Source organism: Acetobacter sacchari (assembly GCF_017377715.1).
In the GTDB taxonomy this organism is placed as follows: Bacteria; Pseudomonadota; Alphaproteobacteria; order Acetobacterales; family Acetobacteraceae; genus Acetobacter; species Acetobacter sacchari.
Genome location: NZ_JAFVMF010000020.1, coordinates 1 through 57,671 on the forward strand (window position 1 = coordinate 1; position 57,671 = coordinate 57,671).

The following is a 57,671-nucleotide window of genomic DNA, read 5'->3' on the forward strand; positions in this document are numbered from 1 at the left end:
GGAAATGGAATCACAGAGGAACCCTCAAAACCAGAGGGTTTTTCGAACCCTCCAATTTGAATTTGATATATCTATTGTTTTATAAAATAAAATTGCAGTTTTCCAATGTATTGCGATTTTCTACGATATGATTCGACCTATTTTCCTTCAGGTCAATTGATTCGGCACACGGTCATTTCGAGGTAATAAAGTCCGAATACTTTCCAGATGATTCATGTAATATTGAATTATAGAAAATTGCTTTCGCTGAATCATAGCGGCAGCAGAAACCAGGCCATTGGTCGATGTACCGAAGCGGCGACATCGTGTTGAGAGCCTTGATCACGGTCGATCAAGGCTCTCATGCTGCTGCCGGACTTAGCGGAAATTATACTTCAGAACGATGCGTTGATGCGTCCGTAATAATATCCGCCATTTATAGGAACTTGACCGTTGGTGTCGTAAAGGGCGCCGGTGCTTCTGACGAATTCCGGCAATTTTCGTGGGCGAATGTTGAAGATATCGTTTGCGCCGACCGCGAAGTGCCAGACTCGGTTAAGACGATAACCGACCTCGACGTCTGTTAACCAGAGCGGCGTATTTTTGAAAGCATAGAAGCAGGAGTTCGATGCACGTAGACTGCCGCCCGTCGAGCATGTGAGCGTCGTGTCGGTCCAGTCTGAATAGGTCATCATGTCGGTCGTCTCGCCGTAGCGAGTCTGGCGAACGTTTACGTCCCAGGAGCCTACTGTGTAGAACGCGTTCAGAATGATCTTGCTACGCGGAGAGGCGGTTGTGAGGTAACCGATCGTTTGTGCGTTCAGTAGTAGGCTGCCGGTACTGGAGCGTCCATTATGGTGTAGACGCGTCCGGTTGAGATCCAGACCCATGGATACCGCCAACGTGCCGTATTTGTGGAGATGAAACGTGTAGTCGGCCTTGATATCAAGGCCTTGGGTCCTCGTGCTTGCGCCGTTGGAAAAATAGTAAGCCGAGACGCTGTTCAAATCGAGGCTGCTGGTCGGCAGAGTATAGCCCATGGCTTCGATTGCCTGTTGCGCCAAGGCGCCTTTTGTCGTGCCTCCCTGCACAATGCGGTCGCGTAAATTGATCTGGTAGACATCGGCTTCGACGTGAAGGCCGTCTATGGGCTCTACCACGACGCCGCCGCTCTCGCTGAGCGAGCGTTCAGGCTTTAATGGCGACGCGCCGAGAATTCTCGCGGCCGTTGAACTGACTGGCAGAAGGCCGGAAGCAGCTGTGGGTGAGACGCTCATGGCGCTATAATGTTGCTCCATCATCGTGGGTGCTCGAAAACCGGTGGCGATGGTTCCACGAATCGCGATGCGGCGAGAGAAATCATAGCGTGTGGAAATTTTGCCGTTCTCAGTGTTGCCAACATCCGTATAATGTTCGAACCGCCCGGCTAAATCGACGTCCCACTTCTTCGTGAAATGGAAGTCGCCGTCGACGTAGCCAGCCCAGATATCTCGGCTCCAGGAGCCTGCGCTCTGTGGACCAAGCCCGGCGTAGCCTTGTGCGCCCCCGACCTGATAGGAAGGGGGATCGCCAGCCGTGATATCGTAGGTTTCCAGGCGATGTTCGGCGCCGAAAGCCAAAACCATCGGCACAGTATGCGCAATGTTGATGCGTCGTCGGAAGTCCGCGTTGTTCGTCCACTGACCGAAACGATAGGTCTCGGCTCGCACTTTGGTGGGCGACCAGCCACATCCCCACGCGGAGTAGTAGCCACTGGACGGGTTCGTCGAACAGGTGGACGCGAGCATGCCGGGGATGGCGGTATTCTTGTTATAGATACGGTCCTCATCGGCGCCGTATGTCGTGCTGAGATCCCAATTGAAGCCGAGGAAATCATCGCCCTTCAGGCCCAGCGTGGCGGAGTAGTCGTTTTCCTCAATAGTTTCGATAGGAGAGAACCCGTTTGGCCAGATGGTCGGCGCAATTGTCGGGATACGATAGTTCTGGATAGCTTCCGCATGCCGGTGGGCATAGGTGATCAGACCGTAGAAATTGATGCCGTCCGTAATTGGCTTTCCCCAGTCGATTCCGAGATTCTCGCGTGTTTCTTCCGGTGTGCTGGTGATTTGGTTCGAATTGACGGGGACTGACTTCGCATTGGCGACCACGCCTGTGTAATAGCCGACGGTATAGGCGTTCTTGGGCCAACTGCCGATAAGCCGGTGATCGCGGACAAACGGGATCATGTGATCCGTATGGTACATCTGCCCGCTCAGATGCAGATATCCGTCCTTGCCGAGCTTCAGGCCGCCGTCTATGTCGATCTGATACTGCCAGCCGTCGCCGTTATAAGCGTTCGCGCCGGTTTGGGCGCTCATATTCAGCCCGTGATCCTGCTTCTTGGTGATGATGTTCACGACGCCTGCGATGGCGTCCGACCCGTACATCGCGGCGGCGCCATCTTCGAGCACCTCGATGTGGTCGATAGCGTTGGCGGGGATCATGTTGAGATCCACCGGGCTGGAGCCGAATTGCGGACCGCTGTTCTGGACGACGTTGGCGGTTGTGTGGCGACGTTTTCCGTCCACCAACACTAATACTTCGTTCGGATTGAGTCCTCGCATCCGAATTGATGAAGTCAGGGCGGCTGTGTCGCTTCCCTTGGCCATGATGTTGATCGATGGATAGGTGCGGGCAAGCGCGTCCGCGAGATTCATCTGCCCGGACCGACGCAGCGTCGCGGCGGTTACTACAGTGACGGGGCTCGAACTGTCTCGTGCATGTCTGTTGCTGGAGTGCGTGCCGGTTACGATCACCGCTTCGCCCGCGTCGGCTGAAGCCCGGTATCCGGCGCGTCCGGCCGGCGCAGGCGCGGCCGTTCTAGAGGAAATGCCAGCCGACATGGCTGGCGATTTGGCTGTTCGGGTTGCTTTAGTGCGGGGAGAATGGATGGACGTCCTGGTTTTGTCGGAGCCGGCCGCAGCGGCGGCAAGCTCCGCGTTCTGGCCGAAACCGGCTGCACAGATCGTAGCGGCCAGGAAATACCGTCTGTAGGGCATAACTTGTTTCAACCTCGAAATGGAATGAGGGAAACGTAATCAAGAGTCCGAAAAATTGATTTACATATTATTGCTGAGGTCTGTGCGCAGTATTATGTTACGAAATAGAAATGGTATGTCGAGATGGGAAGGCGAGATTGACTAGGCGAATGAAGAAAATCTGTGAAACATATGTAGGAGAGTACTCGATGCGACGTAAACGTGGGTCTTGAACTCAGGGGGGGCGGGTTTCTCTGCTTGCCTGTCGTGTTGGGGACTTTCTCTCGATCCGCATCGCGGTGTGTGATTTTTGTTGCGACTTTACAATGACATCCGCTGACTGCATGATGTGTGGGATTGGCAGTCGTCGTCGCCTCGCTTAACCGGGGCAACGTGCACCGGGCTATTCACCATTTTTTTGCTGTATGCGGTTGCCTGATTGATGATCGGCGTGCGGCGTAAAGCCGGAAATGATCAACATGAGGGGTTTTGGTGTTGATAGTGCACTGGGGAAATTCGATATCGTGAGACGTAGAGACGTGTTTGCGGGCTCGCTGGCGCTGGGTGGTCTGGCTGCGGGGCGGGCTCTGGCTTCGGATCCGATTGCCGCAGGGCTTCCTGCGAGCTCGGCGGGCGGTGCGAAAGCGACAGGCGAATCTGAGCGCACGGCGTTGCCAGGAACCATTCCTCCTCTCGTTCCCATCCGTGCGCATGTGGATCAGATCGTTGACATCAAGGTCTGTCTGCGTCCGTTTCGACCGATGGGTCCCCGTCTCGACGTGGAACGGATCGGCGACAAACTCGTCGTCCATAATTATGGGCATGGGGGGAGCGGTTGGTCGCTATCCTGGGGATCGGCGGAGATTGCGGTCGGTAAGGCGTTGACCGCTCTCCCCAGACAGGTGGCGGTGATCGGCTGTGGGATCGTCGGGCTGACTTCTGCTTTGGTGGCACAGCGAGCCGGGCTGGACGTGACGATCTATACCAAGGATATGCTGCCGCACACACGTTCGGTACGCGCCAATGGTAGCTGGACGCCCGATTCTCGGATAGCTCTGACCACTCCGGCGGGGCCGGAGTTTGGCGATCTGTGGGAGCGGATGGCGCGCTATTCTTGGAAATCGTATCGCGATTATCTGGGGCTTCCCGGAAACCCGATCGAATTTCGTGATAGTTACATTCTTTCGGATAAGCCGTTTGGTTCTACGCAGGAGTTCGCCTCCACGGGACCGGGCGACTATGCCTCGAACGGCATGCCGCGATCCGCGTCGGAGTTTGCGCATTATTCGGACCGCATTCGTGATGTGATTCCGGCCGCCGAAGTAATCGCAGCGCATGACAATCCGTTCCCGGTCGCATACGCCAAGCGTGAAGCCGTGATGATTTTCAATTTTGGTGGTTACGGGCATTTGCTGCTGTCGGAATTTTATCAGGCAGGAGGCAAGGTCGTGATTCGGGAGTTTCATGCGCCGTCCGATTTAAAGGGATTGAAGGAAAAAGTGATCATCAATTGCCCCGGTCTAGCTGCCCGTGATTGGTGGAGTGACAAGACGTTGATCCCCGTGCGAGGGCAAACTGCATGGTTGCCGCCGCAGCCAGATGTAAAGTACGGCGTGAGGTATAATGGCGTATCGGCTCTGTCCAAAAGCGACGGTATCTTGATTCAGGGCTTCAACGCGTCTGGACTTGGCGAGATGGACGGCGTCGGTAACAGCTTCGAGCATGCGGATCGGATGGAGGCAGAAAACGCAGTTACGACGATCGGCGGTTTATTCTCACGTTTTTCTCCGAGGCGCGGATGATGGCGTTCAACGCGTTGCGCCGCCGCGACGTGTGGCTGTCAGCCTGCATCGTGGTGGGAGGCTTTGCGTACGCGCCGCAAGTCAGAGGCGCCGAACGGACAGGCGCCGTTAGTTACACCGCGGAGCAGGCCGAGCACGGGGCGGCGCTTTACAAGCAGAATTGCGCGGTGTGCCATGGCGGGACTCTCGACGGGGCGTTCGACACGCCGTCCCTGCGAGGGCGACTGATCTCCAACTGGTCAGGGACGACGTTGGATAAAGTGTTCCACTATATATCAAAGGCGATGCCGCTGTTTGCACCGGGAAGCCTCAAGCCGGCGGACAATGCTGCGATCGTCGCGTTCATACTTCGCGAGAATGACGTGGCTCCGGGACCGAGGGAACTTCCTTCGGATGAAGGTGCGTTGAAAAAAATATCGTTTCCATCCGTCGGTGGCAAAAGAGCAAAAAAAACTTCGTCCACGTCTCCATAAATTAAGAATTAATTCCCGTGAATCGTGTGGTGTAGGAGTCTGTTTTCAGAGTTTTTAAAACCCGAGCGTGATGTCGAGCCCAAACGTGAACTGTCCCGTGTTCCGCAGGTCGTTAAATGGTTTAGTGCCGTTGAGCGAGCGATCGAAGCGGATCTCGGGCCGGAGTGCGAATTGCTTGATATGACGCCCCAGGGCCGGCCGCCATGCCGCCCCCAATGTTAGCGCGCCGAATGTCGTGGGCGGGGCGGATTGCGTGCTTGTCGCCTTGCCGAGAACCGTCTGCATGTAGGCGTTATTTGCGATAAAGGATGTGACAAGCAGCCCGGTGTTGTCCCGATAGATTTCACCGCGATAATTAAGCGTGAGAGACGGAGTGATCTGATAGGAGAGGTAGCTGACGAAACTGTAGGCGTCGGCGCGCAATCCTTCATCGTGCAGCACGTTGAACTCCGCAGTGGCGGAAAGCCTGTCAGAGATTTTATAGTTTGCGCTCAGGTCGTTCCAGAAGCGCTGATCTGATCCGGCTTTCGGTCCCAGCGCCCGGACGGCGTTTTCGGGACCGACGCGGCCCAGGTAGGTGAGGGAAAGCTTTCCTTGAGCAAGACCGTTGATTGCGAGGCCAAAATACCCTGCGGCCGCATTGTTGTTGTCGCCTTTTCCGAAGGAGACCTGATTGCCTGAGTCGACGCCGAAAAGCGCGTCCAGATGGTCGGTCAGATGCCATTGAAACATGGCCCCGACGTGCTCGAACGGCGTTGAATATTCGGTGGTATAGGACAACGTGTAGAATGGCCGTAATGACGGGTCGAGCGCTTCGACGCCCATGGGTGACGCGAGTATCCCGGCTTGCATATCGAGTCCGTGACGTGTCGCCCACGGGAAATGAAGGTCCAGATGGGCTTGAGGAATGATGAACTGATAGCGGTTGGCTATGGCTCTGTCGGTGATCCCGGCAATATTGAAATATCTGCCGTCCGCGCCGTAGAGCCCGCGTATGAGAAAACCGACTTCATATTTCGCCGAAGTTGTGTCGACGGCGCGCGCGACCGTCAGCGTCACCTGGTCGAGTTGCGGCTGGTTGGCCTTGTCGCCGAAAAACTGCCCGAAATTTACGCCGTTGGCCGGCCGCGCCGGGTTGGCGTTTATTCCGCCTTCGATCTGGGCGACGAAGGTGATGGCGTCAAGCCAAGAGTTCGAGGTTTCAGCGTTCGCCTGTCGAGAAAAAACTGAAAATACGATAGACAAACAAACGGTTTTTGATCGTCTTCCGAGCCAGTTTCTGGCGGGAGGAAAAGGCTTTACCATAAAACATGCTCGCATGATGAAGATGTCGCAGACGGCCGCACAGGCTCTTCTCCTGTGCGTGATGGCCGAGCCGCAGTTACGACGCGCGAAACGCAGGTGCCAAGATCCACACTCTGACGCGGCGGCGGTTTTCCTTAAATTCATATAAGTTTCCTATATGGGACGATTGCGCTGCCTCTGTCATCCCTATGCCCTTCGCCGGGATAATCCCGCTCCTGTCGAAGGGAGCATTTTTTCATGCTGGATATCTTCTACCTCGCGCTTGGCGCACTCGGTCTGGCCGTGTGCATGGGCTACGTCTCGGTTTGCGTAAGGATCTGACATGACGTTCGAACTTATCTTGGCGAGTGGCGTGACGCTGGGCCTGCTGGCCTATGTCATCGCCGTTCTGCTGCGACCGGAGAAATTCTGACGATGTCTATCTCCGGATGGGCGACAATCGCGGTATTCCTCATCTGCGTCATCGCGATGACGAGACCGCTCGGCGGTTATCTCAAACGTGTCCTCGAGGGAGAGCGGCATTTTCTGGCGTATGGCCTCGGGCCGATCGAGCGCGTGTTCTATCGCCTAGCAGGCGTGTGTCCCCGTGAGGAACACTCCTGGTCGCAATACGCTTTCGCGGTCCTTGCCTTCAAGGTTTTATGCTTTCTGGCCGTGTACGCCCTGCTTCGTCTGCAGGCGCAGCTTCCGCTGAATCCTACAGGCATGAGCGCGGTGGCTCCGGATCTTGCCTACAACACGGCCATGAGTTTTGTGACGAACACCAACTGGCAGAGTTACAGCGGCGAGACGACCATGAGCCATCTCAGCCAGATGCTTGCTCTGACAGTGCAGAACTTCGTTTCTGCGGCGGCGGGAATCGCCATCGCAGCCGCCGTCATTCGCGGTTTTTCGCGTCGAAGCGCGGCCGCCATCGGCAATTTCTGGGTCGATCTGGTGCGGGCGACGTTCTACGTGCTGTTGCCTGCATGCGTTATCCTGACCCTGTTTTTCGTAGCCCAGGGTGTGCCGCAGACGCTTCTGGGTTCGGTGCAGGCATCGACGCTTGAAGGCGCGCGTCAGACGATCGCGCTCGGCCCCGTCGCTTCGCAGGAAGCGATCAAGATGCTCGGCACGAATGGCGGCGGCTTCTTCAATACGAATTCTGCCCACCCGTTCGAAAATCCAAATGCCTTGACGAATTTTTTTCAGATGTTGTGCATTTTCGCGATAGGCGCTGGCTTGACGAATATGTTCGGCCGCATGGTCGGCAAGGAAAAGCAGGGATGGGCGATCTTTTCGGCCATGACCGCGCTTTTCCTCGTGGGCGTCAGCGTTCTCTACTGGTCCGAAGCGCACGCCAATCCTCTGCTGACTGCGTTGGGCGTGGACCCATCGCTGGGGAATATGGAGGGGAAGGAAGCACGTTTTGGAGTCGCTGCGTCCGCTCTTTTCGCGACGGTCACGACCGACGCTTCCTGCGGCGCGGTCAACGCCATGCATGAAAGCTTCCTGCCGCTGGGAGGGATGGTTCCTCTTATTAACATGATGCTTGGAGAGGTGATTTTCGGGGGCGTGGGCGCCGGTCTTTACGGCTTTATCCTGTTCGCCATCATCGCCGTGTTCATGGCGGGCCTGATGGTCGGCCGGACGCCGGAATATCTGGGGAAAAAGATAGAATCTCGTGAAATCAAGATGACCATGCTGGCGGTTTTGTGTCTGCCGCTGGTCATGCTCGGCTTCACTGCGGTGGCTGTCGTCGTCAAACCGGGTCTCTCGGCTCTTTCAGCGTCAGGTCCGCACGGTTTCACGGAGGCGCTCTATGCCTACACGTCCGCCGCCGCGAATAACGGAAGCGCGTTCTCCGGGCTTACGGCGAACTCCTTCTGGAATGCGACTCTTGGCCTCGGCATGATGATCGGTCGCTTTTTCGTCATCGTGCCCGTTCTGGCCATCGCAGGGGCCATGGCTGCGAAAAAAGTAGCTGCGCCTACGCCGGGGACGTTCCCGACCGACAACGGTCTTTTCATAGGTCTCGTAACCGGCGTGATTCTTATCGTCGGCGGACTGACTTTTCTTCCTGCACTCGCTCTGGGGCCAATCGTCGAGCATCTCGAAATGCTCCACGGCTCAGCGTTCTAAGGAGCGCCTTCCATGACTTCTCCTACTCTCCTCCCGGCCGATTCCGAGCACGGGCAAGCCGCCGGGCACAGGGGGAACGCCGGTATGATCCGTGCCGAACTGCTGGGTCCCGCCATCGTGGACAGTTTTCGGAAACTCGACCCGCGCGTTATGTGGCGCAATCCCGTCATGTTCGTCGTCGAGGTGGTCACGGTTCTGACGACCGTGTTGCTGATACGCGATCTTCTCGACGGCGAGCCACACCCCGGCTTCGCCATCCAGATCAATCTGTGGCTCTGGTTCACGCTCCTGTTCGCCAACTTCGCTGAAGCGGTGGCGGAGGGGCGGGGCAAGGCCCAGGCCGACAGCCTGCGTCGCGCAAGGACGGAAACGCGGGGCAAACGCCTGATTGCAAACGATGAAGGTCATTTCACGCCGCAGTGCCGCTATGAAGAGGTTCCGGCGCCAGCGCTCTCGGTCGGAGATGTGGTTCTCGTCCTGACCGGAGATTTTATTCCGAGTGATGGGGAGGTGGTCGAGGGAATAGCGTCCGTGGACGAATCCGCGATCACCGGAGAATCCGCCCCGGTGATCCGGGAGAGCGGCGGCGACCGTTCGGCGGTGACCGGAGGCACGCGGGTGCTTTCGGATTGGATCATGGTGCGAATCACGGCAGAGCAGGGCTCAACATTTCTCGACCGGATGATTTCACTGGTCGAGGGCGCCCAACGCCAGAAGACGCCCAACGAGATCGCGCTGACCATTCTGCTCGCGGGAATGACGCTCATCTTCATTTTCGCCGTCGCGACGATCCCGAGCTTCGTCAACTACGCGGGCGGCCATATTTCTGTCCTGATACTGGTCGCGCTGTTTGTGACGCTTATTCCGACGACTATCGGCGCTCTTCTGTCGGCTATCGGCATTGCCGGCATGGACAGGCTGATCCGTTTCAACGTGCTCGCCATGTCGGGACGCGCAGTGGAGGCGGCGGGAGACGTCGACACGCTGCTTCTCGACAAGACGGGCACGATCACAATCGGGGATCGTCAGGCGTCCGCATTTTTGCCCGTGGCGGGCGTGTCGGAGCAGGAACTGGCCGATGCGGCCCAACTCGCCTCCCTGGCGGACGAAACCCCGGAAGGTCGTTCCGTCGTCGTGCTGGCGAAGGAGCGTTTCGGCATCCGGGGGCGGGATATGACCGCGCTCGGCGCTCGTTTCGTTCCCTTCACGGCGCAGACCCGTATGAGCGGCGTCGACGTCGGCGGCCGTCAGATTCGCAAGGGCGCGGTGGACAGCATCATCGCCGCTCTGGGCAAGCATGGCGCGTCGGCCGATCATATCCGGGAGATCGCGGATGGCGTCGCGCGACAGGGCGGCACGCCGCTGGCCGTCGTCGATGACGGGCGGCTGATGGGCGTCGTGCATCTGAAGGACGTGGTGAAGGGCGGCATTCGGGAGCGTTTCGCGGAACTGCGACGCATGGGAATCCGCACGGTGATGATCACCGGCGACAATCCGTTGACGGCGGCGGCGATCGCGGCGGAAAGCGGGGTCGACGACTTTCTCGCCCAGGCGACGCCGGAGGCGAAACTCGCGCTGATCCGCAAGGAGCAGGGGCTGGGCAAGCTCGTCGCGATGTGCGGGGACGGAACGAACGACGCGCCCGCGCTGGCGCAGGCGGATGTCGGCGTGGCCATGAACACCGGAACGGTGGCGGCGCGCGAAGCGGGCAATATGGTCGACCTCGACAGCGACCCGACGAAGCTTATCGAGATCGTGGGCATCGGCAAGCAATTGCTCATGACCCGCGGCGCGCTGACCACCTTTTCGATCGCGAACGACGTGGCGAAGTATTTTGCGATCATTCCAGCGATGTTCGTCGGCTTTTATCCCGCGCTGTCCGCGCTGAACGTCATGCGGCTTGCGACGCCGGAAAGCGCGATTCTGTCGGCCATCATTTTCAATGCGCTGATCATCATCGCGCTGATTCCGCTTGCTCTGAAGGGCGTGCGCTATCGCCCGGTCGGCGCCGCCATGCTGCTGCGTCGCAACCTTCTCGTCTATGGCCTCGGAGGCCTCGTCGTCCCCTTCATCGGGATCAAACTCATAGACATGCTCGTCACGAGCATTGGTCTGGCCTGAGGAGGCCATCATGACGATCATGCGCCAGATGCGCCCAGCGTTGACGATTTTCCTGCTGCTGTCCGTGCTTACCGGTCTCGTCTACCCACTGGGCATGACCGGACTTGCGGGGCTGCTGTTTCCGCAACAGGCTGGAGGGAGCCTGATCCGATCGGAGGGCAAGACGGTCGGCTCCGTCCTGATCGGACAGAATTTCTCGCGCCCCGGGTATTTTCATGGACGACCTTCGGCCACCATGGGATCGGATCCGGCGGACGCGTCGAAAACGATCGCGGCTCCCTACAATGCGGCCGCCTCGGTCGGGTCCAACGCCTCACCCACGTCCAGAGCTCTCGTGGAGCGCGTGGCGGCGGCGGTCGCGCAACTCAAGGCCGAGAACCCTGAGGCCGTCGCGGCGGGAGAACATATTCCCATGGATCTCGTCACGACGTCGGCGAGCGGCCTTGATCCGGATATCTCGCCGGACGCGGCGTTCTTTCAGGTCAGGCGCGTCGCACAGGCCCGTCGCCTTCCGGAATCGGAAGTCCATCAACTTGTGGAAAACCTGATCCAAAGTCCGCTGATGGGATGGCTGGGCGAACCGCATGTCAATGTGCTCCAACTGAATATGGCCCTCGACACGCTTCACAGGTAATCAGCTGACGATGGATACTCGTGCCGATCGTCCAGATCCGGACGCCCTGCTGCGGCGCACTTCGCAGGAACTGGAAAGTCGGGAGCGCGGCCGTCTGAAAGTCTTCCTTGGCGCCGCGCCCGGCGTCGGGAAGACGTTCGAGATGCTGACCACGGCGCGACAGCTCCTGCGGGATGGCGTCGATGTCGTCGTTGGCGTGGTCGAAACCCACGGGCGCGCGGAAACAGCGGCGCTTCTGGAGGGGCTGGAGCAGGTTCCGCAGTGCCTCGTTGATTACAAGGGCCGGACATTGCGCGAGATGGGGCTGGACGCCATTCTGGCCCGCGCGCCGCGTGTCGTGCTGGTGGACGAACTGGCGCACACGAACGCGCCGGGCTCCCGCCATCCGAAGCGCTGGATGGATGTGGAGGAACTGCTCGAGGCGGGCGTCGACGTGTTGACGACCGTCAATATCCAGCATCTCGAAAGCCTTAACGACGTTGTCGCCTCGATCACACGCGTCCGCGTGCGCGAGACGGTGCCGGACAGCGTGATCGAACGGGCGGACGAAGTCGAACTGATAGACCTGACGCCCAACGATCTCCTGCAGCGCATGCGTGACGGCAAGATCTACGCAAGTCACGCCGCCGGCCAGGCTCTGCTGCACTATTTCTCCCCAGGCAATCTGACGGCTCTACGTGAACTCGCCCTGCGCCATACGGCGCAACAGGTCGACGCGCAGCTTGTCGATCATATGAAGGCCAATGCGATCTCCGGCCCGTGGGCCGCAGGGGAGCGGATCATGGTGTGCCTGACGTTGCAGGACCGTGACGCAAGTTTGTTGCGTTACGGCAAGCGCCTTGCAGACCGGTTGCACGCGCCCTGGATCGTGCTCCATGTCGAGACGGGCCGAGATCTGACCGACGATGCGCGTGCGCGCATCGCGTCCCAGATGCATCTCGCGCAATCCCTCGGCGCCGAGACCGTAACCGTTCCCGGGCAGGACGTGGCGATTGACGCGCTCGCCTACGCGCGGGGACAGAACGTGACGCAAATCGTCGCGGGGCATCCGGCCGGACGTGGATGGGGCGGGCGTCTGCGGCAGTGGCTGGGTTATGCGACTACCGAGCGTCTCATCCGGTACGCCGACGGTTTTCCCGTGCATGTCGTGCCGCGTTCGCCGACGGCGGAAAGCGCCCAGACGAGGCTGGGGAGCGCCACCGCCCCCCGTATCGGTCCGTACGTGGCGAGTTCGCTGATCGTCGCCGTCGCGTTAGGCGTGGCGCTGCTGCTACGTCGCGGGTTTGAGGTCAGCAACGTCTCGCTCGCGTTCCTGACGGCCATTCTGGGCGTCGCCGTCGCCTATGGGCTTGGACCTTCCCTGTGGGCGTCCCTGCTCGGCATGTTGTGCTTCAATTTTTTCTTTCTGCCGCCGATCTATACCCTGACGATCACAGCGCCCGACAACGTGGTCGCCCTATTTTTCTTTTTCGCGACTGCGCTGATCGCCAGCAACCTGGGCGCGCGCGTGCGCAGTCAGGCCGTTGTGGCGAGACACCGCGCCGAGATCACGCAGTCGCTTTATCATTTTAGCCGCACGATTACGGGGATCATCAAACTCGATGATCTCCTCTGGTCAGCAAGTCATCAGATCGCGACGATGCTGGATTGCAACGTGGTGTTGTTGTTGCCGGAAAATGGCGCCCTGTCGGTCAAGACGTCCTACAACGAAGGGCGAGCGATCGGGGCGGACGATCTGGCGGCAGCCACCTGGGCGTGGAAACATAACAGCGTCGCTGGCAGAGGGTCTGATAATCTGCCCGGCGTGCACTGGCTGTTCATGCCGTTGCGGACAGGCAGGGGTCCGGTCGCCCTGATCGGTCTGGATACGGAAAAGGGCGGCGTGATTCTTGATTCGGAGCGCCAGCGCCTTCTGGACGCGCTGGCCGATCAGACGGCGTCCGCCATTGAAAGTCTGCTGCTCGCCCGGGAGCTTGATCAGGCGCGTCTGGACACAGAGACAGACAAGCTGCGCGGCGCGCTTCTGACGTCCATTTCGCATGATCTGCGTACGCCTTTGGCGTCAATTCTCGGCGCAGCTTCCAGTCTTGACAGTTACGGAGAGGAACTCGGTCCGACTGCGCGGAAGGAGCTTCTGGCGACGATTCATGACGAAGCCGAGCGTCTCAATCGGTTCGTCGCGAATCTTCTCGATATGACACGGCTGGAAGCCGGGGCGCTGCGACCCCGAAGAGAACGCGTGGATATTGGTGAAGTCGTCGCCAGCGCCCTGACGCGGGCCTCCCGCCTGTTGGTCGGTCATCATGTGGAGATGGATTTGGCCCCGGATCTTCCAATGCCGTTTCTCGATGATGTTCTGATCGAGCAGGCGCTTTTCAACGTTCTCGATAACGCCGGAAAATATACCAAATCTGGAACGAAAGTGACCGTCACCGCGACGTGCGACGCAGAAACGTTGACGGTGCGGGTTCTGGACGAGGGCGAAGGGTTTTCCATCAGCGACCCTGACATCGTCTTCAGCAAGTTTACGCGCTTCATGTCCGCCGACCGCGCCCGTCCCGGCACCGGACTGGGCCTTGCGATCGCACGCGGGTTTGTCGAGGCGATGGGCGGAAAAATCATCGCTCGCAACAGGCGAGACCGCTCGGGCGCCGAATTTGTCATGACGTTTCCCATAGCCGCGAAAGATGTGAAATGAGCGACCCGTCCGTTCTTATCGTGGATGACGAACCGGCTATCCGGCGTCTTCTTAAAATGACGCTCTCCAGCCAGTCCTGGCGGATTGCGGAGGCAGGCACAGGCGAGGTTGCGTTGCGCATGGCCGCCGAAAATCCGCCCGATATCGTGCTTCTCGACCTGGGGCTTCCGGATATCGACGGCGTCGAGGTGTTGCGGCGGATGCGCGCAAGCAGGCCCACGCTGCCGGTCGTGATTCTCTCGGTCCGGGACGACGAGCGCGGAAAAGTCGCTGCACTGGAGGCAGGTGCGGACGACTATGTCACGAAGCCTTTCAGTATGGCGGAACTGGTGGCGCGTTTGCGCAACGCTTTAAGGCACGCGCTGCAACAGGAAGGCACTGCGCCGCTGTTCGTGTCCGGCGATCTGACGGTTGACCTCGTGCGTCGGCAGATTTTTCGCGGCGAAACCGAAATTCGACTTTCGCCGCGCGAATGGGACATCGTGCGCATGCTCGTTCGATATGCGGGGCGGGTTCTGACACATCAGACGATCATGGGGAAACTTTGGGGCGCGACCGGAGACGTGCAGCAACTGCGTGTTTATATCAGGCAAATACGTCAGAAGCTCGAGGTTGATCCAGAAAGGCCCAAGCATATCATTACCGAGACGGGGGTTGGTTACCGCTTGATTCAGTTGTGACGCCTCCAGCCGGTGGCGACAGGCTTGCTTCCGCACGCGCCATATGTTCCCACTCTAGGAAGTTATTTTGAGTTGGACATTCTGGTTAAAAAAAGAAAGGTTTGAAAACGAATTGCAGCCTGATGGATGCGCCGCTCAACCATCATGAATCATGATTGATGACGCAGCGCCGAAAAAGCTTTCCGAAGAGATGTAGGAAAATGAAATTCCTGAAAAAGTTGCAATCAATTGTTCTTCATTAATTTTTTTATGTGTATTTCAGGTTTTTACCAGAGGTGAATGTGCGGTCGCAGGGGGTGTGTAAAGGCCGCGCCGACCGATCGCGCTGCAATGGGTCACATACTGAGCGCCGCAGATAACGATCGTAATTTCTCCGGATTGCGGATGACGTAGACGGAAACTATCCGCTCTTGCGCTATTTCCAGCACGACGGCTTGGGGGAGTCCGTCCGCTTCCAGCGTCACGAAGCCTGGCGCGCCGTTAATGCGACCGCGATAGAGCACCGACGGAACAGTATCGCGCTTGAGCGCCAATCGGGAAAAGAATCGCGCGGCCTTCTCGCCGCCGCGGATCAGGTTCAGCGCCGCCGGACGAATGCCCCCGCCATCTGTGTGCACGACCGCGTCGGCGGCCAGCAGGTCGCGCAACGCCGTTTCATCGCCCGTCTGCGTCGCTGCGAGGAAAGCGTCGGCCAGGCGCACTGCGTCAGCCGCAGATGACGATTGGCGCGGTCGGGCTTCGTCGAGACGCTGGCGCGCTCGCACCGCCATCTGGCGGCACGCCGCCTGCGATTTGTTCAGTAGCTCCGCAAGTTCAGCGAACGGCGTGTCGAACAGGTCGTGCAGAATGAAAATGGCCCGCTCGGTTGGCGAGAGCCGTTCGAGCGCCAGCAGAAACGCCATCGACAGAGTCTCATTTTGCGCCCATACGGCTTCCTGCGGCGCGTCGCGGCTGTCTGGGACGGGCTCTGGCAGCCAGGGGCCGACATAGGTTTCGCGTCGCACTCTAGCCGAGCGAAGGTGATCGAGGGCCAGCCGTGCCATTGCCTTCATAAGCCATGCCTGCGGGCGCGCCACGTCCGGACGCGACGCCCCCTGCCACCGCAGGAAGACTTCCTGCGCGATGTCCTCGGCCGTCGCATGGGAGCCTGTCATGCGATAGGCTACTCCGATCAAGGCGGCGCGATACGCAAGAAAACTGGTCGTCGCGTCGGTCATCTCATGCGCCGGTGGGCGCGGAGCGAAAGCCGATGGCCAACCGGTTCCAGCCATTGATCGTGGCGATCAGCAGCGTGAGCTTCACGAGCTCCTCCTCGGAAAAATGCGCTTTCACACTGGCCCAGTCCTCGTCCGGGGCGTGCGTGTCGGCCACGCGCGTCAGGGCTTCGGTCCACGCCAGCGCGGCCTGTTCACGCGGACTATAAAGCGGCGCCTCGCGCCAGGCGTCGAGCAGGAACAGACGTGCTGTTGTTTCACCGTCCCGAATTGCGTCACGCGTATGCATGTCGATGCAGAACGCGCAACCGTTGATCTGCGAGGCGCGGGTCTTGACCAATTCGATCAGGCTTTTCTCCAGACCCGAGGTGGCGACGGCTTTTTCCAGCGCCAGCATGGCCTGCATCACTCCGGGCGCGGCTGCGAAATAATCGAGACGAGGTTGCATCGGGTTTTTCCTTGTTGCGGTTCACGCAGACAAGACGAGATGGCCGATACGGATGTGACACTCAGGATGAAATTTTTTCGACAGCGCCGGATTTCGCTGGCGCCGACGGCGTATTGGCGAACAGGTTCTGCCAATTGTTCTGGACGCGTGGTTTTCGCGCCTTTCTTCGGTTATGGCGAAAAGAGCCGGTGTTGGGTTTCGGTTTGTCAGGAGTACAGAAAAAACGGCACGCGTTTTCTTGCGGTTTGAGAGTCTGCGCCCTGTGGCGGGGGCAGTGCGAGATCGCTGAATCTGACGGGCGCGTGGTCGTTTACGGAGGAAGAACTTGCCTTCCCTGAGCCGTCGTCCGCGCTGCGGGTGGCGCAAAGAAGCCTCGGGCTGTATAGAGGCCCACTTGAATTTCCAAACGGGACGACAATGAGCAACAGCACCGATTTCAAGGTCAAGGACATCTCCCTCGCCGAGTGGGGCCGTAAAGAGATCTCCATCGCCGAGGGCGAAATGCCGGGCCTGATGGCGCTGCGCGAAGAATATGGCGCGAGCCAGCCGCTGAAAGGCGCCCGTATCGCCGGCTGCCTGCACATGACCATCCAGACGGCCGTGCTGATTGAGACGCTGACCGCGCTGGGCGCCACCGTGCGCTGGTCTTCCTGCAACATCTTCTCGACGCAGGATCAGGCCGCGGCCGCCGTCGCCGCTGCTGGCGTTCCCGTGTTCGCGTGGAAGGGCCTGTCCGAGGAAGAGTTCTGGTGGTGCATCGAGCAGACGGTCAAGGGACCGGACGGCTGGACCCCGAACATGATCCTCGACGACGGCGGCGACCTGACCGTGCTGATGCACGACAAGTATCCCGAGATGCTGGATGACGTCCGCGGCCTGTCCGAAGAGACGACGACGGGCGTCCATCGTCTGTGGGAAATGCAGAAGAAGGGCACGCTCAAGGTCCCGGCGATCAACGTCAACGACAGCGTCACCAAATCCAAGTTCGACAACCTGTACGGCTGCCGTGAAAGCCTCGTGGACGCGATCCGTCGCGGCACCGACGTCATGATGGCGGGCAAGGTCGCCGTCGTCGCGGGCTATGGCGACGTGGGCAAGGGCTCCGCTGCGTCCCTGCGTAACGCGGGCTGCCGCGTTCTGGTGACCGAGGCCGACCCGATCTGCGCTCTGCAAGCCGCGATGGAAGGCTACGAGGTCGTGACGATGGAAGGCGCTGCTCCGCGCGGCGACATCTTCGTGACGGCGACCGGCAACGTCGACGTGATCACGCTCGACCACATGCGCGAGATGAAGCACCGCGCGATCGTGTGCAACATCGGTCACTTCGATTCCGAGATCCAGATCGGCGCACTGCGTAACCTGAAGTGGGACAACGTGAAGCCGCAGGTCGACGAGGTCGAGTTCCCTGACGGCAAGCGCCTGATCGTTCTGTCCGAAGGTCGCCTCGTGAACCTGGGCAACGCCACGGGCCATCCGTCCTTCGTCATGTCGGCGTCCTTCACCAACCAGACGCTGGCGCAGATCGAGCTGTGGACGGCGAAGCCGGGCCAGTACGAGAACAAGGTCTATGTCCTGCCAAAAAAGCTCGACGAGAAAGTGGCCGCGCTGCATCTCGCAAAGGTTGGCGCGCAGTTGACGAAGCTGTCGCAGCAGCAGGCTGAATACATCGACGTTCCGGTGAACGGCCCGTTCAAACACGACGCCTACCGCTACTGATCGACGAGCTGCCTTGTTTGCGAGGCGGTCATAAACGTGGCGCATTCATGCGCCATGAACCGGAAGGTCGCAGCCGGCGTTTCATCGGCTGCACCGTGTCAACCAAGGAAGGATCGCGATTTATGAGCATTTTCGGCTCCATCGTTTCCGCAATTTTCGGTCATGCGAAGGCTGCTGAGGCGCCCGCGTCCGCTCCTGCCGCTACATCGGCGACCCCGGATGCGGCTCCCGCCGCAGCCCCGTCGGCCCCTGCCGCGCCGGTTGATGTCGACGCAGTTCTCACGGATCTCGCCGCGAAGGCGGGGCAACCGCTGAACTGGAAAGAGTCGATCGTCGACCTTCTGAAGCTTCTGAACCTCGACAGCTCGCTCGCGGCGCGCAAGCAGCTCGCAACCGAACTGCACTACACGGGCGACGAAAACGATTCGGCGACCATGAATGTGTGGCTGATCAAGGAAGTCCGTCAGAAGCTCGCCGAGAACGGCGGTAAGCTGCCAGCCGGTTTCTGATCGGCCCGACCGGGTCTTCGGACCGGTCTCAATCATATCAGCCCGCCTGGTCCTTGTGACCTGGCGGGCTTTTTCATAGGCGCGACGTCATGACGGTAACTCTCTACGGCATAAAATCCTGTGACACGATGCGTAAGGCGCGTGCGTGGCTGGACGAACACGGCGTGACCTACGCTTTCCACGACTACAAGGCGCAGGGTATCGAGGAAGCGACATTGCGGAGGTGGGTTTCAGTCGTCGGATGGGAGATCCTGCTCAATCGCGCAGGCACAACGTTCAAAAAGCTGCCACCTGACGCAAAAGAAAATATCGACGCCGACAAGGCCGTCTCGCTGATGCTGTCCAATCCGTCGATGATCAAGCGTCCGGTTCTGGATAATGGCGCGATCACGGTCGGCTTCAGGCAGGACGCTTACGAGGCTCTTTTTTCACGCGCGTAACCGGCTGATGTTCGTCTTCATGACCCGGTGATGGGTTATTTTGAAGTATTTGCGGAAAATTTCAAATTTTTCGTAAAAGCGTGACCTGTGACGCCAAATATCGACCTTTTGCGGGGCTGGAGGCCCTCCCGCCGAAGGTCGTCAGGAACTGGCGCTTGGCGGTCTAAAGTCGTTCTGTCATCGTCACTCTGGTCCGGGGCGCCCCCCGTAACGATCCGATGGAACTCTCAGGCGTATGATCAGCCTCTTCGACATCTTCAAGATCGGCGTTGGCCCTTCGTCATCGCATACGGTGGGGCCGATGCGTGCGGCTGCCGCATTCGCTGTCGCGGTCAGGGGACAAGAGGACAGCCGCATCGCCAGCGTAGTCGTCACGCTTCTCGGGTCGCTCGCCTGGACGGGCGTGGGGCACGCCACCGATACGGCAGTGATGCTCGGTCTGTCGGGCGAGACGCCGGATCAGGTCGATCCCAACGAGGCCGAGCGACTGGTCGAGGCGATACGCAAAACCCGGACTTTGCGCCTGATCGGGCGCGATATCGCGTTCGACCCACAGCACGCGATCATTTTTGATAAGAAAACCACGCCGCCGGTACATCCGAACACGATGCGTTTCGCAGCATTCGATGCGGCGGGCGAATGCGTGCTGGAGCAGGGGTGGTGCTCCGTCGGCGGCGGCTTCATCGTGCCGGAGAACACCCCGGATGATGCAGCGGTCATCCCGTCCGAGCCTGCGCCGTTCGACTTCGCCTCGGGCGACGACTTGCTGGCGTGCGCGCGGCGGACGGGGCTCAGCATCGCCGAGATCGTCATGGCCAACGAACAGGCCCTGCGTCCGGCGGAGGACGTCGTCGCGCATATCGATCGCATTATCGACGCCATGATGGCGTGCGTGGATCGTGGCCTGTCGCAGGATGGCGCTCTTCCCGGAAAGCTGGGCGTGCGTCGTCGCGCGTCGTCGCTGCGCGAACGGCTGGAAGCGGACCGCTTTCGCAATGTGCGTCCGGCGCACGAGATCATGGACTGGATCAGCCTCTTCGCCATCGCGGTGAACGAAGAGAATGCGGCGGGCGGGCGGGTCGTCACGGCGCCGACCAACGGCGCGGCAGGCGTAGTGCCTGCGGTCCTGCGCTATTACCGTGACTTCTGCATGGGGGCGACGCGCGAGGGGATGCGCGATTTTCTGCTGACGGCGGCGGCTATTGGCGGGTTGTTCAAGCGCAACGCCTCGATTTCCGGCGCGGAGGTGGGGTGTCAGGGAGAGGTTGGCGTCGCCTGTTCAATGGCCGCTGCCGGACTGGCTGCGGCGTTGGGCGGCGATCCGCAGCAAGTCGAGAACGCCGCCGAAATCGGGATGGAGCACCATCTTGGCATGACCTGCGATCCTGTCGGTGGGCTGGTGCAGATTCCCTGCATCGAGCGCAACGCTTTCGGCGCGGTGAAGGCCGTAAACGCGGCGTCGCTCGCCCTGCGTGGCGATGGGGCGCATCACGTGTCGCTCGACAAGGTGATCGTGACGATGCGTGAAACCGGAGCGGATATGAACAGCCGCTATAAGGAAACCTCTCTGGGCGGCCTGGCTGTCGCCTTTCCCGAGTGCTGATAAAGAAACGGAAACAATGTATTTCCGGCATTTCTGTTTCATTAATGCCGTCGGACTCGTAGGTTCATGAGCGAGACGCAGGCCCAGCAGGCCAGCGCAACGAAACCGGGAGCCTCGAAATGACGAAAGTCCTCGTTCTTTACTATTCTTCCTATGGCCACATCGAGACCATGGCTTCGGCGATCGCCGAGGGCGTGCGCGAAGCCGGAGCGGAAGCGGTCGTAAAGCGCGTGCCGGAGCTGGTTCCGGAAGAGGTCGCCAAGGCCAGCCACTTCAAGGTCGAACAGGCCGCGCCGCTGGCGACGCCGGGTGAACTGGCCGACTATGACGCGATCATCGTCGGCAGCCCGACCCGCTTCGGCCGCGTCTCGTCCCAGATGGCGAATTTCTGGGATCAGACCGGCGGTCTCTGGGCCAAGGGCGCGCTGATCGGCAAGGTCGGCGCGGCGTTCACCTCGACCGCGTCCCAGCATGGCGGACAGGAGACGACTTTGTTCTCCCTGCTCACCACGCTGCTGCACCACGGCATGGTCATCACGGGTCTGCCCTACAGCTACCCCGGCCTGACCGAGATGAACGAAGTCGCGGGCGGCACGCCTTACGGCGCCAGCACGCTGGCTGCAGCGGACGGCTCTCGCGCGGTCAGCGCCAACGAAGCAGGCGGCGCCCGCTTCCTCGGCAAGCACGTGGCCGAACTCGCCACGCGCCTGAAGGGTTGAAAACCTGACGGGTGAGCCATCTCGGCTCACCCCTGTAAGCGCCCCGCCGCAGGGCGGGCGTGATTGACCAGAGATCAGGTCGCCGCCGCTTTGTCCCAGAGTCGTCTGAACGGGACAAATGGACACGCTGACCAGCGCGCCAGCCGGATGCCCGGCGGTACGCCCTGACTGGACCGGCAGGCCGGGAAGACCCGCGCCGTCGGCGAACGTTTCGACGCCCGACGTTTTCGGGCTCGCCACATGCACACATATTCAGCCGCTCTCGTGTCGGATCGTCCGGCCTCCCTGAGCGGAGCAAGGAGAACATATCATGATCGAAGTAAGACCTTTCGACGGACTCGGAGCGGCCAATCACGGTTGGCTGGACGCCCACCACCACTTTTCTTTCGCGGGCTACAATGATCCGTCGCGCGTTCACTGGGGCGCCCTGCGCGTGTGGAATGACGACAGGATCGCCGCTGGAGAAGGCTTTCCGCCTCATCCGCATCGCGACATGGAAATCATCACCTATGTCCGCTCCGGCGCGATCACGCATGAGGACAACCTCGGCAATCGTGGTCGCACGGAAGCAGGCGACGTTCAGGTCATGTCCGCAGGCACTGGCATCGTTCATAGCGAATTCAATCGCGAGGACGAGACAACCACGATTTTCCAAATCTGGATCATGCCGAGCAAGCGCGGTCATGCTCCTCGCTGGGGCGCGCGGCCGTTCCCCAAGGACGGCCGGTCCGGGCAGTTCGTGCCGCTGGCCTCAGGCACGGAGGGGGACGGCGACGCTCTGTGGATTGGCGCGGACGCCCGTGTGCTCGGCGCGACGATCAAGGCGGGTGAGAAGGTGACATATGAAACCTCTCGTGATCGCTTCCTGTATCTGGTGGCTGCGAAAGGCGCGATCACCATTGACGGAGTCGACGCCGCTGAACGGGATGGGGTCGCCATCCGCGACGTGGAGCGCGTCACGGTGACGGCGCGGGAGGACGCGGAACTGGTTCTCGTCGACAGCGGAGAGTAAATCCCGAGACTTCCCGGGGCGTCCGGTCTTTCTTCGACCGGGCGCGCCCCCGTCGTCTTGTCTGAAGCTGCAGGCCGCCGCATATCTCGCCGGGCGTTAGCGCAAGGGAGATTGCCGGTCATGAAGAACTCAATCCATAGCCGCCTCCGCCGTCTGGCGTTGGCGCTGCTGGCGTCGGCGTCGCTTGCAAGCTTCGCGACGGGAGCCGCCAGAGCGGAGCCGCAGGTTGAATTCCAGCGCCTGACCTGGCTTGAAATACGCGACGCCGTGCGCGCGGGCTACGACACCATCATCATACCGGTCGGCGGGACGGAGCAGAGCGGCCCGTACATTGCCGTCGGCAAGCACAATGTTCGTGCCGAGGCCTTGGCTGACCGCATCGCCCGTTCGCTTGGTAACGCGCTTGTCGCGCCGGTGATCGCTTATGTCCCCGAAGGCGGGCTTTCCCCCCGGACGTCGCATATGCGTTTTCCCGGCACGATTACCGTGCCGCCCACTGTATTTGAGGGACTTTTGCGCTCAGCGGCTGAGAGCTTCCGCGTGCAGGGATTTCACACCGTCGCATTCATCGCCGATCATGGTGGCTACCTATCGCAACTGCGCGAGGTTGTGGTTGGTCTCGACAGGGCGTGGAGCGGGTCCGGGGCGCATGCTCTCTACGTGGATTCCTATTACAATGTGATCGGCGGCGCCTACGCTGACGCCCTGCGCGCGCGGGGGCTGGGTGAGGATGTCGGAAAGCATGCTGAACTGAGCGACACGTCCTTGATGCTTGCCGTTGATCCGTCGATGGTGCGCGAGCAGGCGCTACGATCTGCTCCGAAGCCGACAACGGCGGATGGCGTGTATGGCGGAGATCCCCGGCCCGCAACGGCGGAGCTTGGAAAGATCGGCGTGGACATGCAGGTCGATGCGGCGGTAGCGGAGATACGTAAAGCTCAGGGGCGTTAGGGGTGCGCATAGTATATTGCGGGCGATTTTTAGGTCTGGATATTGGAAAGCGGCAGAAGATGTAGCTATTTTGTCGTGAAATATGAGCGTCAAAGCGTGGAACGGCTCTCGCCCTGAATGACCTCGGTTACAGGAAATTTGGCGACAGGCGGCACTTTATACCCGTTGCGCTGGCGCCAGCCGGGTCCATAGAGAGAGTGGCACGAACTGGACGACGGCCGTGGCGAGAGGCAACCATACGAACCCGGTCGTCACCCAGGGAATAAGCCCGGGGGATTGTTCCGCAAGGTTTGGTGCGTAGTGTCCGCCTGAAAGAAGGAACGCCAGAATAAAGCCGGTGGCCCCCATGGATACTTTCGTGACCAACGTGTTGATCGCATAGGCGAGGCCAGCTGTATTGACATCCGACGCCTCCTCTCCGTCGTCGATAGCGCGGGAAAGTAGAACGTAATACAGCGGCGAGGCGATGCCCTGAGCGAGGCTAAGAAGTATAAAGCCGACATAGAATGCAGTTCGATCCGATCCGGCAAAGCCGATTGCGCCATAAGCGACAACTTGAAGCACGAGCGAGTAGATTGCAGTTCCGACGATGCCTGCGCGTTTGACGCAGGATGGCGTCGCCGCAGCGCCCAGGAAGCCCATGACTGTTGCGAGAGTCAAAAGTTCTCCGGCGAAAGTTTCGCTCCCACCAAGACGCACGCGTACGTAGTAGATTACAAAGCCGTATAAAGTTCCGATTCCGATGAATTGGAAGAAAACAAGAATGTTGCACAGGTGCCATCGGCGATTGCCGATCAGCGCGTGGATCAGCTCACTGGCGCTACGCTGGACGGGAGGCGGAGCATGGCGGACAACGCAAAATCGGGAAACGATCCGCCACATCAGGCTACCGGCGATGGCCAGAGCCAGAACATAGAGCACGACGCCCTTCTGGCGTTGAGCTTCGCTTACGCCGCCTCCAAGCCAATCTATGGCGGGAATTGTCAGCAACGCTACGGCAAACTGCCCGATCTGACAGCCCATCATACGGAATGTATTGAGTCCCACCCGGTCTTGTGGGGCGGTGCTGATCATGGTCGCCAAAGCCCCATACGGGGTATTGATGCAGGAGTAGATGGCCCCGAAAAGAATATATGACGCTCCAGCCCACAGAACTCTTGCATGAGGAGACAGCGGGAGGGGAAGAAAGCAGATGAATGCAGACAGGCCGAACGGGATGGCAAGGCGGCGGATCAATTGTGGCACCAGCAGGCCGCCGGCGCGATCGACGACGTATCCGATCGCCGGATCGCAGACAGAGTCGAACAGACGAGCGACAAGCAGGATCCAGGCGACGGACGACGGCGGAATATTGTAGATATCGGTATAATAAAACATAAGATATGATGTCGTGAGTCCCCACATCAGGTTGGATGAGAGGTCGCCGCAGCCGTAGGCCGCCTTTTCGCGAAAGGAAAGCGTGTCCGATATCGCCATAAACTAACCTCTCGACCGGGCTGAAGCTGTTTTCAGAGTCGTCCTGATTTCAGTTCGAGTGCGAGATGATTGCAAGCTCGCATGCTTTGGGCCATCACCGTAAGAGTCGTCCCGAGAGCGCCGCCGGACGGAAAGCTTGACGCGTCCGTAACGAAGAGATTCGGCACATCCCATGACTGACCGTAAGAATTCAGGACGGATGTATTTGGATCGGCTCCCATGCGCACGCCACCAGTTTCGTGGATGGCCGCGCCCATGACCATACTTTTGGGAAACATCCTACGGATAAGCCAGCGCGCAAGGAATGATTTTTCGGGATACAATCCGGAGCCGGACTCACCAAGGCCAAGCGGCGACGCCCAGAAATCGACCTGCCCGCCACTTGCTTCGATCATATCCGCACAATCGCGAATCTGCCTGCGCAACATCGCACGCTCGTTCTCGTGCAGCGCGCAGCGAATATGCGGCAACGGTATGCCCCACCGGTCGCGTCGTTTCGGGTCCAGTGTCACGGCATTGTCTTTCCAGGGAAGCATTTCCCCGAAACCCATGATGCTAACCTGTGTTTCGTTCGAATGATCCGCAGATGCGGAGCGGCCGATCGACCCCTGAAACGTGTAACCGCGCGAAAACGCGGGATCGACGCTGCCTTCGGCATTTTCATAACGCGGGAGGTACATCCCGCCAGTGACGCCGTAGAATGGATGAGACGGCAACGTAACGTCTGGCCCGCTTCGCGCAGCGGCTGGCCAGCGGCCGAACATCAGACTGGCGCACTGATCCATGAAATAACGACCGAGAGTCCCGGAACTGTTGCCAAGACCCTTCGGGTGCCGTGAAGATTTCGAGTTCAGCAGAAGGCGTATGCTCTCGACGGGGGACGCGCAGACGACAATAGACCGAGCGTTTGCAACATGATGCGTTTTCGTCTTGCGGTCTATCCAGGCGACGCCCGTGGCGCGGCCGGAAGTCGGATCGGTGAGCACCTGATGGACTATGGCGTTGGAGTGGACCGTAAGGTTGCCTGTAGCCGCTGCGGCGGCAAGAGAAGGAGTGACGGGCGAGCCGCTGTGCGGGTTAAAACGCCATGCGATGACCGATCGGTTTGGCCAAATCTTTTCAACGCTTTTACGGAATGATTGTTCTTGCGGCGTTAGAACGGCTCCTTCGGCCATTAGGCCGTCCGGGGCTGTCGGAACCTTGTCGAGATTGCCGTGGATGCCGAGAAACCGTTCGGCCTTCTCGTACCACGGAGCGATGTCGACGTAAGAGAATGGCCAGTCTACGCCGCCCGATTTCCTCTCTTTCCCCTTGAAATCATAATCGGACCAGCGAAAGAGAACGCGGCCATAGGCGTGCAACCTGCCGCCTACTTGATGACCGCGGATCCACAGGAAGGGCGCGCCTCTGGGCGTCGTGTAGCCATGCGTCCAGTCGTTGACGAAAAGATGTTTAAGTTGGCTGTTAAAAAACGCAACACGGGACTGAATGTGCTGTCCGGCGAGAGTCGCGACGATCCTGGGGAGAAGATGCGCGTCTTTTCCCGCAGGCTTACGGCGTGTGGCGAGCCCGTCCGGTTGAAGCGTGTGGCCGGCTTCAAGGACCAGCACCGAAAGACCCTGCTCGGTCAGTTCTTTGGCGGCGAATCCACCTGCAGCGCCGGAGCCGACGACAATTGCATCGTATTGTTTTACGGTCATGGAGTTTTCCTGCTCGCAAGGCTTGTGAGCGCCTCGCATGGCTGGTCAGGCTTTCAGCTGACGGAACGCGCCGCACAGTTGCGGGCGATGGGGGGAGCTTGTGTCTGACCAGGATACTTTAGAATTTCTATTTGCAGTCAGCCCGTTTGCGCGTGACTCTCTCACGAGTCGAGGGACCGCTTCCGCACGCAGGCAGGGTGGGGGAAGGAGAGTTCCGGTCTTGTCACAGATCGCCCGCCGTGGTCAGCATCCGGACGAACGAGACCCCTCGTTGCAGTGCGGGTATCGGATCGGGGCAGGCGTCCAACTCCAGGATTGGTCCGCACAGAAGCGGCGCCTGCGCCAGCAACGCGTTCAGCCTGGCGAACGGCGCGCGTCCCTCGCCGAGTTCGCAGAAAAACGGCCTGTGGCGCGAATGAATATCGGCGGTGATCGGGGTGTCTACCGGCATGGGTCCGATTGCGTCTTTCCAGTGCGCGGCGACCGTGCGCTCAAGATGACGTTCCAGAACGCGTTCCGGAGATCCGCCTTCGAGGATGATGTGGGCCGGATCGATGCACAAGTGGACATATCGTGGATCGGTCAGCAACAGGAATAAATCGATGTCCCGCGGCGCGCAGAAAAGACTGTGCGCTTCGGTATGCAATGCCAGTCTGACGCCTTCCCGAGCGGCTGCGGCGCCCATGCGATTGAGCAACGCTGCAATAGGGTGCGCGAGCGCAAGATCGACGAAGGAAAGTGGTTCATCGAGGAATGTAGCGCGGCATGGAAGTCCAGCCACCAGCACGGCGCCGCCGACGGAGGACAGAAACTGCGCCGTTTGCGTAACAGATTCCAGAATTTCTTTCTCCGAAGCGCCGTAATCTGCGATAGGAATTCTGTCGAGATCCGGAAAGAAGCAGGACCATACTTCAATGCTCCGAGCTTCGAGCTCCTGCTTAAAGATGTCGGCGCCGCCAAACGCCGCCACCGCGCCGCGCCAGTCGAATGGTGGAAAGGTAAGCTCCACTCCTGAGAGCCCCGCTTCTTGCAACGAGTCAAGAATACGTGTCCAGAATACGCGAGGTTGGGCTGCGGCCAGACTCGTTATGGCTTCGGGAGTATCCACCCCCCAGAAACTGGGGTTGTAGAACGTAACGAGATCTGTGCCGATTTTCATAATGTGAAGGTTCCGTGATGTGGGTCTGCTTTGGAAGGATCTGAGTTTTCCTCAGAAAGATGTGGAGACGCTGCCGGTCATGGAAAAACGTGGCTCCACAAAGAACGTGCTTGGCGAAGAATCATCGATATTCGACAGGGATCCGTTCATAAGTCTGACCTGATGCGCGTTGGTCGTGACGCCTGTAGGTCCGGTTCTGACGATGGATCCCGTCAGATTTGTGAAATTCAACCTTATGCTGGGACTCTTCATGAAGCCAATGGATTGGAAGCGGTAACCCAGCGACAGCGTATCGGTCACATAACCCGGCATATGTTCATCTCCGGCCAGCGTCACGGATTGGGATGTGGCGTAATGTAAGCTGAAGTTGCCGAAGAATCCTCCCTTTGTATAGGAAAGACCGAAATTCGCCATCACTTTGGGCGACATCACTGCGGTGTTTCCCTTGGTGTGGATGTAAGAACCATCGAGCGGGATGTTGGAATCCATGGTCGCATGGAGATATTCGACCGAGGCGTAAGGGCTGAACCCATGAATGGGGTGGGTGGACACCATCAAATCCACCCCGCGAGCAGTCTGGTTGCCTGCGTTGATTGTCGCAGATTGTCCGGCCTGCACGTAGGTGGTCAGCAACCGGTTGGTTATGTTGTAGTTGAACAGGGAGAGATCGACGATCACTGTATCGTCGTGATAGCGATATCCCAGTTCCTCCTTGATAGCGTACTGATTTTTCGGCAATGACCCGGTGTTGGGGTTCACTGCGAGGCTTGCCGGAGACGGTTGACGGAAATCGCCTTCAGCGTTGATGTAAACCTGATGGTGCTGGTTGATCATGTACCCGGCGGAGATATGCGGCAAAGGTACGCCGGTATTAAGGCCGAGGGAGGATCGCGTGCGTCCGGTGCTGGAATTGCTCCAGGACTGATCCCAATAATTGGTCATGACATATTTTAATCCGCCTTCGATGGTCAGGCGATCATGAAGATATTTCGCGTGGTCTTCAAGAAAGAGGGCGTGAAGCTCATAACCGGCCTGCACGCGGCTTGTGGCGCGTGAGCCATTGGCGTAGTAAAGCTTGTAAGCGTCAGCGTTGACAGCGGAAGACGAGCCGTCGGATGGCGTAAGATTGACCGGTTCCTTGAAGATCTGATCGTCGTTCTCGTACCAATAGCCAAGGCTGATATGGTTGTGTCGATCGATGTCGTAACCGAGTTTTGCGACAGCCCCGGTCTGGATGTACATCGTCTGGTCGTAGAAAGCGGTAAGCGATTGACCAGGGGGCACGGATGACCCGGAGGAAGTGAAGTACTCTCCCGCTGAAGACGTGGTGCCGCCGCTGTATGATTCCGGGCCGAAGCCCGTATTGAAGTAGGGAGTCAGGTCGAACGAAAGTTTGGCGGGAAATACGATATGTATCGGCGAAGATAGTGTAATTTCGTTCCAATAGCTTAGATTATTTTTCCAGTAATTGTTGTTCTGCGGATCGTAGTGATCGGATCGCCCGAAGCCATTTCCGGTGTGCTTGTAGTTGTAGAATTGTTCGGCTGTTGCATAGTTATCGACAACAGCGTCTGTATGATTCCACGACAGGAAGAATTTAAAATTTGATCCGTTGTCGAATTCATCCTGAATCCCGACGTCGACATTCTTCCTTTTATTGATCCCGGCTCCCATCCACGAACGTGCGTGCGTGTTCGAAAACGAAGCGTAGCCACGAAGGTGCGTGTTTCCGATTTCGCCAGATTCAAGACGAATATATTCGCGCGACATGTTGTTGGTGCCATACGAGAAATCCGCCATGCCGCCGAATTTTCGCGCGGCATTATGCGTAACGATCGACAGCACGCCTGCCGCCGCAGATGTCGCGGGCAGATCGGTTGGTGAACTGCCGGGCTGTATGACGATAGAGTCGATATCTTCCGAATCGATGTCCTGATTGATGTAGTTAATGCCTGTCGCGGGGCCGCCATTCATCGTGATGGTCATGTCCGCGTCGGTCAGGCTGCGAATTTCCGCGCCGCCGGTCGCGCCACCGGTAATGCCGGATGTGTTGTTCGTGGCGACGTTCATGCTGGGTACGTTACGAACAAGATCGGCGACCGAACTCTGCGGGGCGCGCATTTCTATATACTGCCGCCCGACGGTCTGAACGCTATGCGAAGCCGTTTCGGCGCGCATCATGCCGCCGCCCCCATCCAGTGGGTTACGCGATCCGGAGACGCTGATGTCTTCGTGCTGATCCGGGCGTTTGAGCAGGGCTTTGGGCTTTTGCCGGGGCTTCGCGATGGCTGAAGCTGTGGAGCCCTGAGAGGTTGCTGCGGCATGGCGGGCGGTCGGCGGGTGGCGGGTGGCCGAAAACGCTGATGTCGCGAGGCTGGTGGCGCCGATGAGGGCGAGCGCCAGGTGACGGCTCCGCGGGATGTAGAGTTTGGCCGACATGTCGAAACCCCTCCGTTCGCAGAATTGCGACTATCTGAACGCACGCGGTGAAGCGGATGGCGTTCTCGTGAATGCGATAAAAATGGCATACGATTGCCGAACGCATTGCGTCAACAATATTTCGAATTAGCATCATTAACTGCGAATAAAAAATCACTTAATATATTGATATATATAAATAAAAATATTATATGCAGTCAAAGATCGTGTCAGAATTTTATATGGATACCCTCATAAAATCCGAAAAATGCACATAATAATGGCATTCGATTGTTATATGAAACGAGTCCTCCACCTCGTGCAGGGCGCAGCTGGTCACCGGACAAGGGGGCGGATATTTTGAGTCTCAGGATGAGGAGTGCGAGTTATGGTGGGTGAGACGGGCGATGCGGGGATACTTCCCCGTCAAGGCAGGGTTACGATCGCCGATATTGCTCGGGATATAGGGGTGAACCCTTCGACCGTCAGTCGAGCCCTCTCCAACCCTGGCCGTGTCAGCCCGGAGACACGGGAGCTTGTCTCCCGGGCGGCCGAGCGTATGGGGTACGTTGTGAACCATACGGCGCGGAACCTGCGTACCGGTCGGACGAACATCATTCTCGTTGCAGCGCCGTCATCTGAGAACAGATCCATATCCCCTGTCGTCATCGACGTGCTGCGCGGCGTGTTTTCCGAGGCGAAGAAAATGGATTACGGCGTCCTTGTCCGGGAGACGGAAAGTGACGTCGATGCATTGACGCGCGGGCCGGTCAGCGGCGTCGCGGATGGAATCATCAGCGTGTCGGGTACTGAAACTGTGATGCGTGCAGGCGGTCTTACCCCCGACCTCACAGGCGTGCCGATCATCAGCCTCCTGATGGATCAGACCCGGCGAGGTATCCCCAGCATCATAGCCGACGAGGAAGCGGGATTTCGACAGATCACCGACTATCTGCTGACGAAAGGGCATCGTCGGTTCGCTTACGTTGTCGGACCGGGAGCGGCGAGTGAACACGATCAGCCTCGCTATAGGGGGATGTGCGATCGCCTGTCCGAAGAACTGCTGGCGCCTGCGCCCGTGCGTCTCGTTGCGGGAGATTTTGACTTCAGGTCCGGGGCGCGGGCGGCGGAACAGTTTCTGATGCTTGCCGAGCGCCCGACTGCGGTCGCCTGCGTTTGTGACGCGGTTGCCTTGGGCTTCATGCATCGCGTCAGGGAAGCCGGGCTGCGGGTCCCGGAGGACGTGGCGGTCACCGGCTATGATGATGTAGACTTCGCGAACTGGACAGATCCCGGCCTGACGACGGTGTCGCAGCCCACTGTTGAAATCGGTCAGGCTGGCGCCCGTATGTTGATCGACGCCTGTCTGGGGAGATTCGATCTGACGGCGCAGAGGGTGATCATGCCGGTCAGCCTGGTTCGTCGTGAGTCGGCGTGAAAGACGGCGGACGTGCGGAGCGCGATGGTGAGTGAGCTTGTAATAACCGCCCGCGTCTTGTCGCCCGTGACCCCGCAGGCGGCGGTACTGGAAGACGTGGCCTTCCTGATCGATGAGTGCGGAAATATTCAGGAGCGGGCCGCCAAGGGCGATGCGCTGTACGCGGCCCTGTCGGCGCGCGAGGACGTGCGACGCATGCCCTCAGACAGTCTTCTGATTCCCGGCGTCACTGACCTGCATATTCACGCGCCTCAATGGCCGCAGGCCGGAATGGCGCTCGATGAACCGTTGGAAAGATGGCTGGGAGTCTACACTTTTCCGTTGGAATCTCGTTACGATGATGTCTTTTTCGCGGAGAAAGTCTACAGCGATCTGGTCCGGACATTGCTTGAAAATGGCACAACCACAGCACTCTACTTCGCGACCATTCATGAAGAGACCAGTCTGACCCTCGCGCGAATCTGCCTTGAGAAGGGGCAACGCGGCTTTGTCGGTCTCGTCGCCATGGACAACGCCGATCTCTGCCCCCCGACATATAGGCATGCCGACGCACAGCAGGCGCTTGATGCGACGCGACGGTTCATTGCCGCAGTCCGTGCGCTGCCCGGTAATGAGGGTGGACTGGTGCAGCCAGTCATAACGCCGCGTTTCATTCCAGCCTGTTCTGACGCTCTGCTGAAAGGACTCGGCGAACTCGCCGCTGAAACGGGCGTCAGGGTTCAGACCCATGCGTCGGAAAGCGATTGGGAGCATCGTCACGTTCTTGAAAGAACGGGAAAGACCGACACTGAAGCTCTGGATGGCTTCGGGTTGCTGCGAGATGCGACGGTTCTCGCTCACGCGGGGTTCCTGAACGCGACGGACAGGGCGTGGGTGAGGGCGCGCAATGCGGCGCTCGCGCATTGTCCGATTTCAAACGCGTTTTTTGCGGGCGCGGCGCTTCCGGTGCGGACCGTGCTCGACGAGCACACGCGTTGCGGTCTGGGCACCGATATTTCCGGAGGGTATTCCCCGTCCATTTTTGAAAACGCGCGTCAGGCGGTCGTCACGTCGCGCCTTCTGGAGAGCGGCGTCGATCCGGACCGCTCTCCGGGCGAGCGTGGACGCCCTGACAGCCGCATCACTTTTCAGGAGGCGTTCTGGCTCGCAACGCGAGGCGGCGCGGAGGCTCTTGGGACTTCGGCAGGGCAGCTTCTGCCCGGGCAAGCGTTCGATGCGCTCGAAATCCGTAACGGCCGCGGAGGATTGCGACTTTCGCCTTCCGACGATGCAGAGCGCTGCGTCCAGAAAATCGTCTGTCACGTCACTGCGGAAAATATTGTCCGCGTCTGGGTCAGCGGTCGCATGGTCGTTGATAAAGTAGATAATTAAACAGTTTTTCAAAACTCCACTCCGAACGTCTGAAAGAGACGCTGTAGTCGAAGCGGGGGCGCGTGAAACGGCAGCATACTATGCGACAGGCAGTTCTCGCCAGATCGCGCATAGACGATCGTTCAACCTCTGTGAGCCTCCAGCAGAGTTTTTGTATATTCATTCTGCGGCGCAGCGAACATTTCCGCGACAGTGCCCTGCTCCACGATCTCGCCATGCCGCAGCACTACTGCGCGGTCGCACAATACACCGACAACCGCCAGATCGTGCGTAATGAACAGCAGTGACAGCCCCAGATCGTCGCGCAGGTCCATGAGCAGGTTCAGGACCTGCGCCTGCACGGACACGTCAAGCGCCGCCGTGGCTTCGTCGGCGATCAGAAGGCGCGGCTCGGCCGCCAGCGCCCGCGCAATGCCGATCCGCGCCCGCTGCCCACCAGAAAATGCGTGTGGAAGGCGGTCATACGCGCTTTCCGGCAAACCGACGCGCGCGAGCAGGGCGAGCGTCCGCGCCCTGCGCTCATCTTTCGCGCAGATGGCGTGGATAGCCAGAACCTCCGCGATCTGCCGTCCCACGGACATACGCGGGTCGAGGCTGGCGAACGGATCCTGAAAGATCATCTGCACCTGACGCGCTCGCGGGCCGTTTCCGGTTAGTTCGATCGCGCCGGAACTGACGGGTGCAAGCCCCGCCACGGCGCGGGCGATCGTGCTTTTACCCGATCCGGATTCGCCGATAAGCCCTACGATTTCCCCGTTCCCGACCGTCAGGGACACGTCTTTCACGATGGAGCGCCAGCCTCGCCTGAACACTCCGTTTTCGGGGTAGGATACATGCAGGTTTCGGACGGACAGCAGCGGCGTCATGGCGCGACCGCCCACTCGTCGGCGCGCAGGCAGGCGACGTCGTGTCCGACCTCAACGCCACGCAGCGCGGGCTGCGTCTCCATGCAGGCGGTTTGCACCGCCGGGCAGCGTGGCGCGAACACGCAACCGTCAGGCTTCTCGCCCGGCGCGGGCGCAGCGCCCGCCATGCCACGCAGGCGCAGTCGGCCGTGAGCGTCTGGAGCCATGGAAGCGCGGTTCGGCAGAGAGGCGAGCAGCCCTTTGGTGTAGGGGTGCCGGGGCGCGCCCAGCACGTCGGCAATCGGGCCCTCCTCAAGCATTCGGCCAGCGTAAAGGACCGCCACGCGGTCTGCGATGGCGGACGCTGCGCCGAAATCGTGGGTGATGAACAGTGTCGCGGTTCCGCGCTCCGCCGCCATGGCGCGGATGAGCGCAAGAATCCGCCCGCGCGTGCCGGCATCGAGCGCCGTGGTCGGCTCGTCGGCGATCAGCAGGGCGGGCGTGGCCGAAAGCGCCATGGCGATCATGACGCGCTGGCGCATGCCGCCTGAAAGCTGGTGCGGATAAGAAGACAGGCAGCGCTCGGGGTCTGCGATGCCAGTGCGGCCCAGCAACGCCGCCGCCTCGCGCCGCCTGTCTTCGCCGGTGTTCAGATCGTCGCGGTGCAGAACGAGACATTCATTGATCTGCGCGCCGATTTTCATCGCCGGATTGAGCGCGCTCATAGGCTCCTGAAAGATCATGCCGATGTCGCGGCCCCGCAGGGCGCGGAAGGATTTTTCGGACAGCCCGGCCAGATCGACGGTCCTGCCCCCGGTCGTCAGCAACGCGCGGCCGCCGCTGATCCGCCCGCCGCGCAGGAGCCCCATCGTCGAAAGCGCCGCCACGCTCTTTCCCGAACCGGATTCACCGACAAGGGCGAGTGTCTCCCCGCGCGCGATCGTCAGCGATATCCGCTCCAGCGCCACAGTCTCGCCGAACGAGACGCTGAAATCCTCGAGCGAAAGGGCGGGCTGCGTCATTAGCCCCGACGCTGTGTCTGTCCGCGCGGTTCCGGAGCCCACGCGAACTCGGCGTCGAACGGATAGGTCGGGCGATGGGTGAGTTCGCGACGCAGATTCGCCACGTCCTGATTCACGACGCCTTCGGACAGGGCCATCAGCGACGGGTTGGCGAGCGGAGCCAGATCCGGCGAGAGATAGCCCGATTTCACGACGATGATCTTCGCCTGCGCCGGGTCCAGGCCCACACGCGTGAAATCAGCGATGTTGTGATAGGGGCGACGGCGCGCGGCGAGAACGATGGTGACGCCACGATGACGCAGCACGGCTTCGCGCTCGGCCGGATCGTTGTTCGGGATCAGGCCGATCACTTCGCAGTCCAGAGAAACACGTCCCCCGTTCGGGTCGAGCGAAGCCCCGATCTGGAAAGTCTGCACTGCGCCGATCCCGGCGGCGAATGCAGCTTCGCAAGCGGGTGCGTCGGTGATCGCCGCCACGACTGCGCCCTGCGCGTCCTGACGCACAAGCTCAGCCAGCACATCGGCCCGGTCGCCCACGCCGCCGCCGGTCGGGTTGTCGCCGGAATCCGCGATGACCGCAGGCGCCGTCTGCGCTGCAATGGCCTGCCCGACACAGGATTCTATGGTTCCGGTCGGAACCCCGAAGACGAAATCGCACCGCGCGTCCCACCATGATTGGGCGATCTCGGCGGCGGTTCGCGTCAGTACGGCGTCATCCGTGCCGGTCACGACGGCGCAGGCGGTGGCGCGTGGTTCGTCCGCCCATACATACCCGACCATCAGCGCGGCGTCCCAGACGCCAGGGCGTTCGTCATACTCTGGCAGGCGCGCATAAAGCGATTTCGTGGGCTCGTCTTCCGTGCTGGTGCGCTCGCCCGGCAGCAGAACCGGCACAGGCGCCCATACGATGCTCGGTCGTACGCCGGTTTTCAGCGCATCCGTCAGCATTTCGACGGCCCGGCGCATCGTGCGTTCGACGTCGATATGCGGGGCCGTGCGATAGGCGGAGAAGATGTCGAGCGCGTCGATGATCGGCTGGCTGACATTGCCATGAAGGTCATAGCTGGCGGCGACGAAGCAGTCCGGCCCCACGACTTCGCGGGCGGAGGCGATCCAGTCGGCTTCTGCGTTCTGCATGCCTTCGACGAACATCGCGCCGTGCATGGCCAGATAAAGCCCGTCCAGCGGCAGGGCGGCGCGAAGGCGCGCAAGGAAATCGGCCTTGAACGCTGCGTAGGCTTCCTTCGCCACCGGTCCGCCCGGCACGGCGCGGGCATGCAAAAGCGGCAGGAATTCCGCGTCGAAATTCTTCAGAAAGCCGAAATACGGCGATGCGGTCATTTCCGCGCCGCGCATCACACGGAAATGTTCTTCCCGGATCAGGACAGGATTGTACGTGCTGCATTCGGTGTGAATGCCGCCAAAGGCGATGCGCGGCTGCCTGGTCATGATGGGCTCCTGAAACGATGACGCGACGCCGGGTCCGGGGACCGGGCGTTTCGATAGCGACCTTATTTCGATTGATAAACCAGATCGGTGTCAATAGACTAACTTTGTTAACCAAAAGGGCGTGATTGTTTTGGCTGTTGCGCCAAATCTGACCCGCCAGCGAGGCAATTGGTGTTACGATTCACGGCTGGCCTTGTGTGCGTCGCGCTGCTTGCCCCCTTCGCAGCTCGTGCGGCGGACGACGCGCCGCTAACCGTCATGCTGTCCGAACCGCCGCGGACCATGGATCCGGCCGATCAGAACGCAACCGAAACAGCATCAGTTCTTGAACCGTTCTACGAAACGCTGTTGAAACGGGACGCTCAGGGGACGATTCAACCGGGCCTGGCGACGTCATGGCGTCCGTCCGCCGATCGTCTCGTCTGGACCTTCTCCATACGTCCCGGTGTGCGTTTTCATGACGGCGCGCCATGTGACGCGGCCGCCGTCACCCGATCTCTTCAGCGCCTGATTGATCGGAAAGTCGCGCTGGCGGGCGCCAGCGTCTATCGCGCGGTCATTGCGTCCGTGCGGCAGGACGGGGAGGCGGTGGTCGTGATCCTTGCGCGTCCTTACGCTGATTTCCTGTCGCTCGTTACACTCGTGCAGTCGGCGATAGTCTCGCCCATCGCGGTGGAGGGAGGCGAACTTTCCCACCGCGCTGATGGCACCGGGCCGTTCCGCTTCGTCTCGTGGAGGGCGGGAGAGAACGTGTTCGCCACACGTAACCGCGGTTACTGGGGCGTCGCGCCCGCAATCGCCGCCATTGACTGGCGGTGGTCGCCCGAACCGTCCGTGCTCAACATGGCGTTGCAGACCGGGGATGCCGATGTGGTCATTCCGCTGGCGCCCGTCTTCGGCCGGGTTTACGCACCGGGTCAGTCGGCGGCGGCTCTGGCTACTGTGAAGCGACAGCGCAGCGCTGCGCTGTTCTGGCTGGCGTTGAATACGCGTCTGAAACCACTCGATGATGCAAGAGTGCGCCGGGCGCTCAGTCTGGCGATAGACCGGCGTGCGCTTGTGACCGGATTGCTTGACGGGTTCGGCGCGCCCGCTTGCCATGCGCTGACGCCGGATGTTCCAGACGCCCTGCCATGCGGGGCAGGGGAGGATCGGGCGCGGATCGACATGGCGCGAGCGTTGTTGAAAGAAGCAGGTCAAGAAAAAGGATTCTCCGTTTCCGTAGTCGTGCAGGAGCCGGAGGAGCCGATAGCTGAGGCGTTGCAGGCCATGTGGAGGCCATTGGGCGTTGTACTGAGCATTCGCCGGCAGGAAGCTGGAGTCTGGGTGCAGTCCGCCTTCGCTCCGCCGGAGGAGAAGGCGCGGGAGGAGACAGGCATGGCGCTGACGTCATGGTCCGCGCCGTATGTCTCCGACCTGCAGTTGCGGCCTTTGTACACCACCGGGAATTCCGCACCGCATGGGGCGAACCTTGGCTTTTATAATAACGCGGAGATCGACAGGATGATCGACGCTGCGGCGCAGGACAATCAGCCAGCAAGCCGCCACGAAACTCTGCTCGCCATTCAGTCCACGCTTGATCGGGACGCGCCGATCGTACCGCTGTTCACCCGCGACACACTTTACGGCGTGCGTAACGGGATTTCCGGGATTTGGGCGGCAACGGAAGGCAGCATCCGGGTCGTCGACGCACGACGGGCGCAGGCGCAATGAGCCGACTTCTGCGCCGCGCCGCCGCGCTGCCGCTCATCATGCTGGGCGTGTCCGCCGCCGTGTTCGTGGCCATTCACGCTCTTCCCGGCGATCCTGCGCGGCTGATGGCCGGACCGCAGGCGCCCGAAAGCACGATTATGGCGTTGCGCGTCCGTCTGGGTCTGGATCAGCCGCTCGGAGCGCAATACCTTCACTTTCTGGAACGCGCCGCGCATGGCGATTTTGGAATTTCGCTGCGGGACGGCTCGCCGGTTTCGACGGTAATTGTCGAACGCCTGCCGTATTCGCTGGCGCTTGGCGGCCTTGCCTATCTTCTGGCTCTGCTTGTTGGCGTGCCGGGTGGCGCCTTCGCTGCGGCGCGCGAAGGCTCATGGGGAGACAGGTTGCTGATGGCCGCGACGCTGGTCGGCGCCTCACTGGCCGGATTCTGGGTGGCGTTGCTGGGTATGGAGGTTTTCGCCGTACGACTGCGCTGGCTGCCGCTGATGGGCGCAGGCGACTGGCGGCATTATGTTCTTCCGGCGTTGGTTCTGTCGCTGCTGCCAATGGCCATGATCTTGCGGATGACGCGCGCCGGGGCGCGGGAAGTCCTGCGTCAGGATTACATACGCACTGCGCGCGCCAAGGGACTTTCACCGTGGACAACCATCACGCGGCATGCGTTGCGGAACGCGCTTGCGCCGGTTGTGACCGTCGTCGCGTTGAATCTCGGCGGTCTGATCAGCGGCGCGGTCGTGACGGAGACCGTGTTCGACTGGCCGGGCGTCGGCAGGCTGTTGGTGGATTCCGTCCGTTACCGAGATTACCCGGTCATTCAGGGCGTCACGCTCTTGTCTGTTCTGGGCGTGTTGCTTGCAAATCTTCTGGCTGAAGGCGTGATCGCGCGGTTCGATCCGAAGGCGCGGGGCGCATGATCACAATGGGCATTCAACGCCTCGCGCGTCTGTTGCGACGTCTCCCGGCGCTTCCAGGTGCGAAGGAGCCGGAACTGCTCATTGGCGCCGTTCTGTGTGGCGTCGCAGTGTTGGCGGCGCTGTTCGGCCCGATGCTGCTTGGCGGCGACCCGGCGGCGCAGGATCTGTTTCATGTTCTGCAACCGCCGTCATGGAGCCATCCTTGTGGGACCGACGCCTTCGGGCGCGATATCCTGCTGCGGCTGGTGTATGGCCTGCGTCTGACGATCATGGAAATCGCCGTCAGTCTTGTGGTCGCGGCTGGCGTCGGCGTCCCTGTCGGACTCTGCGCCGGTATGGCGCCCGCATGGCTGGACAGCGCGATCATGACCGTGTCTGACGTGGTCTTCGCTTTTCCCGGTCTCATTCTGGCGTTGCTGGTCGTGAGTCTGATGGGACCGGGCCTCTTTCACGCCCTGTTGGCGATCGCGGCTTTTTCGATCCCGGTTTACATCAGGCTCGCCCGCAACCTGACGGTAAGCCTGCGTCATTCCGTCTGGGTCGAGGCGTTGCAGGTGCTCGGCGCAAGCCGCGCGCGCATCCTGTTCCTTCATATTCTTCCGAACGCGGCGACGCCGCTTCTCGTGCAGGCGACGCTGAGCAGCGGCACCGTCGTGCTCTCGGCGGCCAGTCTCTCGTTCCTCGGCCTTGGCGCCCAGCCGCCGCTGCCCGAATGGGGCACGATGATGAGCGACGGCCGCAACGCGCTGGGGGCCGCTTTCTGGCCGTGCCTGTTTCCCGGACTCGCGATCGCGGCGGCGGTCATCGGGTTGAACTGCCTTGGCGACGGGCTGCGGGATCGTTTTGACAGTTCGTCCCGCCGGTGAGGCGCCAGGTGTAAATCGCGGCGATATCTCGTTGGCGCAGCGCGGGATGCCAAACGCGACGTGACGGCGTCGCCGGATCTGACGTCCGGGCCAGATGCGTCTGAAGTTTTCGAACAGGATCTCTTTCCGGTCTGGCGGATTGCTGAGATTATTCCGTATTCGGATATATTTCGTGTGACGATTGGCGCCGGTTTATTCAAGTTTGTCGTGTTGCTCGCTCGCTCCGGGCGCCTCAAGGCCGCCAGACTCATGATCAGTGCAGTTGTGACGGGCGTTGGAGCTATATCCATGAACTGATGCGGGTGGAACGACTTTAGCCGGCGCATGCGGCGACCGGCGAATGTCTGTGGAAGAAAGCGCGCGTCTGACTATGGTCTAACGCGCTTCAGCCATGCTGAGACAAGCGAGAGTGAGAGCTTCGGGACCACTATGAGCGAACTTCAAAAGAAGGCTGGAATGTCGACTGTAAGAAAACGCATAGGGTTGCGGGGCTCGTGCAGACTGGCCTGCCTTCTCTTTGGCTTGCAGCCCGTTTACGCCAATGCGGCGGAGCCTGGAGCGTCCTCTGTCGTGACGTTCGGCGACAGCTGGAGCGACGCAGGAGCATACGGCTTTATTTTCGGAACGACGCCGGGCTCTTCGTGGAGTCAGCTCTTCGCACGTCGACATGGCGATGATCAGACGGCTTACCTGTATTCCGACGGCGAACACATAAAACGGATCATGGGCGGGCTGAATTACGCGGAAGGCGGGTCACGGGTGACCATATCGGGAAACGGCCCCGATCACATACCGCTGTCGGTCGCAGCTCAACTGGATGCCCATCTTGCTGCGCATCACGGGTTTGATCCGTCGCAGACTGTGATCGTTTGGATAGGAATCAACGATATTTCCAAGCCATTTCAGAAAGATTCGTCCGAAGTTGATGCTGTTGAACAACGCGCGTTTACAACGGGTGAGGGGTTGAGCAGCGCCGCTTACGCCCGAGCGGAGTCGCGCATCCGAAAGGCTGCGAGGGAGGAGGGCGTGCTTGTCGGCAGAATGCTGTCGGCGGGTGCGCGGCGTATTGTCGTGCTCAACAATATTGATGACGGAATCACGCCGTTCCAACCCGGCCTGACGAAGAGCGGATTGAAAATCGCGACACGGCTGACCAGCGCGTACAACGCCGAACTGGCTCATTCCCTGCCACAAGACGGGCGAGTTCTGCTGTTCGACGTCGATGCGCTGGTGAGAGGGGAGGCTGAGCAGGTCGAGGGGCGACAATTCGCGCATATCCACGAAGACGGCTGCGCCAACCAGGACTATTCATGCGGCCCCGAGCACTATGCCTCGCCGGACGCAGATCAGACCTATCTGTTTGCAGGTTGGGGGCATCTGACACGGCACGGGCGGGAGTTCATCGCTGCGGCGGTAGAGAAGGCCGTCGAGAAACAGTGGCCATAAAGGCGTGAATATCTGGAGCGCGTAAGATTCGCTACGATGTCGACCCCGACTGGCCGCATCGTAGTGAACCGCAGCAGACAGATGCATATCGCCGTTCCCCTCTGTTGGAATTCGGTTTCAATGCGCCGGGGCCTGAAAACGTGCGCCCCGTTTAAGGAATGGTCGAACCATCAGGGGCGATAAAAAAATCCCCAGCCTGAGGCGGCAGGGCGGAGAAAGCATTCTGTCCGCCATCGACCGCACATCCGCTCAGAAGCGCCAACAGCACCGCACAGGCTATGCCTTTAGCTGGAATATTCATGATCTGCTTCCCTCCTGAAGAGGTCTCGGTGGTTACGTCATGCGACGACGTCTAATTCTGGAGCGGATCGTGAGCTATTATACTTGCGTATATTGATTCGATTTTCCGTTGGTCTCTGGTATTTTTCATAAATTTCTGCGGGGAATGTAAATATTTTTTAATATTTTCTATCTACAACAAAAACATAGAGTTATTTGTGTATCTCCCAATTATTCGTCGTCGCTGTGAAGTATGTGGGCGGGCCACATGTTGAGCGAAACGCGCGTGTCGTGCGCGCCTGCCGCGCGTTTCGCGCACGACTTCGTCGTTGCGAGCTCATGCAAATGGAGCGTAGTCGGCTCTTCCTGCCTCGCGTAACGTCACGCGGGCCGAAGCGACGCCGATCGACAGACTGGCCATATTTCTTTCAGGCGTCCGGATTAGGGACGAATTTTCGAACGAGTTCCGGTTGCGATCTGATATCCGGACTCCTGCGGCGACACGCCGCCACCGTGTTCGGGAGCTCCAAGGGTTCAGCGACGGCTTGTCGAAGCGGTGTGCCGTTTGTTCCATAAATAATGTTCGCGCATGGCCTGCATCAGGCAACGTCCCCTCTGCGTTTTGTTGTGGGCGAAATTCACGCCGCAGGCGTGGAGACGTTTTTGATACCGCGCGTTTTCCTGTTGAGGGCCATCTGAACTGGCGCACCCGACCGCCATCAGACAGACCGACAGCGCGCACAGGGCCAGCTTGTTAAGGGAAACAGACAATCTCTCAAACCACGCCGGATCGCAGTTCGGAACGCGATCGTATGCGGCGGGGCACGATGATCGCATTGGGTCGCGCATATCCTGCTTCATACGCGGAACCGCAGGAGAGCATGCGGCGTCTCAGTGACAACCGCCGCCCTTGCCGCAGCCCTTGCACGTGCCGCATCCGCCGGATCGCGTGCCGAGCCGCCCCGCGACTGCGCGTTGCATGGGGGCAGGCGCTCCTACGCTCGCCAGAGCACGTGAAAGGCCCTGCCAGACCGGTCGAACGGCGGACGGCGCAAGGCGGCCCAGCCAGTAGAAGCTGCAGCAGGCGACGACGACGACGACGATCGCAGTTTCGATCATGACGGTCCTCCTCCAAGGGCCAGCGCCACGTGCCACGTGATGAAGGACGCAGCGTAAGCGAGGCCGAAAAGATAGGCGGCTGCTATGATGACGACTTTCCAGGTCCCTGTCTCGCGTCGAATGACGGCGAGCGTTGAGAAACATTGCGGCGCGAAGACATACCACGCCAATAGCGACAGCGCCGTTCCGATGCTCCATTGCGCGGAGAGCAACGGGGTAAGTTGCGCCGCCGCGTCAGCTTCCGAGGCACCGACGGCGTAAACCGTGGCCAGCGCGCTGACCGCGACCTCGCGCGCCGCAAGGCCGGGGATCAAGGCCACGCAGATCTGCCAGTTGAAGCCGATCGGCGCGAAGATCGGCAGCATCCACCGGCCGATATGGCCAGCGAGGCTGTAGTCGATCGCAGGCCCTGCCGCGCCCGCCGGGGCCGCCGGAAAGCTGGACAGCGCCCACAGCAGCACGCTCAGCGTTACGATGATCGTGCCAACGCGGGACAGGAACGTGGACGCGCGCTGCCACAGCCCGAGCGCCAGATCACGCAGGCCGGGCGCGCGATAGGCGGGCAACTCAAGCAACAACGGGTGTTCGCTTGCCCGCTCTCCGCGCTTGAGGATACGTGCGACGACCATCGCGCTGACGATCCCGGCGATATAGAGCGCGAACAGCACGACGCCCTGCAGATTGAAAACTCCCCACACGGTCTTTCGCGGGATGAAGGCGGCGATCAACAGCGTGTAGATCGGCAGGCGCGCGGAGCACGTCATCAGCGGCGCGATCAGGATCGTCACCAGCCGGTCGCGCGGATTCTGAATAGTGCGCGTCGCCATGATTCCCGGCACGGCGCAGGCGAAGCTGGACAGAAGGGGGATGAAAGACCGGCCGGAGAGACCTGCGGACGCCATAAGCCGGTCGAGCAGAAACGCGGCGCGCGGCAGATAACCGGATTCTTCCAGCGTAAGAATCCACAGGAACAGGATCAGAATCTGCGGCAGGAACACGACCACCGTGCCCGCGCCTGCAATCACGCCGTCGACGAGCAGACCTTGCAGCACGCCATCTGGCAGCACGCCCCGAACCAGCTCGCCGAACTGGTCCACAATCGCCTGCACGCCGTCCATGAGCGGCTGCGCCCATGAAAACACGGCCTGAAACATCAGGAACATGAGCGCGATCAGGATCGCCATGCCCCAGACCGGGTGAAGCACCCACCGATCAAGCTTCTCCTCGAACGCTTCAGAGGCGACTGCAGGGCGGGAGACGGCGTCCTGCAGAAGCTTGCGCACGACGGCGTGGAAGTCGGCGTCCGGCGGCAGGACGGGCGGCGGCGGCGGCAGTGGACGATCGAGAGCCGCAAACACTTCGGACGCGCCCCCGCGTCGAACGGCGATCGCTGTGACGACCGGAACGCCGAGATCAGCCTGCAGTCGTGCGATGTCGATTTCGAGCCCCTGCTGGCGGGCGGCGTCGATCATGTTGATGACGACGATCATCGGTCGCCCAAGCTGGCGGACGTCGAGGGCGAAGCGAAGATGCAGGCGCAGGTTGGTCGCGTCGAGCACGCAGATCAGCAGGTCGGGCGCAGCCTCGCCGCGATAGCGTCCGGCGCAGACGTCACGTGTCACGGCCTCGTCAGGGCTGGTGGCGTTGAGGCTGTAAGCTCCCGGCAGGTCGAGCAGACGCACAGCAAGTCCGGAAGCCGTCGTCAGCCGTCCTTCCTTGCGCTCGACCGTGACGCCAGCGTAGTTCGCGACTTTCTGCCGGCTGCCGGTCAGCTGGTTGAACAGCGCCGTCTTGCCGCAATTCGGGTTCCCGACCAGCGCCGCCCGCAACGTCCGTTCGCGCACCACCGCGTCCATGGTCAGGCAGCGTCCCTGAGAAGCACGCGCGCCGCTTCTGCTCGCCGAAGAGCGAAGCGGGTGAAGCCGATTTTTACGGCCAGGGGATCTCCTCCGAAAGGTGCGACGGCAACGACGCGCACGGGCTCGCCCGGCACGAATCCCAACTCGCGCAGGCGCAACGCCACCGGGTCGCCGGGTTCGCGATCTTCGATATGATCTATGATCGCGCTGGCTCCGCGCGAAAGGTCGTTAAGACGCATGATCTGAATGGTTCCGCCAGTGGGGCGTGAGGGCAGTGTTGAGTCACGTAAGCGCGATGTTGCGAATGATACCTATTTCCTATTCGGACGCATGTCCATTCCAGTCATCAGCTCATGTGACGACAGCCCGTTCAGGTAAGGGAGGCGGGCTTTCCAATACGGGTCCTGCTGCGCAATCGTCGGCCTTTGGCCGCAACCGCGTTCGAGGGAGTCCGTTTTCCCTCTGGCCGGTATATTTGGCGTCGAACTGATGGGAAGGAAATAGGCATGAGCGTCCGACATGACGGCGTCCCGGCGCCTTTGAAAGATGGCCCTGACACCCTGTTCCAGCCCGTGTGCGTGTGGGATCTGCGAGCCGAGCTGGGGGAAGGCCCCATCTGGATCGAGGCGGATAAAAGCTTCTATTTTGTCGATATCCTTGGGCGCATGGTCCATCGCTATGACCCGGCTAAGGGGCGCAGCGCCTCATGGGCGGCGCCGTCCAGGCCCTGTTTCCTCACACCGACGACCGAGGGCTCGTTGCTGTGCGGACTGGAGGACGGGCTTTATCGCTTCGATCCCGCGACCGGGCGGTTCTCACTCGCATTATCCGTCGAGCGCGATCAGCCGGGTAATCGCATCAACGATGGTCACGTTGATTCGTACGGCCGGTTATGGTTCGGCACGATGAACGACGCTGAAACTGCGGCGAGCGGTTCGCTCTATAGCATCGGCGGGAGGCTGGACGCGGGTTTGCGCCACCATCACGACGGCTACACTGTCAGTAACGGACCGGCGGTCTCGCCCGATGGCCGCACGCTGTATCATTGTGATTCCGCGCTGGGGATCATTTACGCTTTCGACCTGTCGCCGGAGGGCGGTTTGTCCGGCCGCCGTGTGTTTCGCCACTTTGCCGACGGAGCGCCTGACGGTCTCGCCATGGACAGTGCGGGGGTATTGTGGGTCGGGATTTGGGGTGGTGGTCGTATCGAAAGGCTTACGCCGGAAGGCGAGCGTCTTGAGCCAATTGTGATCCCGGCGCGCAACGTGACCAAAGTGGCGTTTGGCGGTCCGGATTTTCGAACGGTCTTCGTCACCACGGCGCGCAAGGGGCTGGCTGACGACGTGCTGCGCTCTGAACCGCAGACCGGCGGGCTTTTCGCTTTCCGTGTGGATGTCGCGGGTGTGCCGCCGCGCGCCATGTCTTTGTCAGATGCGGCGACGCTGGAGGCGTAGCGCCTGAACCAAACCGGAAGGCAGGCGAATCAGGCGCGCTCGACTCGGGTGGCGTAAACAGTCACGGAGGCTGGGGTGGGGCGAACTGCGCGAAAGCGTCGTCAGGTCGCCTTGGCGGCAGGCGGCGGACATGCTTCAGGACGCCGCGCAAAACCGGCGCCATAAACTTTCGCGTGCAATCCGGGCCGCCCGCCTCTATGGACGGCGGGCAAAGACGACCCGTCGTGCGGCCTTACGCCCTCGGCGACCCTCGCAGGAAAGATCAGGCCCGCCTTACGATGGATATTCGCAATATCGCCATTATCGCTCACGTCGATCATGGTAAGACCACGCTCGTCGATGAATTGCTCAAGCAGTCCGGCGCGTTCCACGAACACCAGCAGGTGGCGGAACGCGCAATGGACAGCAACGATCTTGAAAAAGAACGTGGCATCACCATCCTCGCCAAATGCACGTCGGTGGTGTGGAAAGACACGCGGATCAACATCATCGACACGCCGGGCCACGCCGATTTCGGCGGCGAGGTCGAGCGTATCCTCAGCATGGTGGACGGCGCGATCGTGCTGGTCGACTCGGCTGAGGGCGCGCTGCCGCAGACGAAGTTCGTCGTCGGCAAGGCGCTGGCTCGCGGCCTGCGCCCGATCGTCGTCGTGAACAAGATCGACCGTGGCGACGCCCGCCCGGACGAAGTTCACGAAGAAATCTTCGACCTGTTCGCATCACTCGGCGCTGACGAGAAGCAGCTCGACTTCCCGATGCTTTACGCGTCCGGCCGTCAGGGCTGGGCTGATGAAGAACTGGACGGACCGCGCAAGGACCTGTCCCCGATGTTCGATCTGGTGCTGCGCCATGTGCCGGCCCCGAACCTCGACAAGGACAAGCCGTTCGCGATGGTCGCGACGATTCTCGAAGCAGACAACTTCCTCGGCCGCGTGCTGACGGGACGTGTTGAGCAGGGTCGCGCGAAGGTGAACATGCCGGTTCGCGTGCTGCGTGAAGACGGCACGGTGGTCGAGACAGGCCGACTGACGAAGCTGCTGTCCTTCCGTGGTCTTGAGCGCGTGCCGGTGGACGAGGTTGAGGCTGGCGACATTGTCGCTGTGGCCGGTCTGTCCGATGCGACGATTCCGGAAACCATCGCCGCGCCGGAAGTGACCGAGGCCCTGAAGGCCATCCCGGTCGATCCGCCGACCCTGTCCATGACGTTTCGTCTGAACGATGGCCCGCTTGGCGGTCGTGAAGGCAAGAAGGTCACGTCGCGCCAGATTCGTGATCGTCTGTTCAAGGAAACGGAGGGCAACGTCGCCATCCGCGTGTCGGAAAGCCCGGAGAGCGAGGCGTTCGAAGTCGCCGGTCGCGGCGAACTTCAGCTTGGCGTTCTGATCGAGACGATGCGCCGAGAAGGTTTCGAGCTGACGATCGGTCGTCCGCGCGTGCTGTTCCAGACCAACGCCGAGACCGGCGAACGGGAAGAGCCGTTCGAGGAAGTCCTGATTGACGTGGATGAGCCGTATTCGGGCGTGGTCGTCGAGAAGATGTCGCTCCGCAAGGGCCAGATGCAGGACATGCGTCCGTCTGGCGGCGACAAGGTTCGGCTGACGTTCCTGATCCCTTCACGTGGCCTGATCGGGTACCATGGTGAGTTCCTGACCGATACGCGCGGCACGGGCATCATGAACCGTCTGTTCGCGGGTTATCAGCCGTACGTGGGTACGATTGAGGGCCGTCGCAACGGTTCGCTGATTTCGTCCGAAGACGGAGCGACGACGCAGTATTCGCTGTTCTCGCTGCAGGATCGCGGCACGCTGTTCGTGACTGCGGGCGAGAAGGTCTATGTCGGCATGATCATCGGCGAGCACTCGCGCGAGAACGACCTGGAAGTGAACTCGGTTCGTGAGAAGAAGCTGACCAACATCCGCGCTGCCGGCAAGGACGAGGCTCTGCTTCTGATTCCGCCGCGCAAGATGAGCCTTGAACAGGCGATCGCCTATGTTGAGGACGATGAGTTGGTGGAAGTCACGCCGTCGGCGGTCCGCCTGCGCAAGCGCTACCTCGACCCGCATGAGCGCAAGAAGCGCGAGCGTTCGGGCAACCAGGACTAACTTTTCATCGTCGGGTGGGGTGGCGCAAACCACTCTGCCCGACGCCGATTTGGTGGCGCCGATTATTGGTCTTGAGTGTGGTCACTGCGACGCAGGGCATTCAGCCAAAACATTCGACGTTTCAGAATACCCGATTGAAAACGCGATCAGCCGGCCAGTTACAGCGCCGTGCACCATTCGCGAGGCATGCTCTCCCGGACTCTTGCCCGAGCCTCCAGATCAGCGTCCAGAATCAGTCCCAGAACTGTGGCGGACAGGCGGATCATATCTTCAGTTGTCTGGTTGTCTCCAGCCAGATTCGCCGCACAATGCTCAGCCCACGCCAAAACAACAGGGTCGGTGGAAGCGAATTGCTTCAGGTGTTTGCGGAGTGTTTTGATTTCCGTCGTTGCATGAAGTTGGACTTCCCTCGCCGGGTCATGATCCTGAAACTCCATATCGTGATGTGCCCTTCCGCTTGACGCCTCATTGTGTAACGTATGATGGCGGGGAAGGTTTACTGGCGTATTAAGTGGGATCGGCGACAGATGACGCGTCGGACCTGAGTGTAGCTCCGGATGTTTAATAGCTGCGCCTACAGTGTGAGAAAACTTGCCGTTGCGTCGCCAAGATCTCGCAAGGCCGGCTGCGTGTGCAGGCCAAGGGCGATTGCCAAAACCAGAACTCCCCCGGCAATGGCGACGATGCTCCGCAGATTTACCGCAGCGGTGCGTGCTTCAACGGCGGCCGTGGTGTTATTGGATCGACAGGAACCGACGACTGATGCCGCGCCAGACGCCGAAGCACGGTCAGACCGGAGACTCAGGGAAGATGTGCGCCGTGTCGTCAATGCCTGTCTCCCTCGTAACACTGCGTGTCTGTTTTACGTTTTTTTATCGTGCAATGCGCCCATTAGGGGCTCACCGTGGCGGAAAGGATCAGTTTCTGCCAGCCGATCCGCAACCGAGGGACCGGGCGCGTCGAAACTGATGCGCGACCCTCGCTGTCAGAGTGGCGATATCGGGCGAAATTTCATCATGAAGAGCACGCACGCTGTCATGGGTCGCGTAAAACCGGGGCGCTTCCGCGTCGAAGCGGCGAACAGCGGCGCCGACGAATACGCCGTCGACCTCGACGATCGTTGAAGTTTGCATGTCAAAAATCCCTGATACGGGTTCGGAAAATCCGATAACGAATTGAAAACAGATGAATCCCCGATTTGACGGACCCGTCCAACGCGGGGCGGCCGAATGAGGGATCAGGCGCTACATCGCCTTGCGGGGCACATTCGCTTCATCATGTTTTTGTCTCCGTCTTGCCCGTCTGGACCGACTGCGACAATCTCGCGTGAAATATGGTGAGAGTCAACATTTAATCACAAACTCAATGTGTAAAAATATTTAAACGATAATATTTAGTGTTTTGTGGTGTCGGCGCCCCTCCCTCTCTTGTGTCGACAGACCTGTTCGCTCTGTTAATGATAGGCAGGACGGAGCGCGAACAGCATGCATGCCGACGAGAAGTCCATGCAGGGCGGCGCTGACACAAACCGGGTTCTTCGCGCATGACGCAGCAGTACGGCTCCAGAGAGGCTGACTCCGAAAATCGTCCGATTACCCGGCGCGGCAGCGCTGCGGTGCGCGGTGACGGAGCCTGTTTCAATAATCCGCTCATCGGCGACACGTTGCGGATGGGGCGCACTCCATGACGTTCATTGCTCCATCCCCGTCCACCACCTCTCGTCGCAAACTGCTCGTCGGGGGCGCAGGGTTGATCGTGGCGGGTCTGCTGCCGCGCTCTTCTTCGGCGCAGCGTCCATCTGGATTGTACGAGGGCGTGCTGACCGAACCGTTCGGAGCCGCCTTCACGCCGAACGCCTATATCCGCATCGCGGCGCCAGAGATAGCGGCGTCAAACGCAAGCGGAATCACCCTGATCCTTCCGAACGTCGAGATGGGGCAGGGCATCTACACGGGCTCCGTGGTCCTGATCGCCGAAGAACTGGATGTCGAACCTGATCAGGTGGCGCTGGAGGCAGCGCCCCCGGACGACGCTTATGTCGCGCAGGACATGGGCACGCAGGCCACCGGCGGTTCGACGTCCACCGTGTTCGAATGGACGTCCCTGCGGCAGGCGGGCGCGGCGGCCCGCATCATGCTGGTGCAGGCTGCGTCGGAACGCTGGAAATGTCCCGTTGACGAATGCTCGACCAACGCAGCCGTTATCCACCACGACCCGACCGGGCGGACTCTGACCTATGCTGAGGTCGCGGCGGAGGCCGGGCGGGTGTCTCCGCCGAAGAATCCACCGCTGCGCAAGTCGGACGCATGGAAGCTGATCGGCCGCGCGCGCCATCGCGTGGACAGCCGCGCCAAGGTCGAGGCGAAGGCGGTCTACGGCATCGACGTCCGCGCGCCGGGGATGAAGTTCGCGACGGTCAGCGCCTGCCCCGTCATGGGCGGCGTTGTGCGGGGTATGGACCGAGAAGCCGCGCTGAAGGTTCCGGGGGTCCGCGAGGTACTGAAGATCGACAACGCCGTCTGCGTCGTCGGCGATCATTACTGGGCGGCGAAGAAGGGGCTGGAGGCGCTGGCCGTCACATGGTCGGAGGGCGCGAACGCGACGGTGGACACCGCCCGCGTCTATGCCGAATTGCATGACGGATTGAACGACTCGCACCCGATCGTGGCGAAAAGCAGTGGCGATGCAGCAGCGGCGATGCAAAGCGCGGCTTCGCGATTTGAGGCCGTTTATCAGCAGCCGTTGCTCGCGCATTCCACGATGGAGCCGATCAACTGCGCGATCCATGTGCGTCCGGATGGCGCCGATGTGTGGGTCGGAACCCAAGTGCCGATATGGGCGCGCGATTCCGTTGCGACGATCACGGGCCTGCCAAAAGAAACGGTGAAATTGCATGGCCAGTATATTGGCGGCGGTTTCGGTCGGCGGCTGGAGCACGAATATGTCACGCAAGCGGCGCAGTTCGCCCGCCAGGTTTCATATCCCCTAAAAATCGTCTGGAGCCGGGAGGAGGACGTCACGCTCGACCGCTACCGCCCCGCTTATGTCGATCGCGTGCGTGCGGGTCTGGATGCGCGCGGGCGCATCACGGCGATGGAGTTTCGCGTGGTGGGACCAGCCGTCGTCGCCCGCTGGGAGCCTGCGGGCCTGTCGCCCAACGGCTTTGACGAGGATCTCGCGGCGGCGATCGCCATCACCCCCTACACTTATCCGGCTTCGCGCCTCGACTATGTGCGGCGAGAGGCGCCCGGCGTCGTCACGGCCTGGTGGCGTGGGGTCGGGGGAACGCGCGGCCTGTTCGTGGTCGAGAGCTTCATCGACGAACTTGCAGCGAAAGCCGGAGTCGATCCCGTGGCCTATCGTCGGGAATTGATCCACGAGCATCCCCGCGCGCGGGTCGTGCTTGATATGGCGGCGGAAAAAGCGGGATGGGGTTCTCCGCTGCCGCCCGGACATGGCCGTGGCGTCGCGGCGCAGTTTTTGTTCGGTTCGTATCTCGGCACGGTTGTTGAGGTCGATATGAGCGATCCTTCCGCAGTTCGGGTCGTGAAGGTGACTGTGGCGGTGGATTGCGGGCAACCGGTGAACCCCGATCAGATCGTGGCCCAGATCGAGGGCGGGATGATCTTCGGTCTCGGCACAGCGTTGTTCAATGAAATCACGCTTGAAAAAGGTCGCGTTCAGGAAAGAAACTTCAATCAGTGGCGTTTGATTCGCATGAACGAGGCGCCGAAGATCGAAGTTCATATCGTCCCGAGTTCTGAAGACCCCGGCGGGATCGGCGAAACCGGTACGGCTGCTGCGGCGCCAGCTTTGGTGAATGCAATTTTCGCAGCGTCGGGACAACGCATCCGCACACTGCCAGTCATGCCGGCGTTGCGGGCAGGGTAGGAGCGCGGAGGTCCGGGAACCGGCACGCGCCGACCTTCGTGGTTAAAGCCATTTTCCCATGACGATCCGGGGGGCCGTCTCGTACCCCAGCCGTTCGTAGAATGGAACTACGCCCGTGTTTGTCTCGCGCACCATCAACTGCGCCTTGAGCACGCCCCTGTCTCGTAGCCACGCCTCGGCGGCGCTCACCAGACTCCGGCCGATGCCGACGCCACGTGCGTCAGGGGATGACGCGACGTAGTAAAGCCAGCCTCGATGGCCGTCGTGACCGACCATGACGGTGCCAATAGTGGTCTGATTTTCGTCTTCCCCAAGCAATACTTCGGATGTTTCGCGGCCTTGTGCGAAGCGGAAATCTGCTGCCGGGTCGTTTTGCTGCGTGACGAGGCCGCAAGCGCGCCACAGGGTGGTTACCGTGGTCTCGTCTTCGGGTTTCGCCGATCTGATCGTTATCTTCATGTCGTCTCCGGCGACGTCGTGCTGGGTAGGTCCGTATCTTGGCGAAGCCTTTCCGTAAACGCGTCGATGTCCGCGGGCGCGTCTCGCAGGAGGTCGCACGCGAAAGACAACGCTACGCGCTGACGGTCGGCTTTGGACTGCTCGTCCTGGATGTGGTCGAAGTCTGATGTCTGGGCGTAACCGATCAGGCGTCGCACGATCTCGGCGGCGGCGAAACCGGCGGCGTCGTGGAACACCCCGCTGATAAAGTGCGCGCGCAGGGTGTCCAGTTCATGCGGCGCGTTGGAAAATGTCGTCGGGGTGTAAAGATCGGCTCCGTTCGCCTGCGTTTTCCAAAGATAAAGGAAGTCCGAGCAAAATGTCCGCCAGAACGTCCTGATCGCGGCGGTCAGGGCTTCCTTGCGGGCCACGTCGTTCGTCGCTGCGTGGGCAACGGCCAGATGAGCCAGATACAGGCCGCAATCGAAACCGATGGGTCCATAAAGGGAAAACTCCCCGTCGATCACACGCACGTCCCGGTCAGAAATCATGATTGAGCCGCTGTGAAGATCGCCGTGCAATAAAGCCTGCGGCGTCGTCAGGAAGCGTTCCTGTAATGCGCCTATTCTTGCAATGATTCGTGGGTCGGCGCGCATGGCGGCGACGTCCGCATCGAGCGCGGGAAGCCAGTGGTTGCGCGGATGCTCCCGGTAAGGGTCGGTCAAAACGAGATCGACCGTGATGCGGGTCAGCGTCGTATTGCCTGAGAAGAACGCGAGATCCGGCGCCACCGCTTCGAATGGTTGTGCGAAATATGAAGTCAGGAACGCCGATCTGGCGACGAAACCGCCGAGAATGCGGGAGGGAGCAATCGGATCGGCGCCTTTGCTCAAAGCCTCCCGCAAAGTGACGAAACCGTTCAGACACTCCATCGTCAGTACGAACTGTTCCGGGTCAAAGTCCAGGAATGCCGGGGTCAGGCCAGGGGCAAGCGGCTCGATCCGCCGTAGCCAGGCGGCTTCGAACGCAGTGCGATCGAGCGGCATTTTCCAATCGGGATCGACGCGTACATGCGGAAGGGACTGTTTCACACAGAGCGTTCCCGATGGCCCGAACACGAGAAATACAAGGTTCAGGTTGCCGTCGCTGACCTCGCGCACGGTCCAATCCTGCGCCTCGCCGCCCAGCCGTTCGGCAAGATCTCGCCGAGCGGCGAGGAAGTGTTTGACGCCTTCGGGGTCCAGTGTCCGGTATGCGGTCATTTATTTTACCAAAAATAATTGTGAAATATTATTTTCACAAACATTAAATGTTTTATCCTGTCAAGCATATGGTCATACTCAGGACGAGGCCATCGCTGCTGCGATAAGCGCGAATTTCAACGTATCCGAAGAACTGCCCTGATGTTTCATGGTACGACGCTACGAAGAATCTGCAGACTGCGTGTCGAACGAAAAAGAGGCGAGTGCTATCGAAGGTCTGCCATCATGCTGGCCACTGATTGATCGCCAGTAGCCTCGAAAGGTGTTTCGCGACGTTGGCCCATATCCTGTCGAAGTAGCAACCGTACCGCTGCCGCCAGAGGGATATTACAGAGCGCCGTATTCAAGCCGCGTCACTTCGCCGCGGCGTTTCTATCGACCGTTGTTGTGTAGCGAGGTCTGTATTTTCGTGGCCTGCGCGTTGGGCCGGGCGCCCTACGCAACCAAAGACGATGCCGTCTGGAACACTTTAGCGGGAGCTGCCTGAGGCTCTATTGAGCAAAAGGGCGGCAGGCAGAGCCCTCCTTGCGCGCGCATGCGCTATGTTTTGCATCCTGCGCGGCGTGCTTGAAGAGAAGACGCCCGTAAAAACTTTGGGAAATCCACTGATCGCCGGGGATCGACCGCTCCCCGCACGAGGGTTTGCTACCGAAGTCATTGTGGCGCCAAAGGGGTGGCAAAACCTGTGCGAACTCGATGCAGCTGACGTCAGCTGCGCCAGACCCTATTTTTCGTCTTTGAAAATCGCGACATGTGTGACGCCGTCCTGCCCGATCCAGGCTCTATACATTCCGTCCGTGTTGAACGGCATGGCGATGTGGCCTGCTTCGTCGAGAGCGATCGCGCCGCCATTGCCGCCCATCTGCGTGATTTCGTGATTCACCACGTCCTCGGCGGCCTGTTGCAGTGGCTCGTGCATGGCGCCGACCCGCATGCAGACCTCGTGAGCGGCCACGGTGCGAATATAGTATTCGCCCCAGCCGGTGCCCGACATCGCACAGTGGGCGTCCGCATAGGTACCCGCGCCGATAAGAGGAGAGTCCCCAACGCGTCCGTAGAGTTTGTCTGTCAGACCACCGGTTGAGGTGCCTGCGGCGAGATGTCCTTGTGTGTCCAGCGCAACAGCGCCGACGGTGCCGAAATGGCGGTCGAGTGGAATCTCGGAATGTTGCTTCCCTGCAGCATCATCTTTGAGAGCGCTCTGGAGCTGGTTCCAACGGCGCTGAGTCCAGAAGTATTTTTCCGGCGTCATCGCAAAGCCCTGCGTCCGGGCGAAGGCTTCGGCGCCCTCTCCCACAAGCAGCACATGCGGCGAATGGAGCATCACGGCCTCCGCGAGGAGGATCGGGTTCTTGATGTGATGGACGCCGGCTACTGCTCCTGCGCTGCGGGTGAAGCCGTCCATGATGGCCGCGTCCATTTCGTTCTTGCCATCATGCGTGAACACTGCGCCGCGGCCGGCATTGAAATTCGGGTCGTTTTCCAGAATCTGGATTGCCGTCGTGACTGCATCCCCGGCCGGGCGGCCAGCTTTAAGGGTTGCATAACCTTGCTGAACCGCCTCCCGAAGGGTGTCTTCAACAGCCTTCGCGCGTTCCGGCGTCATGTCCTTGCGGATTACGCCCGCACCACCGTGAATGACGAAAACCGGGGCGGTTTCGGCATGCGCCACGCCGCAGAGCGAAGCGATGGTCAGGGCGATGGCGAGAGGTTTCACGGTGACGTCTCCAAATCATAACGATACGGAGGAGGGATAAAGGTCTGGCGCTGGCCGCGCAATGCGTGACGATTACGGACCAGGTCCGGAGCGCTCGCACTAAGCGCTGCTCATGAGGCAATAGCGCCGGAAATATGTAAGACGAAATTGCAGGGCGCTATACTTCGGGCGCATCCATGATTGATTGCGCTGCATAATTTGAAATCGTGCTTCTGTAACTCTGGAGTGAATCTAATGACGGGGCCGTCATATTGTGGCTACGCTGATGCTCGGTGTTATGATGTAGGGTATGCGTATCAGGGGCGGCGCCTTGCGGAAGAGCGCTCGAAATCAGGCGCCCCAGGTTGGCTACTCGTCATTGCGCCTGAAGCAGCAGAGCTTCAGGCGCGGATAGCTCAGGCTGTGGGGTTGATAGAATATCGGTGGAGCCGAAGGGAGCCGCGAGTCAGGGCTCAGTAGCGTCCTCGCAGCGTGAAATAGAACGTTCTCGGCGAGCCGTAGATGGCGCCGTCATAGAATCCCGCCTGGCGGTAATAGGTTTTGTCCGTCAAATTGCTGATGTTGCCAGTCAAGCTGAGCCAGTTCGTGAGACGGTAACGGGCCATAAGATTGATGAGCGTGTAACCGTTCAGATAGAGGTTGGACGCATCATACTTCCCATTCCCCAATGGTCGACCGGGATTTACAGGCCACGATGTGCTGGTCTGCGTCGTGAAACCGCCGCCGATGGTCAGGTTATGCAGCTTCCCCTTGAAGGTGTACGTGGTGTTCAATTTGATCAGATTGTGAGGGTCCTCCTGATAACCCAGTCCCTTCTCCTGCAGGTAACTGTATCCGAACAGAACATTCCACCCTGGGGTGATCTGACCTGACACGTCGAAATCCACCCCTTCGGTCGTAACGCCGTTGGCGGTGGTGTAGATCGTGTTACCGGTGATCGTATTTGTCAGGCCGGTGGTCTTGGCGACGTTATCCTGTTTGTTCAGATAAAACGCGAGTGACATGTTCAATCGATTATCGAAGAACTCCCCCTTTACGCCGGTTTCGTAGCTCTTGCCCAAAACAGGTGGCAGCGGCTTGTTGTCAGCGTCACGATCGGCCGATTGCGGAGTGAAGATAGTCGTGTAACTGCCGTAAATTGAAAAATTCTTGGCGAAGTCGTAAACAAGACCAGCATATGGCGTGAGGACGGCGTTCTGATTCATGGACCCGGACGAGGCCGTGTAGGCGTTCGCTGCATTGTAGGTGCCTGAGTAGTATTGATACGAGCTCATGCGGCCACCCAGAATCAGACTAAGCCCCTTTGCCAGAACGAAATGCCCGCTGACGTAAGCTCCGTAATTCCGGGTCACGTCGACTTCGCGCGCATTGGTTCGGTGGGTTCTGAAATTGGCGTAGCTTCCGTCCCACGTTTTCCAGTTTGCGACGGAGAGGCCTGTCGAACGGTACTGACACGCAGAATAGGGTGCGACATTCGCGATGTTACAATTGCCTAGAGCGTTGCTGAACGTCCACGTGGTCAGCTCATCGCTATAACCGTTGAATCCGAACACCAGGGTCTGCGGACGGCCGAAGACTTTAAACTGGCCTGTCAGACGGATATCAGCAGTGTCGCGTTGGTCGTTGTATTCTGCATGAAGGGCGTTCAGATATGCGCCTGTTCCGTCTTCGTTCCAAAATCCTGCGTATCCGCCGGTGCTTTTGGAGCCATTATTGACCTTGAGGTTACCGAGATTCTGATAATTTCCAGCCCAGGTGTGCATGTAGCTGGCTCTCAGTCGCCAGTTATCCGAAAATTTGTGATCATAATTTCCAAATGCGGATAACGTATTTTCCTCGGAAAAGCTCCAGTTCGCCACCGGATTGGTGCTGCGTGGAAGATTGGTTCTGGCGCCGTTCGCGTACCAAATTGGGACATTCGTTCCCCAGGAGGCGCCGTTATCTCGGGTTTTTTCGTACTGAAAACCCCAGTTAACTGTGTCTCGGCGAGACAGATCGGCCGCGAAATTGGCAAGTGCGCCGATATTGTAAAGGCTTTCACGTTGACGGAAGGTGTCGGAATCTTCCCAGGTAAAAATATAGCGGCTGCGGATCGTGCCCGATTTGTTCAGCGGCTTGTTGACGTCGAGCATGACGCGATGGTCGTTCCAATTACCTAACCGTAGCATCGCGTTCACTTGCTCGGTCTTGGTTGGTTGTTTGCGTTCAAGGTAAATGGTGGCGGACGGATCGCCGGTGCCGCCCATGAGGCCGTTGGCGCCGCGAATGATCTGAACGTTGTCATACAAGTCC

Annotated in this window: 46 protein-coding genes (1 of these 46 running past the window's edge); 25 read left to right on the forward strand and 21 right to left on the reverse strand. The window is 60.2% G+C overall.

Going from position 1 to position 57,671, the window contains the following annotated elements; genetic code table 11:
- Positions 1–374 precede the first annotated feature (374 nt).
- Positions 375–3,017, reverse strand: a complete 2,643-nt coding sequence (locus tag J2D73_RS16015) for a TonB-dependent receptor plug domain-containing protein (protein WP_207882883.1) — start codon at positions 3,015–3,017, stop codon at positions 375–377.
- A gap of 503 nt (positions 3,018–3,520) precedes the next feature.
- Between J2D73_RS16015 and J2D73_RS16020 the strand changes: the two genes are divergently transcribed.
- Together J2D73_RS16020 and J2D73_RS16025 are read left to right on the forward strand one after the other, a co-directional pair.
- Positions 3,521–4,798: an FAD-dependent oxidoreductase gene (locus tag J2D73_RS16020; protein WP_207882885.1), complete on the forward strand. Its 1,278-nt coding sequence runs from the start codon at positions 3,521–3,523 to the stop codon at positions 4,796–4,798.
- A complete protein-coding gene (locus J2D73_RS16025) occupies positions 4,795–5,271 on the forward strand; it encodes a c-type cytochrome (RefSeq protein ID WP_207882887.1) in 477 nt (158 codons plus the stop codon). Before J2D73_RS16020 ends, J2D73_RS16025 begins: the two co-directional genes overlap by 4 nt.
- Before the next feature lie 54 nt (positions 5,272–5,325).
- Here J2D73_RS16025 and J2D73_RS16030 read toward each other — a convergent pair whose 3' ends face one another.
- A complete protein-coding gene (locus J2D73_RS16030) occupies positions 5,326–6,516 on the reverse strand; it encodes an outer membrane beta-barrel protein (RefSeq protein WP_243430025.1) in 1,191 nt (396 codons plus the stop codon).
- A gap of 382 nt (positions 6,517–6,898) precedes the next feature.
- Between J2D73_RS16030 and J2D73_RS16035 the strand changes: the two genes are divergently transcribed.
- The 6 genes from J2D73_RS16035 to J2D73_RS16060 all read left to right on the forward strand — a co-directional run bounded on the left by J2D73_RS16035 (position 6,899) and on the right by J2D73_RS16060 (position 14,830).
- Positions 6,899–6,988: a potassium-transporting ATPase subunit F gene (locus J2D73_RS16035; protein WP_035376612.1), complete on the forward strand. Its 90-nt coding sequence runs from the start codon at positions 6,899–6,901 to the stop codon at positions 6,986–6,988.
- Positions 6,989–6,990: 2 nt separating this feature from the next.
- Entirely contained in the window at positions 6,991–8,697 is a 1,707-nt protein-coding gene (kdpA, locus tag J2D73_RS16040; RefSeq protein WP_207882891.1) for a potassium-transporting ATPase subunit KdpA, read from the forward strand.
- Positions 8,698–8,781: 84 nt separating this feature from the next.
- A complete protein-coding gene (kdpB, locus tag J2D73_RS16045; protein ID WP_207882970.1) occupies positions 8,782–10,818 on the forward strand; it encodes a potassium-transporting ATPase subunit KdpB in 2,037 nt (678 codons plus the stop codon).
- 10 nt (positions 10,819–10,828) lie between these two features.
- On the forward strand, positions 10,829–11,452 hold the full coding sequence (kdpC, locus tag J2D73_RS16050; protein WP_279380947.1) for a potassium-transporting ATPase subunit KdpC: 624 nt from the start codon (positions 10,829–10,831) through the stop codon (positions 11,450–11,452).
- A 10-nt stretch (positions 11,453–11,462) separates the two neighbouring features.
- Positions 11,463–14,150, forward strand: a complete 2,688-nt coding sequence (locus J2D73_RS16055) for a sensor histidine kinase (protein ID WP_207882893.1) — start codon at positions 11,463–11,465, stop codon at positions 14,148–14,150.
- Positions 14,147–14,830 carry a response regulator gene (locus J2D73_RS16060; RefSeq protein ID WP_207882895.1) on the forward strand — a complete coding sequence of 228 codons (684 nt, stop codon included), beginning with the start codon at positions 14,147–14,149 and terminating at the stop codon, positions 14,828–14,830. Before J2D73_RS16055 ends, J2D73_RS16060 begins: the two co-directional genes overlap by 4 nt.
- Positions 14,831–15,165: 335 nt before the next feature.
- Here the strand turns inward: J2D73_RS16060 and J2D73_RS16065 are convergent, their stop codons facing one another.
- Together J2D73_RS16065 and J2D73_RS16070 are read right to left on the reverse strand one after the other, a co-directional pair.
- Entirely contained in the window at positions 15,166–16,047 is an 882-nt protein-coding gene (locus tag J2D73_RS16065) for a sigma-70 family RNA polymerase sigma factor (RefSeq protein ID WP_207882897.1), read from the reverse strand.
- 1 nt (position 16,048) lies between these two features.
- Positions 16,049–16,492, reverse strand: a complete 444-nt coding sequence (locus tag J2D73_RS16070; protein WP_207882899.1) for a carboxymuconolactone decarboxylase family protein — start codon at positions 16,490–16,492, stop codon at positions 16,049–16,051.
- 417 nt (positions 16,493–16,909) lie between these two features.
- Here J2D73_RS16070 and ahcY point away from each other — a divergent pair, with 417 nt between their 5' ends.
- The 7 genes from ahcY to J2D73_RS16105 all read left to right on the forward strand — a co-directional run bounded on the left by ahcY (position 16,910) and on the right by J2D73_RS16105 (position 23,442).
- Positions 16,910–18,208 carry an adenosylhomocysteinase gene (gene ahcY, locus J2D73_RS16075; protein WP_207882901.1) on the forward strand — a complete coding sequence of 433 codons (1,299 nt, stop codon included), beginning with the start codon at positions 16,910–16,912 and terminating at the stop codon, positions 18,206–18,208.
- A gap of 122 nt (positions 18,209–18,330) precedes the next feature.
- Positions 18,331–18,717: a DUF3597 domain-containing protein gene (locus J2D73_RS16080; protein WP_207882903.1), complete on the forward strand. Its 387-nt coding sequence runs from the start codon at positions 18,331–18,333 to the stop codon at positions 18,715–18,717.
- An 89-nt stretch (positions 18,718–18,806) separates the two neighbouring features.
- Positions 18,807–19,157, forward strand: a complete 351-nt coding sequence (locus J2D73_RS16085) for an ArsC family reductase (protein ID WP_207882905.1) — start codon at positions 18,807–18,809, stop codon at positions 19,155–19,157.
- A gap of 235 nt (positions 19,158–19,392) precedes the next feature.
- Entirely contained in the window at positions 19,393–20,760 is a 1,368-nt protein-coding gene (locus J2D73_RS16090) for an L-serine ammonia-lyase (protein ID WP_207882907.1), read from the forward strand.
- Positions 20,761–20,879: 119 nt separating this feature from the next.
- Positions 20,880–21,479 (forward strand): NAD(P)H:quinone oxidoreductase, encoded by a 600-nt coding sequence (gene wrbA, locus J2D73_RS16095; RefSeq protein WP_207882910.1) that lies wholly within the window; start codon positions 20,880–20,882, stop codon positions 21,477–21,479.
- Between the two features lie 310 nt (positions 21,480–21,789).
- Positions 21,790–22,491 carry a pirin family protein gene (locus J2D73_RS16100; protein ID WP_207882912.1) on the forward strand — a complete coding sequence of 234 codons (702 nt, stop codon included), beginning with the start codon at positions 21,790–21,792 and terminating at the stop codon, positions 22,489–22,491.
- Between the two features lie 120 nt (positions 22,492–22,611).
- Positions 22,612–23,442 carry a creatininase family protein gene (locus J2D73_RS16105; RefSeq protein ID WP_207882914.1) on the forward strand — a complete coding sequence of 277 codons (831 nt, stop codon included), beginning with the start codon at positions 22,612–22,614 and terminating at the stop codon, positions 23,440–23,442.
- A gap of 156 nt (positions 23,443–23,598) precedes the next feature.
- Here the strand turns inward: J2D73_RS16105 and J2D73_RS16110 are convergent, their stop codons facing one another.
- From J2D73_RS16110 to J2D73_RS16125, 4 genes are all read right to left on the reverse strand, one after another.
- Positions 23,599–24,918 carry an MFS transporter gene (locus tag J2D73_RS16110; protein ID WP_207882916.1) on the reverse strand — a complete coding sequence of 440 codons (1,320 nt, stop codon included), beginning with the start codon at positions 24,916–24,918 and terminating at the stop codon, positions 23,599–23,601.
- Between the two features lie 32 nt (positions 24,919–24,950).
- Positions 24,951–26,618, reverse strand: coding sequence for a GMC oxidoreductase (locus tag J2D73_RS16115; RefSeq protein ID WP_207882918.1), 1,668 nt, complete (start codon positions 26,616–26,618; stop codon positions 24,951–24,953).
- Positions 26,619–26,841: 223 nt separating this feature from the next.
- Entirely contained in the window at positions 26,842–27,777 is a 936-nt protein-coding gene (locus tag J2D73_RS16120; RefSeq protein WP_207882920.1) for a sugar phosphate isomerase/epimerase family protein, read from the reverse strand.
- A gap of 51 nt (positions 27,778–27,828) precedes the next feature.
- Positions 27,829–30,216 carry a TonB-dependent receptor gene (locus tag J2D73_RS16125; RefSeq protein WP_243430026.1) on the reverse strand — a complete coding sequence of 796 codons (2,388 nt, stop codon included), beginning with the start codon at positions 30,214–30,216 and terminating at the stop codon, positions 27,829–27,831.
- Positions 30,217–30,583: 367 nt separating this feature from the next.
- Here J2D73_RS16125 and J2D73_RS16130 point away from each other — a divergent pair, with 367 nt between their 5' ends.
- Positions 30,584–31,633, forward strand: coding sequence for a LacI family DNA-binding transcriptional regulator (locus J2D73_RS16130; protein ID WP_207882922.1), 1,050 nt, complete (start codon positions 30,584–30,586; stop codon positions 31,631–31,633).
- Between the two features lie 24 nt (positions 31,634–31,657).
- Positions 31,658–33,004: an amidohydrolase family protein gene (locus J2D73_RS16135; RefSeq protein WP_243430027.1), complete on the forward strand. Its 1,347-nt coding sequence runs from the start codon at positions 31,658–31,660 to the stop codon at positions 33,002–33,004.
- A gap of 122 nt (positions 33,005–33,126) precedes the next feature.
- Here the strand turns inward: J2D73_RS16135 and J2D73_RS16140 are convergent, their stop codons facing one another.
- Genes J2D73_RS16140 through J2D73_RS16150 form a run of 3 tightly spaced genes read right to left on the reverse strand, consistent with a single transcriptional unit; the run spans position 33,127 to position 36,319 of the window.
- Entirely contained in the window at positions 33,127–33,870 is a 744-nt protein-coding gene (locus tag J2D73_RS16140) for an ABC transporter ATP-binding protein (RefSeq protein WP_207882926.1), read from the reverse strand.
- On the reverse strand, positions 33,867–34,871 hold the full coding sequence (locus J2D73_RS16145; RefSeq protein ID WP_207882928.1) for an ABC transporter ATP-binding protein: 1,005 nt from the start codon (positions 34,869–34,871) through the stop codon (positions 33,867–33,869). Before J2D73_RS16145 ends, J2D73_RS16140 begins: the two co-directional genes overlap by 4 nt.
- Positions 34,871–36,319 (reverse strand): M81 family metallopeptidase, encoded by a 1,449-nt coding sequence (locus J2D73_RS16150; RefSeq protein ID WP_207882930.1) that lies wholly within the window; start codon positions 36,317–36,319, stop codon positions 34,871–34,873. Before J2D73_RS16150 ends, J2D73_RS16145 begins: the two co-directional genes overlap by 1 nt.
- A gap of 171 nt (positions 36,320–36,490) precedes the next feature.
- On the opposite strand from J2D73_RS16150, the gene J2D73_RS16155 reads away from it, so the two are divergent.
- The 5 genes from J2D73_RS16155 (at position 36,491) to J2D73_RS16175 (ending at position 41,258) form a co-directional block, all read left to right on the forward strand.
- Positions 36,491–38,032: an ABC transporter substrate-binding protein gene (locus J2D73_RS16155; RefSeq protein ID WP_207882932.1), complete on the forward strand. Its 1,542-nt coding sequence runs from the start codon at positions 36,491–36,493 to the stop codon at positions 38,030–38,032.
- The gene (locus J2D73_RS16160) at positions 38,029–38,946 is read left to right on the forward strand and encodes an ABC transporter permease (RefSeq protein WP_207882934.1); all 918 of its coding nucleotides are present in this window, start codon (positions 38,029–38,031) and stop codon (positions 38,944–38,946) included. Before J2D73_RS16155 ends, J2D73_RS16160 begins: the two co-directional genes overlap by 4 nt.
- Positions 38,943–39,812 (forward strand): ABC transporter permease, encoded by an 870-nt coding sequence (locus J2D73_RS16165; RefSeq protein WP_243430028.1) that lies wholly within the window; start codon positions 38,943–38,945, stop codon positions 39,810–39,812. Before J2D73_RS16160 ends, J2D73_RS16165 begins: the two co-directional genes overlap by 4 nt.
- Positions 39,813–39,872: 60 nt before the next feature.
- Positions 39,873–40,109, forward strand: coding sequence for a hypothetical protein (locus tag J2D73_RS16170; protein ID WP_207882936.1), 237 nt, complete (start codon positions 39,873–39,875; stop codon positions 40,107–40,109).
- Positions 40,110–40,241: 132 nt separating this feature from the next.
- Entirely contained in the window at positions 40,242–41,258 is a 1,017-nt protein-coding gene (locus tag J2D73_RS16175) for an SGNH/GDSL hydrolase family protein (protein ID WP_207882938.1), read from the forward strand.
- A gap of 151 nt (positions 41,259–41,409) precedes the next feature.
- Here J2D73_RS16175 and J2D73_RS16180 read toward each other — a convergent pair whose 3' ends face one another.
- From J2D73_RS16180 to J2D73_RS16195, 4 genes are all read right to left on the reverse strand, one after another.
- On the reverse strand, positions 41,410–41,559 hold the full coding sequence (locus J2D73_RS16180; RefSeq protein WP_207882940.1) for a hypothetical protein: 150 nt from the start codon (positions 41,557–41,559) through the stop codon (positions 41,410–41,412).
- A gap of 869 nt (positions 41,560–42,428) precedes the next feature.
- Positions 42,429–42,656, reverse strand: a complete 228-nt coding sequence (locus J2D73_RS16185) for a DUF6587 family protein (RefSeq protein WP_207882942.1) — start codon at positions 42,654–42,656, stop codon at positions 42,429–42,431.
- On the reverse strand, positions 42,653–44,512 hold the full coding sequence (gene feoB / locus J2D73_RS16190; protein WP_207882944.1) for a ferrous iron transport protein B: 1,860 nt from the start codon (positions 44,510–44,512) through the stop codon (positions 42,653–42,655). Before feoB ends, J2D73_RS16185 begins: the two co-directional genes overlap by 4 nt.
- Before the next feature lie 2 nt (positions 44,513–44,514).
- Positions 44,515–44,754, reverse strand: coding sequence for a FeoA family protein (locus tag J2D73_RS16195; protein WP_026398333.1), 240 nt, complete (start codon positions 44,752–44,754; stop codon positions 44,515–44,517).
- A gap of 267 nt (positions 44,755–45,021) precedes the next feature.
- On the opposite strand from J2D73_RS16195, the gene J2D73_RS16200 reads away from it, so the two are divergent.
- Complete coding sequence (locus J2D73_RS16200) at positions 45,022–45,969, forward strand: SMP-30/gluconolactonase/LRE family protein (protein WP_207882946.1); 948 nt, start codon at positions 45,022–45,024, stop codon at positions 45,967–45,969.
- A 278-nt stretch (positions 45,970–46,247) separates the two neighbouring features.
- Positions 46,248–48,071 (forward strand): translational GTPase TypA, encoded by a 1,824-nt coding sequence (gene typA / locus J2D73_RS16205; RefSeq protein ID WP_207882981.1) that lies wholly within the window; start codon positions 46,248–46,250, stop codon positions 48,069–48,071.
- A gap of 158 nt (positions 48,072–48,229) precedes the next feature.
- Here typA and J2D73_RS16210 read toward each other — a convergent pair whose 3' ends face one another.
- Both J2D73_RS16210 and J2D73_RS16215 read right to left on the reverse strand, forming a co-directional pair.
- Positions 48,230–48,508 carry a hypothetical protein gene (locus tag J2D73_RS16210; protein WP_207882948.1) on the reverse strand — a complete coding sequence of 93 codons (279 nt, stop codon included), beginning with the start codon at positions 48,506–48,508 and terminating at the stop codon, positions 48,230–48,232.
- A 480-nt stretch (positions 48,509–48,988) separates the two neighbouring features.
- Positions 48,989–49,204: a hypothetical protein gene (locus J2D73_RS16215; protein ID WP_207882950.1), complete on the reverse strand. Its 216-nt coding sequence runs from the start codon at positions 49,202–49,204 to the stop codon at positions 48,989–48,991.
- Between the two features lie 550 nt (positions 49,205–49,754).
- Here J2D73_RS16215 and J2D73_RS16220 point away from each other — a divergent pair.
- A complete protein-coding gene (locus J2D73_RS16220; RefSeq protein WP_207882953.1) occupies positions 49,755–51,962 on the forward strand; it encodes a xanthine dehydrogenase family protein molybdopterin-binding subunit in 2,208 nt (735 codons plus the stop codon).
- Between the two features lie 42 nt (positions 51,963–52,004).
- Here the strand turns inward: J2D73_RS16220 and J2D73_RS16225 are convergent, their stop codons facing one another.
- The 4 genes from J2D73_RS16225 to J2D73_RS16240 all read right to left on the reverse strand — a co-directional run.
- Entirely contained in the window at positions 52,005–52,421 is a 417-nt protein-coding gene (locus J2D73_RS16225) for a GNAT family acetyltransferase (protein ID WP_207882955.1), read from the reverse strand.
- The gene (gene mtnK / locus J2D73_RS16230; protein ID WP_207882957.1) at positions 52,418–53,662 is read right to left on the reverse strand and encodes an S-methyl-5-thioribose kinase; all 1,245 of its coding nucleotides are present in this window, start codon (positions 53,660–53,662) and stop codon (positions 52,418–52,420) included. The genes J2D73_RS16225 and mtnK overlap by 4 nt, the downstream gene beginning before the upstream one ends.
- Before the next feature lie 724 nt (positions 53,663–54,386).
- Positions 54,387–55,379, reverse strand: a complete 993-nt coding sequence (locus J2D73_RS16235) for an isoaspartyl peptidase/L-asparaginase family protein (protein ID WP_341535111.1) — start codon at positions 55,377–55,379, stop codon at positions 54,387–54,389.
- Positions 55,380–55,831: 452 nt separating this feature from the next.
- Positions 55,832–57,671: the 3' portion of a TonB-dependent siderophore receptor gene (locus tag J2D73_RS16240; RefSeq protein WP_341535112.1), read on the reverse strand. 545 nt of this gene lie beyond the right edge of the window; the window shows 1,840 of its 2,385 coding nt (coding positions 546–2,385); its start codon lies off the right edge, out of view; its stop codon occupies positions 55,832–55,834.

Bases quoted from the DNA above. Each gene is read 5' to 3' on its own strand.
- J2D73_RS16060 (WP_207882895.1), top strand. From the start codon at position 14,147: ATGAGCGACCCGTCCGTTCTTATCGTGGATGACGAACCGGCTATCCGG.
- J2D73_RS16225 (WP_207882955.1), bottom strand. From the start codon at position 52,421: ATGAAGATAACGATCAGATCGGCGAAACCCGAAGACGAGACCACGGTA.
- J2D73_RS16180 (WP_207882940.1), bottom strand. From the start codon at position 41,559: ATGAATATTCCAGCTAAAGGCATAGCCTGTGCGGTGCTGTTGGCGCTT.
- J2D73_RS16090 (WP_207882907.1), top strand. From the start codon at position 19,393: ATGATCAGCCTCTTCGACATCTTCAAGATCGGCGTTGGCCCTTCGTCA.
- J2D73_RS16055 (WP_207882893.1), top strand. From the start codon at position 11,463: ATGGATACTCGTGCCGATCGTCCAGATCCGGACGCCCTGCTGCGGCGC.
- J2D73_RS16160 (WP_207882934.1), top strand. From the start codon at position 38,029: ATGAGCCGACTTCTGCGCCGCGCCGCCGCGCTGCCGCTCATCATGCTG.
- J2D73_RS16125 (WP_243430026.1), bottom strand. From the start codon at position 30,216: ATGTCGGCCAAACTCTACATCCCGCGGAGCCGTCACCTGGCGCTCGCC.
- kdpB (WP_207882970.1), top strand. From the start codon at position 8,782: ATGATCCGTGCCGAACTGCTGGGTCCCGCCATCGTGGACAGTTTTCGG.
- J2D73_RS16065 (WP_207882897.1), bottom strand. From the start codon at position 16,047: ATGACCGACGCGACGACCAGTTTTCTTGCGTATCGCGCCGCCTTGATC.
- kdpC (WP_279380947.1), top strand. From the start codon at position 10,829: ATGACGATCATGCGCCAGATGCGCCCAGCGTTGACGATTTTCCTGCTG.
- J2D73_RS16070 (WP_207882899.1), bottom strand. From the start codon at position 16,492: ATGCAACCTCGTCTCGATTATTTCGCAGCCGCGCCCGGAGTGATGCAG.
- J2D73_RS16080 (WP_207882903.1), top strand. From the start codon at position 18,331: ATGAGCATTTTCGGCTCCATCGTTTCCGCAATTTTCGGTCATGCGAAG.
- J2D73_RS16120 (WP_207882920.1), bottom strand. From the start codon at position 27,777: ATGAAAATCGGCACAGATCTCGTTACGTTCTACAACCCCAGTTTCTGG.
- mtnK (WP_207882957.1), bottom strand. From the start codon at position 53,662: ATGACCGCATACCGGACACTGGACCCCGAAGGCGTCAAACACTTCCTC.
- J2D73_RS16220 (WP_207882953.1), top strand. From the start codon at position 49,755: ATGACGTTCATTGCTCCATCCCCGTCCACCACCTCTCGTCGCAAACTG.
- J2D73_RS16105 (WP_207882914.1), top strand. From the start codon at position 22,612: ATGAAGAACTCAATCCATAGCCGCCTCCGCCGTCTGGCGTTGGCGCTG.
- J2D73_RS16175 (WP_207882938.1), top strand. From the start codon at position 40,242: ATGAGCGAACTTCAAAAGAAGGCTGGAATGTCGACTGTAAGAAAACGC.
- feoB (WP_207882944.1), bottom strand. From the start codon at position 44,512: ATGGACGCGGTGGTGCGCGAACGGACGTTGCGGGCGGCGCTGGTCGGG.
- J2D73_RS16200 (WP_207882946.1), top strand. From the start codon at position 45,022: ATGAGCGTCCGACATGACGGCGTCCCGGCGCCTTTGAAAGATGGCCCT.
- J2D73_RS16130 (WP_207882922.1), top strand. From the start codon at position 30,584: ATGGTGGGTGAGACGGGCGATGCGGGGATACTTCCCCGTCAAGGCAGG.
- kdpA (WP_207882891.1), top strand. From the start codon at position 6,991: ATGTCTATCTCCGGATGGGCGACAATCGCGGTATTCCTCATCTGCGTC.
- J2D73_RS16215 (WP_207882950.1), bottom strand. From the start codon at position 49,204: ATGCAAACTTCAACGATCGTCGAGGTCGACGGCGTATTCGTCGGCGCC.
- J2D73_RS16035 (WP_035376612.1), top strand. From the start codon at position 6,899: ATGACGTTCGAACTTATCTTGGCGAGTGGCGTGACGCTGGGCCTGCTG.
- J2D73_RS16165 (WP_243430028.1), top strand. From the start codon at position 38,943: ATGATCACAATGGGCATTCAACGCCTCGCGCGTCTGTTGCGACGTCTC.
- J2D73_RS16140 (WP_207882926.1), bottom strand. From the start codon at position 33,870: ATGACGCCGCTGCTGTCCGTCCGAAACCTGCATGTATCCTACCCCGAA.
- J2D73_RS16150 (WP_207882930.1), bottom strand. From the start codon at position 36,319: ATGACCAGGCAGCCGCGCATCGCCTTTGGCGGCATTCACACCGAATGC.
- J2D73_RS16145 (WP_207882928.1), bottom strand. From the start codon at position 34,871: ATGACGCAGCCCGCCCTTTCGCTCGAGGATTTCAGCGTCTCGTTCGGC.
- J2D73_RS16195 (WP_026398333.1), bottom strand. From the start codon at position 44,754: ATGCGTCTTAACGACCTTTCGCGCGGAGCCAGCGCGATCATAGATCAT.
- J2D73_RS16210 (WP_207882948.1), bottom strand. From the start codon at position 48,508: ATGGAGTTTCAGGATCATGACCCGGCGAGGGAAGTCCAACTTCATGCA.
- J2D73_RS16135 (WP_243430027.1), top strand. From the start codon at position 31,658: ATGGTGAGTGAGCTTGTAATAACCGCCCGCGTCTTGTCGCCCGTGACC.
- J2D73_RS16100 (WP_207882912.1), top strand. From the start codon at position 21,790: ATGATCGAAGTAAGACCTTTCGACGGACTCGGAGCGGCCAATCACGGT.
- J2D73_RS16115 (WP_207882918.1), bottom strand. From the start codon at position 26,618: ATGACCGTAAAACAATACGATGCAATTGTCGTCGGCTCCGGCGCTGCA.
- ahcY (WP_207882901.1), top strand. From the start codon at position 16,910: ATGAGCAACAGCACCGATTTCAAGGTCAAGGACATCTCCCTCGCCGAG.
- J2D73_RS16110 (WP_207882916.1), bottom strand. From the start codon at position 24,918: ATGGCGATATCGGACACGCTTTCCTTTCGCGAAAAGGCGGCCTACGGC.
- J2D73_RS16085 (WP_207882905.1), top strand. From the start codon at position 18,807: ATGACGGTAACTCTCTACGGCATAAAATCCTGTGACACGATGCGTAAG.
- J2D73_RS16015 (WP_207882883.1), bottom strand. From the start codon at position 3,017: ATGCCCTACAGACGGTATTTCCTGGCCGCTACGATCTGTGCAGCCGGT.
- J2D73_RS16025 (WP_207882887.1), top strand. From the start codon at position 4,795: ATGATGGCGTTCAACGCGTTGCGCCGCCGCGACGTGTGGCTGTCAGCC.
- wrbA (WP_207882910.1), top strand. From the start codon at position 20,880: ATGACGAAAGTCCTCGTTCTTTACTATTCTTCCTATGGCCACATCGAG.
- typA (WP_207882981.1), top strand. From the start codon at position 46,248: ATGGATATTCGCAATATCGCCATTATCGCTCACGTCGATCATGGTAAG.
- J2D73_RS16185 (WP_207882942.1), bottom strand. From the start codon at position 42,656: ATGATCGAAACTGCGATCGTCGTCGTCGTCGTCGCCTGCTGCAGCTTC.